54 protein-coding genes (1 of these 54 only partly in view) are annotated in these 55,278 nt (G+C 72.9%); 16 read left to right on the top strand and 38 right to left on the bottom strand.

Going from position 1 to position 55,278, the window contains the following annotated elements; all coding sequences use genetic code 11:
- A protein-coding gene (locus ACTJK8_RS22280; RefSeq protein ID WP_041372312.1) for a YihY/virulence factor BrkB family protein crosses the window boundary here: on the bottom strand, positions 1-482 show its 5' end (the start). Its footprint begins 709 nt before the window's first position; the window shows 482 of its 1,191 coding nt (coding positions 1-482); the start codon lies at positions 480-482; its stop codon lies off the left edge, out of view.
- 113 nt (positions 483-595) lie between these two features.
- Between ACTJK8_RS22280 and ACTJK8_RS22275 the strand changes: the two genes are divergently transcribed.
- The 3 genes from ACTJK8_RS22275 (at position 596) to ACTJK8_RS22265 (ending at position 2,645) form a co-directional block, all read left to right on the top strand.
- A complete protein-coding gene (locus ACTJK8_RS22275) occupies positions 596-1,669 on the top strand; it encodes a UV damage repair endonuclease (protein ID WP_012319108.1) in 1,074 nt (357 codons plus the stop codon).
- A 46-nt stretch (positions 1,670-1,715) separates the two neighbouring features.
- Entirely contained in the window at positions 1,716-2,267 is a 552-nt protein-coding gene (locus tag ACTJK8_RS22270) for an RBBP9/YdeN family alpha/beta hydrolase (protein WP_012319109.1), read from the top strand.
- A gap of 150 nt (positions 2,268-2,417) precedes the next feature.
- Positions 2,418-2,645 carry a hypothetical protein gene (locus tag ACTJK8_RS22265; protein WP_012319110.1) on the top strand — a complete coding sequence of 76 codons (228 nt, stop codon included), beginning with the start codon at positions 2,418-2,420 and terminating at the stop codon, positions 2,643-2,645.
- A gap of 7 nt (positions 2,646-2,652) precedes the next feature.
- Here the strand turns inward: ACTJK8_RS22265 and ACTJK8_RS22260 are convergent, their stop codons facing one another.
- The 8 genes from ACTJK8_RS22260 to ACTJK8_RS22225 form a co-directional block, all read right to left on the bottom strand.
- Positions 2,653-3,681, bottom strand: coding sequence for a YcjF family protein (locus tag ACTJK8_RS22260; RefSeq protein ID WP_440762517.1), 1,029 nt, complete (start codon positions 3,679-3,681; stop codon positions 2,653-2,655).
- A gap of 28 nt (positions 3,682-3,709) precedes the next feature.
- Complete coding sequence (locus ACTJK8_RS22255; RefSeq protein ID WP_063110053.1) at positions 3,710-5,155, bottom strand: YcjX family protein; 1,446 nt, start codon at positions 5,153-5,155, stop codon at positions 3,710-3,712.
- Positions 5,156-5,242: 87 nt separating this feature from the next.
- The gene (locus ACTJK8_RS22250) at positions 5,243-6,370 is read right to left on the bottom strand and encodes a hypothetical protein (RefSeq protein ID WP_440762516.1); all 1,128 of its coding nucleotides are present in this window, start codon (positions 6,368-6,370) and stop codon (positions 5,243-5,245) included.
- A 43-nt stretch (positions 6,371-6,413) separates the two neighbouring features.
- Complete coding sequence (hisN, locus tag ACTJK8_RS22245) at positions 6,414-7,202, bottom strand: histidinol-phosphatase (protein WP_012319114.1); 789 nt, start codon at positions 7,200-7,202, stop codon at positions 6,414-6,416.
- Between the two features lie 108 nt (positions 7,203-7,310).
- Positions 7,311-9,389, bottom strand: a complete 2,079-nt coding sequence (locus ACTJK8_RS22240) for an AI-2E family transporter (protein WP_063110137.1) — start codon at positions 9,387-9,389, stop codon at positions 7,311-7,313.
- A 114-nt stretch (positions 9,390-9,503) separates the two neighbouring features.
- Positions 9,504-10,970: an MmgE/PrpD family protein gene (locus ACTJK8_RS22235; RefSeq protein WP_012319116.1), complete on the bottom strand. Its 1,467-nt coding sequence runs from the start codon at positions 10,968-10,970 to the stop codon at positions 9,504-9,506.
- 212 nt (positions 10,971-11,182) lie between these two features.
- Positions 11,183-12,475 carry a nicotinate phosphoribosyltransferase gene (gene pncB, locus ACTJK8_RS22230; RefSeq protein ID WP_012319117.1) on the bottom strand — a complete coding sequence of 431 codons (1,293 nt, stop codon included), beginning with the start codon at positions 12,473-12,475 and terminating at the stop codon, positions 11,183-11,185.
- Positions 12,476-12,598: 123 nt separating this feature from the next.
- Complete coding sequence (locus ACTJK8_RS22225; RefSeq protein WP_024830124.1) at positions 12,599-13,102, bottom strand: pyridoxamine 5'-phosphate oxidase family protein; 504 nt, start codon at positions 13,100-13,102, stop codon at positions 12,599-12,601.
- Positions 13,103-13,230: 128 nt separating this feature from the next.
- On the opposite strand from ACTJK8_RS22225, the gene ACTJK8_RS22220 reads away from it, so the two are divergent.
- The 3 genes from ACTJK8_RS22220 (at position 13,231) to mobA (ending at position 15,446) form a co-directional block, all read left to right on the top strand.
- On the top strand, positions 13,231-13,512 hold the full coding sequence (locus tag ACTJK8_RS22220; RefSeq protein ID WP_012319119.1) for a hypothetical protein: 282 nt from the start codon (positions 13,231-13,233) through the stop codon (positions 13,510-13,512).
- A 130-nt stretch (positions 13,513-13,642) separates the two neighbouring features.
- Positions 13,643-14,791, top strand: a complete 1,149-nt coding sequence (locus ACTJK8_RS22215; RefSeq protein WP_024830123.1) for an Mrp/NBP35 family ATP-binding protein — start codon at positions 13,643-13,645, stop codon at positions 14,789-14,791.
- A gap of 4 nt (positions 14,792-14,795) precedes the next feature.
- Complete coding sequence (gene mobA / locus ACTJK8_RS22210) at positions 14,796-15,446, top strand: molybdenum cofactor guanylyltransferase MobA (protein ID WP_440762515.1); 651 nt, start codon at positions 14,796-14,798, stop codon at positions 15,444-15,446.
- 118 nt (positions 15,447-15,564) lie between these two features.
- On the opposite strand, the gene ACTJK8_RS22205 is transcribed toward mobA, so the two are convergent.
- The 6 genes from ACTJK8_RS22205 to ACTJK8_RS22180 form a co-directional block, all read right to left on the bottom strand.
- Positions 15,565-16,023: a peptidylprolyl isomerase gene (locus ACTJK8_RS22205; protein ID WP_010686120.1), complete on the bottom strand. Its 459-nt coding sequence runs from the start codon at positions 16,021-16,023 to the stop codon at positions 15,565-15,567.
- Between the two features lie 77 nt (positions 16,024-16,100).
- Positions 16,101-16,598 carry a hypothetical protein gene (locus ACTJK8_RS22200; protein WP_012319122.1) on the bottom strand — a complete coding sequence of 166 codons (498 nt, stop codon included), beginning with the start codon at positions 16,596-16,598 and terminating at the stop codon, positions 16,101-16,103.
- Between the two features lie 7 nt (positions 16,599-16,605).
- Complete coding sequence (locus tag ACTJK8_RS22195) at positions 16,606-17,154, bottom strand: peptidylprolyl isomerase (RefSeq protein WP_024830121.1); 549 nt, start codon at positions 17,152-17,154, stop codon at positions 16,606-16,608.
- A gap of 27 nt (positions 17,155-17,181) precedes the next feature.
- Complete coding sequence (coaD, locus tag ACTJK8_RS22190) at positions 17,182-17,685, bottom strand: pantetheine-phosphate adenylyltransferase (protein WP_012319124.1); 504 nt, start codon at positions 17,683-17,685, stop codon at positions 17,182-17,184.
- 49 nt (positions 17,686-17,734) lie between these two features.
- Positions 17,735-20,467: a DNA gyrase subunit A gene (gyrA, locus tag ACTJK8_RS22185; protein ID WP_440762514.1), complete on the bottom strand. Its 2,733-nt coding sequence runs from the start codon at positions 20,465-20,467 to the stop codon at positions 17,735-17,737.
- Between the two features lie 233 nt (positions 20,468-20,700).
- Entirely contained in the window at positions 20,701-21,018 is a 318-nt protein-coding gene (locus ACTJK8_RS22180; protein ID WP_012319126.1) for a hypothetical protein, read from the bottom strand.
- 233 nt (positions 21,019-21,251) lie between these two features.
- Between ACTJK8_RS22180 and ACTJK8_RS22175 the strand changes: the two genes are divergently transcribed.
- The gene (locus ACTJK8_RS22175; protein ID WP_116656034.1) at positions 21,252-22,109 is read left to right on the top strand and encodes a S49 family peptidase; all 858 of its coding nucleotides are present in this window, start codon (positions 21,252-21,254) and stop codon (positions 22,107-22,109) included.
- 4 nt (positions 22,110-22,113) lie between these two features.
- On the opposite strand, the gene ACTJK8_RS22170 is transcribed toward ACTJK8_RS22175, so the two are convergent.
- Together ACTJK8_RS22170 and ACTJK8_RS22165 are read right to left on the bottom strand one after the other, a co-directional pair.
- Positions 22,114-23,802 carry a methyl-accepting chemotaxis protein gene (locus ACTJK8_RS22170; protein WP_245337814.1) on the bottom strand — a complete coding sequence of 563 codons (1,689 nt, stop codon included), beginning with the start codon at positions 23,800-23,802 and terminating at the stop codon, positions 22,114-22,116.
- Between the two features lie 128 nt (positions 23,803-23,930).
- Positions 23,931-24,860 (bottom strand): NAD(P)-dependent oxidoreductase, encoded by a 930-nt coding sequence (locus ACTJK8_RS22165; protein ID WP_373866309.1) that lies wholly within the window; start codon positions 24,858-24,860, stop codon positions 23,931-23,933.
- Positions 24,861-24,909: 49 nt separating this feature from the next.
- Here ACTJK8_RS22165 and ACTJK8_RS22160 point away from each other — a divergent pair, with 49 nt between their 5' ends.
- Positions 24,910-25,932 carry a P1 family peptidase gene (locus ACTJK8_RS22160; protein WP_024830119.1) on the top strand — a complete coding sequence of 341 codons (1,023 nt, stop codon included), beginning with the start codon at positions 24,910-24,912 and terminating at the stop codon, positions 25,930-25,932.
- Between the two features lie 122 nt (positions 25,933-26,054).
- On the opposite strand, the gene ACTJK8_RS22155 is transcribed toward ACTJK8_RS22160, so the two are convergent.
- The 10 genes from ACTJK8_RS22155 to ACTJK8_RS22110 form a co-directional block, all read right to left on the bottom strand.
- A complete protein-coding gene (locus tag ACTJK8_RS22155) occupies positions 26,055-26,669 on the bottom strand; it encodes an NIPSNAP family protein (protein WP_012319131.1) in 615 nt (204 codons plus the stop codon).
- 107 nt (positions 26,670-26,776) lie between these two features.
- The gene (locus ACTJK8_RS22150; RefSeq protein WP_440762513.1) at positions 26,777-27,058 is read right to left on the bottom strand and encodes a hypothetical protein; all 282 of its coding nucleotides are present in this window, start codon (positions 27,056-27,058) and stop codon (positions 26,777-26,779) included.
- Complete coding sequence (locus ACTJK8_RS22145; RefSeq protein WP_012319133.1) at positions 27,055-29,445, bottom strand: hybrid sensor histidine kinase/response regulator; 2,391 nt, start codon at positions 29,443-29,445, stop codon at positions 27,055-27,057. The genes ACTJK8_RS22150 and ACTJK8_RS22145 overlap by 4 nt, the downstream gene beginning before the upstream one ends.
- A gap of 52 nt (positions 29,446-29,497) precedes the next feature.
- Entirely contained in the window at positions 29,498-30,394 is an 897-nt protein-coding gene (rarD, locus tag ACTJK8_RS22140) for an EamA family transporter RarD (protein ID WP_012319134.1), read from the bottom strand.
- A 185-nt stretch (positions 30,395-30,579) separates the two neighbouring features.
- On the bottom strand, positions 30,580-31,182 hold the full coding sequence (locus tag ACTJK8_RS22135; RefSeq protein ID WP_053622678.1) for a pyridoxamine 5'-phosphate oxidase family protein: 603 nt from the start codon (positions 31,180-31,182) through the stop codon (positions 30,580-30,582).
- Complete coding sequence (locus tag ACTJK8_RS22130) at positions 31,179-31,511, bottom strand: lipid-A-disaccharide synthase N-terminal domain-containing protein (protein ID WP_012319136.1); 333 nt, start codon at positions 31,509-31,511, stop codon at positions 31,179-31,181. The genes ACTJK8_RS22135 and ACTJK8_RS22130 overlap by 4 nt, the downstream gene beginning before the upstream one ends.
- Entirely contained in the window at positions 31,505-32,272 is a 768-nt protein-coding gene (locus ACTJK8_RS22125; RefSeq protein WP_012319137.1) for a glycosyltransferase, read from the bottom strand. The genes ACTJK8_RS22130 and ACTJK8_RS22125 overlap by 7 nt, the downstream gene beginning before the upstream one ends.
- Entirely contained in the window at positions 32,269-33,990 is a 1,722-nt protein-coding gene (locus tag ACTJK8_RS22120) for an ArnT family glycosyltransferase (protein WP_053622677.1), read from the bottom strand. Before ACTJK8_RS22120 ends, ACTJK8_RS22125 begins: the two co-directional genes overlap by 4 nt.
- A 186-nt stretch (positions 33,991-34,176) precedes the next feature.
- Complete coding sequence (gene metC / locus ACTJK8_RS22115; RefSeq protein WP_012319139.1) at positions 34,177-35,367, bottom strand: cystathionine beta-lyase; 1,191 nt, start codon at positions 35,365-35,367, stop codon at positions 34,177-34,179.
- Positions 35,368-35,474: 107 nt separating this feature from the next.
- The gene (locus tag ACTJK8_RS22110; RefSeq protein WP_012319140.1) at positions 35,475-35,648 is read right to left on the bottom strand and encodes a ribosome modulation factor; all 174 of its coding nucleotides are present in this window, start codon (positions 35,646-35,648) and stop codon (positions 35,475-35,477) included.
- A gap of 88 nt (positions 35,649-35,736) precedes the next feature.
- Between ACTJK8_RS22110 and ACTJK8_RS22105 the strand changes: the two genes are divergently transcribed.
- Entirely contained in the window at positions 35,737-36,006 is a 270-nt protein-coding gene (locus ACTJK8_RS22105; RefSeq protein ID WP_012319141.1) for a hypothetical protein, read from the top strand.
- Between the two features lie 99 nt (positions 36,007-36,105).
- Here ACTJK8_RS22105 and ntrC read toward each other — a convergent pair whose 3' ends face one another.
- The 3 genes from ntrC to dusB are packed head-to-tail and all read right to left on the bottom strand — an operon-like array spanning position 36,106 to position 39,784.
- Positions 36,106-37,572, bottom strand: coding sequence for a nitrogen regulation protein NR(I) (ntrC, locus tag ACTJK8_RS22100; RefSeq protein WP_012319142.1), 1,467 nt, complete (start codon positions 37,570-37,572; stop codon positions 36,106-36,108).
- 47 nt (positions 37,573-37,619) lie between these two features.
- Entirely contained in the window at positions 37,620-38,762 is a 1,143-nt protein-coding gene (locus ACTJK8_RS22095) for a two-component system sensor histidine kinase NtrB (protein WP_063110143.1), read from the bottom strand.
- Positions 38,759-39,784 (bottom strand): tRNA dihydrouridine synthase DusB, encoded by a 1,026-nt coding sequence (dusB, locus tag ACTJK8_RS22090; RefSeq protein ID WP_440762512.1) that lies wholly within the window; start codon positions 39,782-39,784, stop codon positions 38,759-38,761. Before dusB ends, ACTJK8_RS22095 begins: the two co-directional genes overlap by 4 nt.
- A gap of 171 nt (positions 39,785-39,955) precedes the next feature.
- Here dusB and ACTJK8_RS22085 point away from each other — a divergent pair, with 171 nt between their 5' ends.
- On the top strand, positions 39,956-41,287 hold the full coding sequence (locus tag ACTJK8_RS22085) for a bifunctional 2-C-methyl-D-erythritol 4-phosphate cytidylyltransferase/2-C-methyl-D-erythritol 2,4-cyclodiphosphate synthase (RefSeq protein WP_012319145.1): 1,332 nt from the start codon (positions 39,956-39,958) through the stop codon (positions 41,285-41,287).
- A gap of 64 nt (positions 41,288-41,351) precedes the next feature.
- Here ACTJK8_RS22085 and ACTJK8_RS22080 read toward each other — a convergent pair whose 3' ends face one another.
- Entirely contained in the window at positions 41,352-41,750 is a 399-nt protein-coding gene (locus tag ACTJK8_RS22080) for an MAPEG family protein (protein WP_012319146.1), read from the bottom strand.
- A 103-nt stretch (positions 41,751-41,853) separates the two neighbouring features.
- Here ACTJK8_RS22080 and ACTJK8_RS22075 point away from each other — a divergent pair, with 103 nt between their 5' ends.
- The gene (locus tag ACTJK8_RS22075; RefSeq protein WP_440762511.1) at positions 41,854-42,351 is read left to right on the top strand and encodes a CinA family protein; all 498 of its coding nucleotides are present in this window, start codon (positions 41,854-41,856) and stop codon (positions 42,349-42,351) included.
- Between the two features lie 23 nt (positions 42,352-42,374).
- Positions 42,375-43,592 (top strand): FAD-dependent oxidoreductase, encoded by a 1,218-nt coding sequence (locus tag ACTJK8_RS22070; protein ID WP_440762510.1) that lies wholly within the window; start codon positions 42,375-42,377, stop codon positions 43,590-43,592.
- Positions 43,593-43,619: 27 nt separating this feature from the next.
- Here the strand turns inward: ACTJK8_RS22070 and ACTJK8_RS22065 are convergent, their stop codons facing one another.
- The 7 genes from ACTJK8_RS22065 to ACTJK8_RS22035 all read right to left on the bottom strand — a co-directional run bounded on the left by ACTJK8_RS22065 (position 43,620) and on the right by ACTJK8_RS22035 (position 50,742).
- Positions 43,620-44,078: a type II toxin-antitoxin system RatA family toxin gene (locus ACTJK8_RS22065; protein WP_024830108.1), complete on the bottom strand. Its 459-nt coding sequence runs from the start codon at positions 44,076-44,078 to the stop codon at positions 43,620-43,622.
- 15 nt (positions 44,079-44,093) lie between these two features.
- Complete coding sequence (gene lipA, locus ACTJK8_RS22060; protein WP_440762509.1) at positions 44,094-45,077, bottom strand: lipoyl synthase; 984 nt, start codon at positions 45,075-45,077, stop codon at positions 44,094-44,096.
- A gap of 134 nt (positions 45,078-45,211) precedes the next feature.
- Positions 45,212-45,943, bottom strand: a complete 732-nt coding sequence (locus ACTJK8_RS22055) for an MIP/aquaporin family protein (RefSeq protein WP_020095417.1) — start codon at positions 45,941-45,943, stop codon at positions 45,212-45,214.
- Between the two features lie 288 nt (positions 45,944-46,231).
- A complete protein-coding gene (glpK, locus tag ACTJK8_RS22050; protein ID WP_440762508.1) occupies positions 46,232-47,737 on the bottom strand; it encodes a glycerol kinase GlpK in 1,506 nt (501 codons plus the stop codon).
- A gap of 54 nt (positions 47,738-47,791) precedes the next feature.
- Positions 47,792-49,324: a glycerol-3-phosphate dehydrogenase gene (gene glpD / locus ACTJK8_RS22045; RefSeq protein WP_440762507.1), complete on the bottom strand. Its 1,533-nt coding sequence runs from the start codon at positions 49,322-49,324 to the stop codon at positions 47,792-47,794.
- 84 nt (positions 49,325-49,408) lie between these two features.
- Positions 49,409-50,230, bottom strand: a complete 822-nt coding sequence (locus ACTJK8_RS22040) for a DeoR/GlpR family DNA-binding transcription regulator (RefSeq protein ID WP_012319154.1) — start codon at positions 50,228-50,230, stop codon at positions 49,409-49,411.
- 269 nt (positions 50,231-50,499) lie between these two features.
- Complete coding sequence (locus tag ACTJK8_RS22035; RefSeq protein ID WP_012319155.1) at positions 50,500-50,742, bottom strand: hypothetical protein; 243 nt, start codon at positions 50,740-50,742, stop codon at positions 50,500-50,502.
- A 206-nt stretch (positions 50,743-50,948) separates the two neighbouring features.
- Here ACTJK8_RS22035 and ACTJK8_RS22030 point away from each other — a divergent pair, with 206 nt between their 5' ends.
- From ACTJK8_RS22030 to ACTJK8_RS22015, 4 genes are read left to right on the top strand one after another with little or no spacing between them, the layout of a single operon-like run.
- Positions 50,949-51,443, top strand: a complete 495-nt coding sequence (locus ACTJK8_RS22030; RefSeq protein WP_058607485.1) for a chemotaxis protein CheW — start codon at positions 50,949-50,951, stop codon at positions 51,441-51,443.
- A 7-nt stretch (positions 51,444-51,450) separates the two neighbouring features.
- The gene (locus ACTJK8_RS22025; RefSeq protein WP_440762506.1) at positions 51,451-52,995 is read left to right on the top strand and encodes a CheR family methyltransferase; all 1,545 of its coding nucleotides are present in this window, start codon (positions 51,451-51,453) and stop codon (positions 52,993-52,995) included.
- A complete protein-coding gene (locus ACTJK8_RS22020) occupies positions 52,995-53,567 on the top strand; it encodes a chemotaxis protein CheW (protein ID WP_440762505.1) in 573 nt (190 codons plus the stop codon). Before ACTJK8_RS22025 ends, ACTJK8_RS22020 begins: the two co-directional genes overlap by 1 nt.
- A gap of 36 nt (positions 53,568-53,603) precedes the next feature.
- Entirely contained in the window at positions 53,604-55,277 is a 1,674-nt protein-coding gene (locus ACTJK8_RS22015; RefSeq protein ID WP_440762504.1) for a methyl-accepting chemotaxis protein, read from the top strand.
- The last annotated feature ends 1 nt before the right edge of the window (position 55,278 follow it).

Below are 55,278 nucleotides of genomic sequence, written 5' to 3'. Positions count from 1 at the left end.
TGCAGCTGGGCGAGGTGATCGTTGATGACGGTCACGTCGGCGAACAGGCCGTAGCAGGAGACCAGCGCGGCGATGGCGGGGAACAGCGACAGCAGCGTGTAGAAGGTCACGCCGGCGGCGACCGCCAGGACCCGGTCCTTGTTGAATTCCAGGTAGACCCGGACGGCGATGTCCTTCCAGCCGGACCGCGTCATCTCGGCGGGGCTGTCGGCGGCGCGACCGCGCTCGGGCTGGGTCGCGGCGGTGAGCTGCGCGGCGCGCCCGGAGATCGAGCGCGCGCCCGCGGCCACGCCCTTCCGCAGGCCCGCGTCGTTGCAGGGCGGGTCGCGGTCGGCCGGCGGCTCGTCGGCGGGAAGAACCGCGGGCACGCCGCGCCGCGCCGGCGCCGCCGCGAGGGCGACCAGCGCCGAGCCGAGCATCAGGATCCAGAGGATCGAGCCGGTCTCGGAGGAGGCGGTCGAACGCGACGGTGACGGGGGCATGGGTCGGAGCCAGTGCGCGGAACTGCCGCGCTCGGGACTCCCAACGTCGTCGTGCCGCGGCCGTTCCGCGCGTCGCACGGGGACGCCGCAGCCCTTCGCGCGTTGTGCTCGTCATGCGCGATCAGCCCCGCCTCGGATTCTGCTGCAAGTTCGTCCTGGACGAGCCTCCCGGCACACACGCCACCCTCAAGGCGGAGCGTGAGGCCACGCTGCACATGAACCTCACCAGCGTTACGATGGCCTATCTCACCAAGCTGGAGCCCGCCGCCCGGCGGGCGAAGCTCGCCGGCCTCGTCGCCCACAACCTCGACGCCCTCGCCCGCCAGATCGCCTGGGTCGGGGCCCGGCCGCCGCTGGAGCGCCTCCTGCGCATGGCGAGCAACGTCCTGCCGGGCTACACCCACCCGATCGCGCAGGCGCTCTACGCCGAGCCCGAGATGGCGGCGCTCGTCGAGCGCGGCCTCGCCGAGGCCGGGGCGCTGGCCCGCCGGCTCGGGGTGCGCCTGAGCTTCCACCCGGGACCGTTCTGCCTGCTGGCGAGCCGCAACCCGGCGGCGATCGCCAACGGCCTGTCCGAGCTCGACTACCACGCCGAGATCTTCGACCGGATGGGCTACGGCGGCGGCTGGCACCCGCACGGCGCCCACATCAACATCCATGTCGGCGCGGGCGATCCCGGGGTCGAGGGCTTCCGCGAGACCCTGCCCCGGGCGAGCCGGGTGGCGCGCGACCTCGTGACGGTGGAGAACGACGAGAACGTCTTCGGCCTCGACGCGGTGCTGCGGCTCGCCGACACCGTGCCGGTCGTGCTCGACCTGCACCACCACTGGGTCGAGAGCGGCGGCGAATATCTCGAGCCGGACGATCCCCGGATCGCCCGGGTGACGGAGTCCTGGCGCGGCGTCCGGCCCGTGGCCCACATCAGCGTGTCGCGCGAGGCGGTCTCCGCCGCCTGCGATCCGGACTCCCTGCCCGACTTCCCGGCCCTGCGCGCGGCCGGCCACGCGGTCCGGGATCTTGCGGCCCATTCCGACATGATGTGGAACCGGGCGGTGAACGACCTCGTCGCCCGGCACCTCGCCTGGGCGGATTTCGAGATCGAGGCCAAGGCGAAGAACTGCGCCTCCGTGCAGATCGCCCGTCACATCCTGGCGCTCGAGGCGGCCGCGCCGATCGCGGCCGAGTGACGGGACGGTCTCGACGCGTCCGCCGGTCCGCACTAGGCATCCCGGTATGAAGACCGCCGATTGCGACATCCTCATCGTCCCGGGGCTCGGGGGCTCCGAGGAAGACCATTGGCAGGCCCGCTGGGCGGGCCGCCTCGCCACCGCGCGCGTGGTCGAGCAGGACCAGTGGCACGCCCCGACCCCGGAGGCGTGGTGCGGGCGCATCGCCGAGGCGGTCGCGGCGGCGACGCGCCCGGTCATCCTGATCGCCCACAGCCTCGGCGTGGTGGCCTGCGTCGAGGCGGTCCCGCTTTTCCCCGCGGGGGTGGTGCGCGGCGCCCTCCTGGTGGCGCTCCCGGATGTCGAGGAGGCGCCGGACCTGCCCGACTCGGTCCGGACCTTCGCGCCGGTGCCGCGCGAGCCCCTGCCCTTCCCGTCCCTGCTGGTCGCCAGCCGCACCGACCCGTACTGCCGCTACGAGCGGGCGGACGACTTCGCCCATGCCTGGGGCGCGCTCACGGTCGACGCGGGCGAGTCCGGCCACCTCAACGTGGCGAGCGGGCACGGGCCCTGGCCCGAGGGGCTGATGCGGCTCGCCGGGTTCCTGAAGGGGCTGTGAGCCTGCGAGCGCCGCCGCGCGCGTGAGGACGGTCGGTGTCCCCGCGGCCGGGGTGAACCGGTGGGGCCGCATTAACGCGCTGTTTACCACCGCCCTCTTCAGTGGCGGCACGGGCGGTCCTTCGTCCCGAAGCCGCCCCTGGAGAGCACCGTGACGCGCAAAGAGCTTCTGGAACGACTCGAAGCGGTGCAGACCGCCCTCGGCCCCCGGGCCCAGAGCAACTTCAACAGCTCGCTGTTCAACGACGTGACGCTGCTGAAGCGGATCGAGGCCTTCGAGGCCAAGCTCGGCGAGCCCGAGAAGCCGAAGACCGCCGACTACACCGGCAACATGTTCTCGCGCATCGCCAACCGCCGCGCCGCCGCGGGCGCCAAGTAGCCCGCCGCTACTTCGGCTCGGCCTCGGCCGAGCGCAGCAGCTCGCCGGCGACGTCGGCGAGCCGCGGCGGGGCCTCCCGCACGAACGGCAGCGGCCGGCAGACGTTCAGCGCCGCGAGCCCGAACCGGGCGGTCATCAGCCCGTTGAGCACGCCCTCCCCCAGCTTGGCGGAGACCCGGGCGGCGATCCCGAGACCCAGCACCTGCTGCATCACGCTCTCGCCCACCGCCATCCCGCCGGTGACCGTGAGATGCGCGAGCGCCGCGCGCCCCAGCCGCAGGAAGCCCAGGAAGCCCGGCCGGCCGCCGTAGATCGCGGCGATCCGGCGCAGCAGCCGCACCGCCGCGAACACCACGAAGGCCACGTCCACGATCGCCCGCGGGCTGAGCGCCGTCACCGCCGAGACCTGCTTGGCCGTTGTCGCGATGGCGTTGCGCGCCTGCCTGTCGAGCCCGGCCAGCAGCTCGTGCTCGGCGAGGCCGATCCGGTCGTCGACGTCGAGGATCGCGTCGGCGGCCGCGTCGACCCGGGCGCGGCCCGCCGCCAGGGCGTCGCGGTCCGCGTAGAAGGTCGAGAGCGCCTGGACCACCGCCTGCGCGCCGGTGTGGTCGCGGGTCGCGAGGGCGTCCAGCGCCGACTGGCGCAGCCGCTCGATCTTGCGCTCCCGCCGCAGGCCGGCGAGTTCCCGCACCACGATCGCCAGCAGCGCGAGCGCCGCGAGGCTGAGCAGCGCCAGGGCCACCCAGCCGAGCCAGGGGGCGGCCTGGAACAGGTCGCTGATCATCCGCTCGACCGACAGGCCGACGCCCAGGGAGACGAGGCCGCCGACCGCCGAGAGGAACAGGGCGCCCCAGGGCGAGCGCCGCCGCGGCGCCACCGGCACGGCGACGCCGTCCGCGGGATCGACGATCTCGAAAGGCTCCTCCACGATCCGGGCCTGCGGCGGCCGGGGGCCGAGCGGCGTCGTGGTCACGCTCGGCGCGGCGGCCGGCTCGGGATTGATCCGGAAGGCGCGGGGTTTCTGGCCGGAGGTCATGGTCGCGGGCTCCGCATCGCACACATCGTCACGCCAGGCGGTCGCCGATCAGGAACTGCATCGCCCGGTCGAGCCGGATCTGCGGCAGGTGCCCGGGGCGGCCGAACCCGTCGGGTCGCACCAGCGGCGGCCGGAAGCGCGGGAAGCGCAGCGAGCCCGGCTCGACCGCACCCTCCAGCACCGCCTCGGCACGGGCGGGCAGCTCGCCCGGGAAGATCGCGGCCTCGCTGTTGCCGTCGAAGACCTCGTCGCCCACCACCTCGCCGGCCTCCGGGGTGCCGGCCACCGCCCGCAGCGTCTCCGACCCGTCGTGGACGGTGGTCTCGCGGGTGGCGCGCACGGAGGCCAGCGCCACGGTGCCGACCCGGGCGCCCGCGGCCTCGGTCCGCCGCATGGCCCGCGACACGAGCAGCCGCAGCAGCGCGTCGAGCCGGTCGTGGCTCGTCTGGTGGAGGTGGTCGGCCTTGGTGGCGGCGAACAGGACCCGGTCGGCCCGGGGGGCGAACAGCCGCGACAGCACCGTGTTGCGGCCGATGTTGAGGCTGAGCAGCACCGCGTCCAGCGCCTCCTCCAGCTCCGCCAGGGCGGTCGGGCCGGCATCGACCGCCGACAGGACGTCCACCAGCACGATCTGCCGGTCGACTCGCTGGAAATGGTCGCGGAAGAACGGCGTCACGACCTTGGCCTTGTAGGCCTCGAAGCGCCGCTCCATCAGCCCGGCGAGGCTGTCGGGGGCGATCGTCTCGGTGAGCCGGTCGAGGGGCGCGAAGGTGAGCGCCGGCGAGCCCGCGAGGTCGCCCGGCATCAGGAACCGGCCCGGGGGCGTCGTCGCCACGGCTTCCGGGCCGGCGCGCAGGCCCGCGAGGTAGGTCTTGAAGGCGTCGCTCGCCCGCTCGGCCGCGACCTCGTCGAGGGGGCCGTTCGGGTCGAAGCCCTTGAGCGCCTCGAGCCAGGGCGCCGCCACGGCGGCGCGGCCGGGTCGGCGCGTGCCGCCGATCGTGGCCCGGGACCACGCGGTGTAGCTGGTCTCGATCAGCGCGAGGTCGAGGAGCCACTCGCCCGGGTAGTCGACCACGTCGAGCATCAGGGTCGCGGGGCCGGAGCGCCAGCCGGCGGCGCGCTCGTAGGCGATCTCCAGGCGGAACTGGCTGATCCGGTCGGTGGAGCGCGGCCACCGCCGCGCCTCGGTGAGGGTCGCGAAATGCTCCTCGAACGGGAAGCGCGGCACGTCGTCGTCGGGCTGGGGCACCAGCTTGGCCCGGCGCAGGCGGCCCTCCTGCGCGGGCGCGAAGGCCGGCAGTGCGTGCGTCTCCACGAGGTGGTGGATCAGCGCCGTGGTGAACACGGTCTTGCCCGACCGCGCGAGCCCGGTCACGCCCAGTCGCAGCGTCGGCTGGACCAGCAGGTCGTGCGAGGCTTCGGCGAAGGCTTTGACGGCCGAGCCGGCACGCGCGGCAAGGTCGATCAGGGGCACGGGCGGGCTCGGGGTGAGGGGAACGGGCCGGGCAGAGGTGGCGCGGCCGGGGCCGAACCGCAAGGCTTGCCGCCCGGGAAGGCTCCCCTAGGGCGGCGCGGTGCTGGCGGACGGCGTAAGCGGCCTCAGCCGGGCGATCGCCCCGGCCACGAGGTCCGGGCCGGCCCGCAGCGTGCCGAGTTCCACCGCCGACATCGCCAGCATCACGGGCGCCAAGTTGGCGCGCGGCGCGCCGTCCGGCCCGAACAGGTCGAGGTCGTCGCCGGGCTTCAGGCCGACGCTGGCGCTGATCCGGTTGGCGTAGGCCTGGATCCGGACCTCGTCGCCGGTGCAGAGCGGGGCCGGCAGGCGCAGGTCGAGCACCGGCAGGCCGGCCGCGATCGCGGGCAGAAGCGCGGATTCGGCCACCATCCGCTCGGCGCTCGGGACGCGGCCCGGCTTCCGGTCGAGGAGTGCGGACGGGTCGGCGACGCTCCCGGCCGGGCGGCCGCTGGAGGCGGAGATCCCGGCGGCGATGTCGGGAACCGGCTGCAGCATCGCCACCCGCGGTATGGCGGCCGGGCGCCTGCTCGGGCGGCCGGCCATCCGGGCGAGCGGCGACCAGGGCTGCACCCGCAGGGCTGCCCGGCCGCGCGGCGCGCCGCCGGGGCGGTGCGCGGCGAGGTAGCGGGCGCGCAGGGTCCGCCCGAGCCCCCGGGGCGCGAGGGCCGCCGAGACGGCGGGCGCCGCCACCGCCCGGCCCGGCCGCGCGGGCGCGGCGCCGACGCGGCACTCGGCCGGCGCCCAGCGGCGCACGATGGCCAGCGCCGTGCGGCGGCCGTAATCCCGGTAGTAGCGCCGCAGCAGGCTCGCGGCGGCGTCGGCGCCGTCGTCGAGGGTGGCGAAGGCGGTGTGGCCCTCCCCGTCGGCGCCGATCTCACCGGGCCAGCGGGCGGACTTGATGCACCAGCCGTTGTTGAGCCGCACGCAGCGGGCGACGTAGGGCGGGTCGTCGGCCAGCGAGGCCGTGACCGCCAGCGCCCGCGGCGTCAGCTGCGCGCCGGTCTGGGCGTGCCAGTTGGACACGGAGCGGGTCGCGGGATCGAAGCGCGGGGGCCGTCCGTCCGCTGGGGCGGTGGCCGCCGCCGGAAGCGGCAGGGCGCGCGCGAGGGCGTCCGCGCCGGCCTCGGCGTGCGGCACCAGGGCCGTGACCAGGATCAGCGCGTTCAGCAGCACGCGGACGAACCTTCGCGGCGGACGGACTGGAGACGGCCGCGCGTCACGGGTTCAGAACCTTGAGCGCGGCCTCGTGCAGCCGCGGGTCGCCGGCCGCGATCACGCGGCCGCCGCCGGCGGCGGAGCCGCCGTCCCAGGCCGTGACCCGTCCCCCGGCCCCCTCGACGATCGGGATCAGCGCGACGATGTCGTAGGGCTTCAGACCGGCCTCGACCACGAGGTCGATCTGGCCGGCCGCCAGCATGCAGTAGGCGTAGCAATCGGCGCCGTAGCGGGACATCCGCACCTGGCCTTCCAGTGCCCGGAAGCGCTCGGCCTCGTCTCCGGCCGCGAACAGGCGGGGATCCGTCGTGGCCAGGATGGCCTGGGCGAGGTCTCCGCAGCGGCGGGTGCGCAGGGTCCGCTCGCCCGCCGGCGCGCGGAGCTTGGCGCTGCGCCCATCCCCGGTGAACCGCTCCGCGAGGTAGGGCTGGTGCATCATCCCCCGCACCGGCACGCCGTTGCGGGTCAGCCCGATCAGGGTGCCCCAGGTCGGCAGGCCGCCGATGAAGGCGCGGGTGCCGTCGATCGGGTCGAGGACCCAGACGCACTCGGCGTCGGTGCGCTCCGCGCCGAACTCCTCGCCGAGGATGCCGTGGCCCGGGAAGGTCTGGCCGATCATCGCCCGGAGGACGACCTCGGCGGCCCGGTCGGCCTCGGTGACCGGATCGAACGGCGCCCCGCCGCGGGCCTTGTCGTCCAGGCCGAACTGGGCGCGGAAGAACGGCAGGATCGCCTTCCCGGACGCGTCCGCGAGGTCGTCCATGAACCGGCCGAGTTCGACGACGCTCATCCGTTCCGTCCCCTGTTCCGCTTGAAGGCCGCGCGGCCAACCGGCCCGTTCCGACGAAACCGGCGCGCGCCCCTGCCCGTCAAGCCCTCGCCCCCGCGCATCCTCGGCTCACGCTCTGGCCGGCGCGGGCAGCCCCGCCGTTTCGCCGCAGGCGTCCGGGGCGCTCTCCGCGGCGCCGTCCGACCCGCCCTCCGGCGCGTCCGCCGCCGCCGCGTCCTCCTGTGCGGCCGCCAGGATAGCCTCGACCGCCTCGCGCAGCGATCCCACCTGCGCGTCGGCCTCGGCGGCGCCCCCCGGCCCGCCGGCGAGGCGGTTCGCCCCACCGTCCTGGGCGAGCCACAGGCCGAGCAGGACCGGCACGCCGGGGACCCGGCCCCTCAGCCGGCGGATCAGGCGGCGCAGGTGCGTCGGCTCGCCGTCGAGTGCCAGGGAGACCACGCAGGCGATGCGCGCCGGCCCGGCCTCGAACCGGCCGATCCGCACGGAGGCCGTCTCGGCGAAGGGGACCGTGCGGACGCCGAGGCCGCGCTTCTCCAGGATCTGCGCGAGGATCGCGGCCGCGGCCTCGTCCAGGAAGCCGCGCCCGGCCACGCACAGCACCGCGCCCTCGCGCGTCCAGGCGGCGGGCAGCGCCTCTGGGGCGGGTCCCATCGGGAGCGGGCTGCAAGCGCTCTCCTCGCCCTCGCCCGTCGCCCCCGTGACGGCGTCGCTCCGGTCGGAGAGGTCGGCGACCAGCTCGGTGAGCGCGGCCCGCATCGCGCCCTTCTGCTGCGCCGTCAGCACCCCGCGGGCCGCGTCGCGGGCGGCGAGTTCCAGCGCCTTGAGCACGACCTCGTCGTAGTAGGAGGAGAGCGAGCACTGCTGCAGGATCAACTCGGCATGGCCCAGCACCTCCTCGGAATCGCCCGCCAGGATGCGCTGGTAGAAGTTCTGGACGGGCGTCAGCGCCGGCCGGTCGCCGAACAGCACGTCCAGGAACTCCAGGTGCTCGACGTAGCGGCCGAGCACCACGAGGCAGACGGTCAGCGGCGTCGAGAGCAGCAGCCCGACCGGCCCCCAGAGCCACGTCCAGAACAGGGCGGAGACCAGGACCGCGAAGGGCGAGAGGCCGGTGGACTGCCCGTAGAAGATCGGCTCGAACACCTGACCGGTCAGCGGCTCCAGGACGATGAACAGGATCGCCACCGCGATCATCATGTTCCAGCCGGGATCGACCGCGGCGGCGAGCGCCATCGGCAGGATCGCCGACAGGACCGCCCCGAGATACGGCACGAAGCGCATCAGGGCCGCGAAGATCGCCCAGAGCACCGGATTCGGCACGCCGATGATGTAGAGGCCGATGCCGATGACCACGCCGAAGGCGGCGTTGAGGGCCAGCTGCACCACGAAGTAGCGGCTCAGGCGCTTGGCCGCGTCGTCGATGGCCACGGTGGTCCGGTGCAGGTCGCTCGATCCGGCCAGCCGGATCATGCGGTCGCGCAGGTCCTCGCGCTGCATCAGCACGAACAGCAGCACCACGAAGACGATGCCGACCGTGGCCAGGGGATGCATCACCGGCGTGAGCACGGTCGAGAGCATCTCCAGGGAGCCCGGCGGGGTCGTGGCGACCTCGACGAGGACGGGCTTCGGCGCGGCCTGGGTCGGCTCGGGGCCCGGTGACGGTGTCGAGGGTGGTGTCGCGGATTGCTGGGCGGCCGACTGCGTCTCCGGGCTGCCGGCTTCCTTCGCGCCGTGGAGCGCCCGCCCGATATTGGCGACGTACTGCGTGACGTGGCCGACGGGGGAGTTCCGCAGCCCGTCGATCTTGCGCTCGATGGTGTCGCGGTAGCGGGGGACGTCGCCCGCGAGGTCGGCGGCCTGGATGCCGATCAGGGTGGCCAGGGCGGCCACGATGCCGACGGTCAGGAGCACGCTGACGCCCACCGCCGCCAGCCGCGGCAGCCGCAGCCGCCGCAGGCGGTTCACCAGCGGCGTCAGCACGAACGACAGCAGCAGCGCGATCGCGATCGGGATGAAGATCTCGCGGCCGAAATACAGGGCGGCGATGATGGTGGCGCCGACCACGACCGGCGACGCCATGGCGGCCCGCGGCGTCTCGGCGGCGGCCACGCGGGTCGGCCGCGGCGGGATCAGGGAAGGTCCGGGCCGCGCTGCCGGTTCGACCCCGACCGGGGTTCTCGTGCCCATACCGTGATCCACGTCCCGAACGCCACGCGCGGGCGGCCGCCGGGAGCGGCGGAGGCCTCGCGGACGGGGAACGGCACAGGACGCGAAAACGATCCCGCGGGCTTCGCGCGCAGGTTAGGTCCCCGCGACGCCGGCCCGCGCCACGTCGCCCGCATCCTTCAGGTCGGGCAGCGACCAGCACAGCTGCATCACCTTCCGGGCCTGCGCGTCCGGCAGGATCCCGGCGGCGAGGTCGGTGAACTTCGCCTCCAGCTGCGCGTCCGACATCGGCTTCTCGACGCTGCCGATGGCGTGCTCGATATGCCGGTGGAACGTCCGCCCGTCGGTCAGCGTCACGGTCATGTCCACCTGCGCGGGGTCGACGCCGGGGGTGATCACCGGGACCACCTTCTGGCGCAGGGCCACCACCCGCGGATCGTTCACGGCCCGGTCGCTGAACTGCTTCTCGCCGCCCGCGCCCTCCACGAAGGCCACCGCGGCCGCGTGGTAGATGCTGAACTTGCCCTCCAGGCCGGTCTTCGGCGCGGTCTTGCCGGTCAGCTCCAGGACCAGCGGGTGGACCTTCAGGTCGACGCGCTGGACGTCCTCCGGCCTGACGTGGTCCGCGTCGCGGATCTGGATCGCGGCGTCGATCGTCGGGTGCATGACGATCCCGCAGGCGAAGGGCTTGTAGGTGTTGAGCTGGGCCTCGTAGCGCGTGCCGAGGCCGTCGGTGATCTCGGACCAGTCCTGCTTGGTGGAGATCGTGTTGGCCCAGCCGCGCTTGGCCTCGATCATCCCGTCCGACGAGGTGAAGCCCTTCGCCGCCAGGATCGCGGCGAACAGGCCGTTGGACGCGGCCCGGCCCGGGTTGAAGCTCTTGTTCATCGAGCCGAACGACTCGCGCAGGCCCACCGGCTGCGAGGCGGCGAGCCCCAGGGCGTAGACCATCTGCTGCTCGGTGAGCCCCATCAGCTTGCCGGCCGCCGCGGCGGCGCCGAAGGGTCCGCAGGTGCCGGTGATGTGCCAGCCGGCGTCGTAGTGGTTCGGGTAGACCGCGTTGCCGATCCGGCACTCGGCCTCGATCCCGACCACCAGCGCGTCGAGGAAATCCTTGCCGGAGACCGGCTTCATCGCCGCGTAGGCCAGGATCGCCGAGGCGACCGGGCCGGCCGGGTGGATGATCGTCTTCAGGTGGGTGTCGTCGAAGTCGAAGATGTGGCTCGACACGCCGTTGAGGAAGGCGGCGTTCATGATGTCGAACCGCTCGGTCCGGCCGAACAGCCCGGCCTGCGGCGGCCCCGAGAAGGGCTGCAGCGCCGAGACCGCCACGTCCACGGTCTCGTGGTGCGAGCCGCCGATCGCCACCCCCACCCAGTTGAGGAAGCTGCGCACGCCCTCGCGGCGGACGGGCTCCGGCAGGGTGTCGTAGGTGGATCCGAGGATCCACTGCGCGAGGATCTTCGTCGCGGGCGGCGGCGGTGCTTTCGCGGCCGGCTTGGCGGCCGGCTTGGCGGTCTCGGCCGCCTGCGCGCCCTGCAGGGCCGGAGCCGTGAGAGCGAGGCCCGCGGCCCCGATGAGCGAGCGGCGATTCATCGACATGGCGTTCTCCCGGACGGGGCCGCCCGGGGCGGCTCCGATTGCCGGGCACGATAATGAATTCATCCCCGGGTCGGCAGCCTCCGTGTTTCACACGGCCGGGTCTGATATGCGTTCCGCTCGCGCGCTTCGGTGGACGGGTCCCTCACCGTCATCACGTCGCTCCGCTCGCGAGGCCGGCGGTGCCGGAGTCCTCCGCCGGTGGTGTGCGCCCGTCACACCAGTACCGGCAGCGCCTCTTGCTCGCCCACGGCGAAGACCCGCCGGTAGCGGGCGACCTCGTCGGCCGGCCCCTGCGCCTTGGTGGGATTGTCGGAGAGCTTCACGGTCGGCCGGCCGTCGGCCTCGGTGACCTTGCAGACGATCGAGACCGGGTCGAGCTTCCCCTCCGGCAGGAGCCCGCGGAAATCGTTGGTGAGCAGCGTGCCCCACCCGTAGCCGATGCGCATGCGGCCGTGGAACCGGGCGTGGATGCGCTCGATCTCGTCGATGTCGAGCCCGTCGGAGAAGATCGCGAGCTTGTCCCGCGGGTCGTGCCCGCGAGCCTGCCAGAAGCGGATCGCCTCCTCGCCGCCCTCGATCGGGTCCTTCGAGTCGATGCGGATGCCGGTCCAGTCGCTCACCCAGTCCGGGGCGTTCGCCAGGAATCCGGTGGTGCCGTAGGTGTCGGGCAGGATCACCAGCAGGTTGCCGCCGTAATCCTCCTGCCAGTCCGACAGCACCGCGTAGGGCGCGGCGGCGAGCGCCGCGTCGTCCTCGGCGAGCGCCGCGTAGACCATCGGCAGTTCGTGAGCGTTCGTGCCGACCGGCTCGACCTCCTGCCGGGCCGCGATCAGGCAGTTGGAGGTGCCGAGGAACGCGCCGCCGAGGCCTTCCGCCATCGCCTGCACGCACCAGTCCTGCCACAGGAAGCCGTGGCGCCGGCGCGTGCCGAAATCCGCCACCGACAGGTCCGGCAGCCTCTGCAGGCGCTCGATCTTCTCCCAGACCCGGGTCATGGCGCGGGCGTAGAGCACCTGCAGGTCGAGCTTGCCGAGGCCACGCAGCACGGCCCGCGCCCGCAACTCGTTGAGGATCGCGAGCGCCGGGACCTCCCACATCGTGGTCTCGACCCAGGGACCGTGGAAGGTCAGCTCGTACTGGCCGTCATGGACGGCGAGCTCGTATTCGGGGAGTTGGAAGGCCTCGAACCAGCTCACGAATTCGGGTCCCAGGATTCGTCCCTGGCCGCGGAAGACGTTGCCGCGCAGCCACGTGATCTCGCCCTTGCTGAGGCGCAGGGTCCGGGCGTGGTCGAGCTGCTCGCGCAGCAGACCGGCATCGACCTCGTCGGCGATGCGGATGCGCCGCGTGCGGTTGGTGATGCCGAAAGTGGTCCGGATGTCGGGGTGTCGGCGCAGGATCGTCTGCGCCATCAGGAGCTTGTAGAAATCCGTGTCGAGCAGCGACCGCACGATCGGGTCGATGCGGAAGCTGTGGTCGTAGACTCGCTTCGCCAGATCCAGCATTCGTAAGGCACTCTGCCGCGCTTCGATCGCGCAGAGCGCATGCCGGAACCGCCGACGTCAAGAAGACGGGCGGCCTCCTCCCGGAGACCGCCCGCGGAAAGGCCGTGCCCTGAACCCGGACTCTCAGGCGAGATCGACCTTCTTGGTCTCGGTCTTCGGGCTCTCGCCGGTGAGCGAGGCCTTCACGTAGCCGTAGAGGTGCAGCATCGTGCTGTTCGGGCTGTCCCAGTACTCGCCCTTCTCCGGGTGGACGCGGATCAGCGCGACCTCCGGATCGTCCTTGCCGTTCGGGAACCAGGTCTTCAGGCTCTCATTCCACTTCGCGTCGATGATCGACTGGTCGCGGACGATCTCGGCCTTTCCGGCCACCGAGACGTAGTTCTGGCTCGACGGATCGGAATAGGCGAGGTTGATCTGGTTGTCCTTGCTGATCTCGGCCGTCTTGGGCGAGTGCAGCTTGGTGAAGAACCACAGGTCACCGTTCTCGTCGGCGTCGTTGTTCCACATCGGGCGGCTGTTGAGCGTGCCGTCGGAATCGACGGTGGTCATCATGGCGATCTTCACGTCCTTGATGAGCTCGAACAGCTTCTTCGCGCCCTCGTGGTCGCGGTGGTTGCCCTGATGCATGAAAGTGGTCTCCTACGCGTCGTTTCGGTCCCGGCGGGGTCTCCGGAGGGGGGCCCCGGCCGAAGGCTGCCCCGACAACGGATCAGTCTCCCGTTGGTTCAGCTTGCCCGTGCGGTGAGGAGGTTCGGATGAATCAGGCTCGAGGGATCGGCCGGGTAGCGGCGGCGCTGGTCGCGTTCGGGCTCGGCCTGCTGCCGGCCGCCGCAGAGGTGCGTTTCGGCCCGGGCGTGCGCATCGGCGGTCACGACTTCTCGAACCGGCGCTACGGCAGCGTCCACATCGAGCGCGTCAAGCGCCTGCGCGGCCCGCTCGGCTGCCGCCGCCTGCGCCACGGCTTCTACCGGCGCGGCGACGGGACCGTGGTGCGCGGCCCGATGGAGGAGTGCAACCTCATCGCGCGCCCGCACTGAGATGGGTGGCGGGACGGCCCCGGGGACGCAGGCCGCCGCCGGTGGCGCCGATTGCGGGTCTGGGGTCTGGTGTTCTCGGCCCGCTCGGTTACATGCACTGGCATACCTGCTTGCCCCGCTGGAGGACATCTTGGCGATCACCCGCGACGACGTGCTGAAGGCGCTCGCCGGCATCACGGTCGATGCCGCCGGCACCACCCTGCCCGGCTCGGGACGGCTCTCCCAGGTCGTGGTCGATCCGAACAACCGGGTGATGTTCTCGATCCTGGTCGATCCCAGCGAGGCCGAGCGGTTCGAGCCGGTGCGGCGGCAGGCCGAGGGGCGCGTCCTGCAGATGCCGGGCGTCTCGGGCGTGTTCGCGAGCCTCACCTCCGAGCGGAACCAGAGCCACCCGGCCCAGAGCAGCGCCGCCCCCCGCCCCGTGACGCCGCCGCCGGTCGCGCCGCCGCGGCCCGGCGCGCCGCCGAACCAGGGCCCGCAGATCGCGGGCGTGCGCCACATCGTGGCGGTCGCCTCCGGCAAGGGCGGCGTCGGCAAGTCGACCACCGCCTGCAACCTCGCCCTGGCGCTCCAGGCACAGGGACTGAAGGTCGGCCTCCTCGACGCCGACATCTACGGCCCGTCCGTGCCGAAGCTGTTCGGCCTCTCGGGCAAGCCCAACGTCGTCGACAACAAGGCCATGGAGCCGATGATCGGCTACGGGCTCAAGGTCATGTCGATCGGCTTCCTGATCGAGCCGGAGACGGCGATGATCTGGCGCGGCCCGATGGTCCAGTCGGCGATCACCCAGATGCTGCGCGACGTGCTCTGGGGCGAGCTCGACGTGCTGCTCGTCGACATGCCCCCCGGCACCGGCGACGCGCAGCTCACCATGGCGCAGGCGACGCCGCTGTCCGGCGCCGTGATCGTCTCGACCCCGCAGGACCTCGCGCTGATCGACGCGCGGCGCGGCGTGACCATGTTCAAGAAGGTCGCGGTGCCGATCCTCGGCGTGATCGAGAACATGGCGACCTTCGTCTGCCCGAATTGCGGCCACGCCTCGCACATCTTCGGGCATGGCGGCGCGCGGATCGAGGCGCAGCGCCTCGGCGTGCCGTTCCTCGGCGAGGTGCCACTGAACATGACGATCCGCGAGACCTCGGATTCCGGCCAGCCGGTGGTGGCGACCGATCCGGACGGGCCGCACGCCAAGGTCTACCGCGACATCGCCGCCCAGCTCTGGGCGAACCTGTCCGGCGCGCCAGCCGGGCGGACGGCGCCGAAGATCGTCTTCGAGTGATCCCATGCCGTCGCCGGCTGTCGCTTCGCCGGTCCTGGGCCTGATCCTGGCCGGCGGCCAGGCGCGGCGGATGGGCGGCGGCGACAAGCCGCTGCTGCGGCTCGGGGGGCGGACCCTGCTGGAGCGGGTGGTCGAACGGCTCGGGCCGCAATGCGGGGCGGGGCTGGTGCTCAGCGCCAACGGCGACCCGGCGCGGTTCTCCGGCTTTCCCGGGCCGGTCCTGCCGGACCCCGTGCCGGATCAGCCGGGACCGCTCGCCGGCATCCTCGCCGGACTGGAGCACGCCGCCGCGCGGGGTGTCGCGCGGGTGGTCAGCGTGTCGGGCGACGCGCCGTTCCTGCCGGGGGATCTGGTGGCGCGCCTCGACGCCGCCGGGCCGGAGACCGGCATCGCGCTCGCGGCCTCGGGGGAGCGGCAGCACTACACGATCGCCCTCTGGCCGACGGCCCTGCGCGACGCGCTCCGGGCCTATCTCGAGCGGGGCGAGCGGCGCGTCGGCGCCTTCATCGCGCGCCGCGGGGCCGCGGTGGCGTCCTGGCCGGTCGAGCCGGTGGATCCGTTCCTCAACCTCAACACGCCGGCGGATCTGGCGGCGGCGGAAGCCCTGGATCGAGGGTTGATGCGGTCCTCCAGCATCGCGAGCGAAGCGCAGTGACCCAGGGCGGCGCGACGGAGGAAGTCGTCGTGCCCCCTGGATGGCTTCGCTCCGCCCGCAACGACGGCGGCGCCGAAGCCACCGAGAGATGGCTTCAGACGTGAGGCTTAATCCGGGCTCAGGCCGCCGCGACGGTCGCCTTCACGATCTTGTCCGGCGAGCGCGGCGGCTCGCCCTTGTTGATCGTGTCGACCACGTCCATGCCTTCCACGACCTTGCCCCACACCGTGTACTGCTTGTCGAGGAAGCGGGCATCGTCGAAGCAGATGAAGAACTGCGAGTTCGCCGAGTGCGGGAAGTTCGTCCGCGCCATGGAGCAGGTGCCGCGCACGTGCGGCTCGGCGTTGAACTCGGCCTTCAGGTCCGGCAGGTCCGAACCGCCCGAGCCGGTGCCCGTCGGGTCGCCCGTCTGGGCCATGAACCCGTCGATCACGCGGTGGAACGGCACGCCGTCGTAGAAGCCCTGGGCGGCGAGCGTCTTGATCCGCTCGACATGGCCCGGGGCGAGGTCGGGGCGCAGCGCGATCACGACGCGGCCCTTGGTGGTCTCCAGCACGATGGTCTCGTTGTCGGCCATGGTCTTTCCTTCCGGTTGGGGGAACTGTATCGGCGCGCGCCGGATCCGGCCAGCGCCCGTGTCGGGTTCGCCGGCGCTCAGGCCGGCGGGCGGTAGACGAAGCGGAGCGCCACCGGCCGGCCCGCGATCGCCCGGCCCAGGCCCGGCGTGATGTGGGCCGGGGTGCAGCGCGCGAGAGCGTCGAGGGTCCCGCGCACCAGGGCGGTCCGCTGATCGCCCGCGACCCCCGCCGCGTAGGTGACGCGGGGCGGCCCGATCAGGCTGCCGTCGCGCCGCAGCGCGAGCCGCAGGGTGATCTCGATGTCGTCGGCGCCGCCGCTCGGGCGGCCGAGGCCGCCCGGAGCCTGCCAGCAGGCGGCGAGCGCCGGGTAGAGTTCGGCCAGGGTGTCGGCGGGCCTGGTCGCCATCCGGGCGACCGGCACCGGGACCGTGGCGCGCAGGGTCTGGGGCAGGCTCAGCGGATAGCCGCCCCCCGACCCGTCGGCGTAGCCGTAGAACGGCGCGCCGTCATAGGCCGCGGCGGCCGCCGGGATCAGGCTCAGCAGGAGGATCGAGGCGGCGCGCCGGCCGGGCATGCGGCCGCTACTTGGCCTTCTCGGCGAGCGTCATGCTGACGATCTTGTCGGGGTCCTGCACGGCCCCGCCCGGCGCGCCGGGGGCGGCCTTCTTGATCTTGTCGAGGACGTCGAGCCCGTCCGTCACGTTGCCGACGATCGTGTACTGGCCGTTCAGGAACGGCGCGTCGCCGAGGCAGATGAAGAACTGCGAGTTGGCCGAGTTCGGATCCTGCGACCGGGCCATGCCCACGGTGCCGCGGCGGAACTGGGCCGCCTGCGTGAACTCGGCCGGGATGTTCGGCAGGCTGGAGCCGCCGGTGCCGTTGCCCTTCGGGTCCCCGGTCTGGGCCATGAAGCCGTCGATGACGCGGTGGAACTTGAGGCCGTTGTAGAAGCCCTGCGCGACCAGCGTCTTGATCTGCTTGACGTGCTTGGGCGCGAGGTCGGGCCGCAGCTCGATGGTGATCCGCCCGTCCTTGGTCTGGAGATAGACCGTGTTGGCGTCGGCGGCCCGGGCGGCCTGGACGGTGCCGAGCGTGAGGGCGAGCGCGAGGAGGGCGTGGCGTCGGTTCATCGTGGTCCTTCCAGGGTCGGGCCGGTCTCAGGAATGGGCGGCGAAGCGCTGCCGGAGGCGCGCGGCGACGGCCGCCGGCACGAAGGGCGAGACGTCGCCCCCCATGCCGGCGATCTGGCGCACCAGCGTCGCGGTGATCGGTCGGGCCTGCGTCGAGGCGGGCAGGAACACGGTCTGCACCTCGGGCGCCATGGCGCCGTTCATGCCGGCGAGCTGCATCTCGTAGTCGAGATCCGTGCCGTCCCGCAGGCCGCGGATGAAGATCGCGGCGCCGCAGCGCCGGGCGGCCGAGACGGCGAGGTCGTTGAAGGTGACGATCTCCAGCGCCGCGCCCTCGGCCTGTGCCACCGGTCCGCAGGTCTCGGTGAGGAGCGCCGCGCGCTCCTCGGCGGAGAACAGCGGCGCCTTGCCGGGATGGACGCCGATGGCGATCACGAGGCGGTCCACCAGCCGGCAGGCTTGGCGGACCACGTCGAGATGGCCGTTCGTGACCGGATCGAACGAGCCGGCGTAGAGGGCGGTGCGGGTCATCGCGACCCGACCTAGAGCATTTTCGCGCCGGACGGAACCGGGCGGCGCCTCACGCCTCCTCGCCGCCCTCGGGGCCGGCCTCGGCGCCCTCGTCCTCGCCCTCGATGTGCTCCACCGAGACGACCTTCTCGTCCTTGGCGGTGTTGAACACCGTCACGCCCTGCGAGGCGCGGCCGACGATGCGGATGTCGTCCACCGGCACGCGGATCAGCTGGCCGCCGTCGGTGACCAGCATGATCTGGTCCGAGGCCTCGACGGGGAAGGACGCCACGAGGCTGCCGTTGCGGGCGTTGACCCGCATCGCCGTGATGCCCTTCCCGCCGCGTCCCGAGGTCCGGTACTCGAACGACGAGGAGCGCTTGCCGAAGCCCCGCTCCGACAGGGTGAGCACGTACTGCTCGGCCGCGCCCATCTCGTTGTAGCGGTCCAGCGAGATCGCCGCCGCCTCGGCGCCGTCCTCGGCCTCGGCGTCGCTGTTCTCCTCGGACTCACCGGTGACGGCGCGGCGCATCTTCAGGTAGCCGGCCCGCTCCTCGGCCGTGGCGTCGAAGGCATTCAGGATGGTCATCGAGATGACCTTGTCGTCCTTGCCGAGCAGGATGCCGCGCACGCCGGTCGAGTCGCGGCCCTTGAACACGCGCACGTCCTCGACGGGGAAGCGGATGCACTGGCCGAGCGCCGTGGTCAGCAGCACGTTCTGGTCCGGACGGCAGATCTCGACATGGACGATGTGGTCGCCCGGATCGAGCTTCATGGCGATCTTGCCGTTGCGGTTCACCGTGGTGAAGTCCGACAGCTTGTTGCGCCGGACATTGCCGCGCGCGGTCGCGAACATCACGTCGAGCGTCTCCCACGAGGCCTCGTCCTCGGGCAGCGGCATGATCGTGGTGATGCGCTCGGAGGTGTCCTGCAATTGCAGGATGTTGACCAGCGCCTTGCCGCGGGCGTTCGGCGCGGCCATCGGCAGGCGCCAGACCTTCTCCTTGTAGGCCTGGCCCTGGCTGGAGAAGAACAGCACCGGCGTGTGGGTGTTGGCCACGAACAGGCGGGTGACGAAATCCTCGTCGCGGGTGGCCATGCCGGAGCGGCCCTTCCCGCCGCGGCGCTGGGCCCGGTAGGTCGAGAGCGGCACGCGCTTGACGTAGCCGGCGTGCGACACGGTCACCACCATGTCCTCGCGGGCGATCAGGTCCTCGTCCTCGACGCTGCCGTCGAAGTCGACGATCTCGGTCTTGCGCGGTGTGGCGAACTGCTCGCGCACCTCGGCCAGTTCGCCCTTGACGATCCCCTGGATGCGGGCGCGCGAGCGCAGGATGTCGAGATAGTCGGCGATCTCGTCGGCCAGCGTCTTCAGCTCGTCGCCGACCTCGTCGCGGCCCAGAGCGGTCAGGCGCTGCAGGCGCAGGTCGAGGATGGCGCGGGCCTGGGTCTCGGACAGGCGGTAGGTCCCGTCCTCGGCGACCCGGTGGCGCGGGTCGTCCACGAGCGCGATCAGCGGCGCGATGTCGTGGGCAGGCCAGTCGCGGCCCATCAGGGCCTCGCGGGCCGAGTTCGGGTCCGGCGAGGTGCGGATCAGGCGGATCACCTCGTCGATGTTGGCGACCGCGATGGCGAGGCCGCACAAGACGTGCGCCCGCTCGCGGGCCTTGCCGAGGAGGAACTTGGTCCGGCGGGAGACGACCTCCTCGCGGAAGTCGACGAAGGCCTGGAGCAGGTCCTTCAGGTTCATCAGCTCGGGGCGGCCGCCGTTCAGCGCCACCATGTTGCAACCGAAGGAGGATTGCAGGGGCGTGAACCGGTAGAGCTGGTTCAGCACCACGTCCGCCATGGCGTCGCGCTTGATCTCGACGACGATGCGCATGCCCGACCGGTCGGATTCGTCGCGCAGGTCGGAGATGCCCTCGACGCGCTTCTCCTTCACCAGCTCGGCGATCTTCTCGACCAGCGTCGCCTTGTTCACCTGATAGGGGATCTCGGTGAAGATCAGCGCCTCGCGCTCCTTGCGCAGCTCCTCGACATGCGACTTCGCGCGCATGATCACCGAGCCGCGGCCGGTGGCGTAGGCCTGCCGCGTGCCGGCACGGCCGAGGATCATGCCGCCGGTGGGGAAATCCGGGCCGGGGACGATCTCGGTGAGCTGCTCGATGGTGAGCCCCGGATCGTCGATCAGCGCCACGCAGGCGTCGATCAGCTCGCCGAGATTGTGCGGCGGGATGTTGGTCGCCATGCCGACCGCGATGCCGCCGGCGCCGTTGACCAGCAGGTTCGGGAAGCGGGCCGGGAGGACGGTCGGCTCCTCGCGCGACTCGTCGTAGTTCGGTCCGAAATCGACGGTGTTCTTGTCGATGTCGGTGAGCAGCGCCGTGGCGGGCTTGGCGAGCCGCGATTCGGTGTAGCGCATGGCGGCCGGCGGATCGCCGTCCACCGAGCCGAAATTGCCCTGCCCGTCGATGAGCATCAGGCGCATGGAGAAGTCCTGCGCCATCCGCACGAGGGCGTCGTAGATCGATTGGTCGCCGTGCGGGTGGTAGAGACCGATCACGTCGCCGACGATGCGCGCCGACTTGACGTATTTCCGCTCGGGCAGGTGCCCAGATTCGAAGGCGGAGTAGAGGATGCGCCGGTGCACGGGCTTGAGCCCGTCGCGCGCGTCGGGAAGCGCCCGGCTCACGATCACGCTCATCGCGTAATCGAGGTAGGAGCGGCGCATCTCGTCGGTGATGGAGACGGGGCGGATGTCGCTGGCGGGCGGGGCGGCGCCAGTCGGATCGTTCTCGGCCAAGTCGATTTCCGTTCTGAGGCCCGGACGGGCGGTGCTCGCGGCGGCCAAGCGGCGCGCGATGCGCCGGAACGGCCTTGCGGAAGAGCAGTGATATCAGACGGTTAAATAAGGTTTTCCGAGGCCCGCCGCAAGGTCGCAGCGCGGCCGCCTGCAGGCTCGGCCGCGGGGTCCCCGGCACAGTTCCCGGCGGGGCCGCGCCCCGGCCGGATCGGGCCGGGGCGCGGGGGCTTGGCTCAGTAGAACGTGACGTGCCGGTGGCCGTACGGGCGGCCGTGCCAGACGTGGTGGCGGTGCCAGTGGCGGCGGAAATGGTGGTGCCGGTGCCAGTGGTGGCGGCGATGCCAGTGGTGGCGGCGATGGTGCCAGTGGCGCCGCCAGTGGTGACGCCGGTGCCAGTGGCGGCGGTAGCGCCAGTGGGCCTGCTGCACCGCGGGGGCGGGCGCCGCGGCCTCGGCGCCGGCGGGGACCGGCAGGGGCGCCGCCCGCGCGGGCGCAGTCGCCAGCCCGCCGAGCAGCGCGGCGAGGAGGACCAGGATCGGCCAGGGTCGCATCGTTTCTCTCCCGTGTGAGCGCCCGTCCGAGTCCAGCGGATCCGGGCCGGCACGAGGCTCGCGCCGTCGCCTGAAACGGCCAAGGTCGGCAAACGGTTCGATCCGTTCTGACTGCGCAGATGCGCCGCCGTCGCGCGCCGCCCTTGCGCGGCGCCGGAAAGCGCCCAGTTTCCGCAACAGGCGCTTCCGGGCCGTCCCCCGCCCGGCTTCCCGATGAGCCGCGTAAGACTCCCATGGCGTTCGCGTTCCCCGACACATTTCGCGCCCTCCTCCCGCGCCGCTTCCGGGACCGACGCCCGCGGGTCGCGGTGGTCCGGCTGTCGGGCACGATCGGGGCGGTCTCGCCGATCCGGCCGGGGCTCTCGATCGGGAGCGTCGCGGGCAGCCTGGAGCGCGCCTTCGGGATGCCGGGGGTGAAGGCGGTGGCGCTGGTGATCAACTCGCCCGGCGGCTCGCCGGCGCAGTCCCACCTGATCCACCGCCGCATCCGGGCGCTGGCCGACGAGAAGGGCGTGCCGGTGATCGCCTTCGTGGAGGATGTCGCGGCCTCCGGCGGCTACATGATCGCCTGCGCGGCCGACGAGATCGTCGCCGACCCGACCTCGATCGTCGGCTCGATCGGCGTGGTCTCGGCCGGGTTCGGCTTCCACGGCCTGCTGGAGAAGCTCGGCGTCGAGCGCCGGGTCCACACGCAGGGCGAGGCGAAGTCGATGCTCGACCCGTTCCGCCCGGAGGATCCCGCCGACGTGGAGCGCCTGAAGCGCATCCAGGCCGACGTGCAGGACCTGTTCACCGGCCTCGTCACGGCCCGGCGCCCGACCCTGTCGCGAGCCGAGAACCTGTTCACCGGGGCGGTCTGGACCGGGCGGCAGGCGCTGCCCCTCGGACTCGTCGACGCGCTTGGCGACGTGCGCACCGCGACGCGCGCGCGCTTCGGCGACAAGGTCGACCTGCGCCTCGTCGCCGAGGCCCGGGGCGGATTCCTGTCCCGCCTGCTGCGCCGCGGCGGCGCGCCGGGCGGGATCGACCTGGCCGAGGGGGCGATGGCCGCGTTCGCGGAGCGCGCGGCCTTCGCCCGCTACGGGCTCTGAGGCGTCAGGCCGCGACCTGGCCGAGGAAGCGCTCGATCTCGGCCTCGAGGTCGGCCGCGACCGTGTCGACGGTCTGAGCCGCGTCGGTGACGGTGGCGGCCATGCGGGCCGAGCGCCGGGCCGCGCCGGCGACCGTAGTGAGGCCCCCCGCGATGGCCTCGGTGGCGCCGGCCGTGTCGGCGACGTTGCGGGAGATCTCGGCCGTGGCCGCGCCCTGGGCCGAGACCGCCGACGCGATCCCGCCCGTGGTGACGCTGACCGCCCGCATCCGCTCGCCCATCCGGCCGATCGCCGCCACGGCCGCCGTCGTCGAGGCCTGCACACCGGCGATCTGGCTGCCGATCTCCTCGGTGGCCTTCGCGGTCTGCGACGCCAGGGCCTTCACCTCCGCGGCCACCACGGCGAAGCCCTTGCCGGCGGCGCCGGCCCGGGCGGACTCGATCGTGGCGTTGAGCGCCAGCAGGTTGGTCTGCTCGGCGATCTGGCGGATCAGCCCGACCACGGCGCCGATGCGCCCGGCGGCCTCGGCGAGTTCGCCGATCTCGGCGTTCATCGCGTCCGACTCCGCGGCGGCGGTGGCCACCAGGGCCTCGGCCTGGTCGAGCTGGGTCCCGATCTCGGCGATCGAGGCGGAGAGCTCCTCGGCGGCGCTCGCCACGGTCTGGACGCTGGCCGAGGTCTCGTGCGAGCCGCGCTCGGTCTCGGCGACGGCGACCTCCGCCTCGGCGGAGCTGGCCGCCATCTCGCCGGCCCGGGCCCGCATCGCGCCGGTGCTGGCGGTCAGCGCGTCCTTCAGGCGAACGACCTGCCCCCGGAACGCCTCGATGGCCCGGTCGAGGGCGGCCCGCCGCCGCGTCTCGTCGGCCGCGCCCGCGCTCTGCAGGCTCTCGAGCTCCCGGGTCCGCAGCCCGGCGACGCGCAGCACCTCGAGGGCGCGCGCCACGGTGCCGATCTCGTCGCCGCGCCCCGCGTGGGGGATCGCCGAGTCCAAGTCGCCGGCCGCGAGGGCCTCGATCCGCGCCGCGATCGTCGCGAAGGGCCGGAACAGCCGCGCCGCCGCCAGCCCGACGAGGGCGCAGGCCAGCACCGCGATGACCAGGGCGGCGACGCTGAGGCTCGTCATCGTCTGGGCGTGGGCGTCGAAGTACATCTCGATCGGCAGCCCGACGAACAGGATGCCGTTCACCTTGCCGGTGGTGTCGACCGTCGGGTGGTACACTGTGTAGTAGCGCCGCCCGAACAGGGCGGCCGGCCCCTCGTAGGTCCGACCGGCGCGGATCGCGGCCTGGGCCGGGCTGTCGGCGGCGAGCGCCGTGCCGACCGCGCGGGTCCCGTCCTCCCGGCGCACCGTGGTCTGGCGCCGCACGAAGCTGTCGGAGGCGGGCTCGTAGCTGAAGACCGTCGCCAGGCCGCCCGAATAGGCGACGGCGTCGTCCACGACGCCGGCATCGGCGAAGCCGGACAGGCTCGGCGTCGACACCCGGGCGACGCGCGCGCCGTCGAGGTCCGCCGCCGCACCCTCGACCCGCGCCGCCAGGACGAGCGCCAGAGTTCTCAGGTTGCGCTCGCCGTTGGTGCGCTGACGCGCCTCCATCTGCGACCAGGTCTGCCGCGAGACCGTGATCCAGATGGCGCCGGCGGTGACTGTCACGGCGAGCATCGCCAGCAGGATGACTTTCGTAGACAGAGTCATCCTGCGCAGCGAATAGGAATGTGTGCGCATCTATTGGTATCCGTGCCTATAGCCGGCACGAACACTCGTTTGTGAAGTTGAAACGACGGGTTAAGACTCGCCAGAAAGGCGAGACGTCGTCGTCGATCTCAACCCTGCCCTGCACGACGGGCAGAGACGCGGGCCAGCGCCGCGAGGTCCTTCTCGCCGTCGCCGTGGCTGATCGCCTCGATGAGACCGTCCCGCAGCACGCTCGCGAACGGCATCGGCACCCCGGCACCCTCGGCCGCCTGGAGGGCGAGCCGCACGTCCTTGGCCCCGAGCTTGAGGATGAAGCCCGGCGGCTCGTAGCGGTTCTGCGCGATCGAGGCGCCGTAGCCCTTGTAGACCGGCGAGGCGAACAGCGTGTTGGTCATCAGGTCCAGGAAGTCGGCGCCCGCGACCCCGTGGCCCTCCGTGAGGGCGCAGGCCTCGGCCATGGCCTCGATGGCCGAGATCAGCATGAAGTTGCCGGCGAGCTTGACGGCATTGGCCCGCGTCGGGTCGTCGCCGAAGCGCCAGGTCTTGGCGCCCATGGCGTCGAGGAGCGGCCCCGCGCGGTCGATCAGAGCCGCCGCCCCGGCCGCCACGATGTTGAGCTTGCCGGCCTCTGCCACGTCCGGCCGCCCGAAGACCGGCGCCGAGATGTAGGGAACGCCCGCCCGCGCGTGCACGGCGGCGAGCTGCTTCGCCAGGGCCACCGAGATCGTGCTCATCCCGATATGCAGGCCGGGCCGCTCAGGCTGGTCGAGGAGGCCGCCGGCGACGATCACGGTCTCGAGGGCCGCGTCGTCGGCCAGCATGGTGACCACGGCGTCCCCCGCGAAGGCCTCGGCGGCGCTCGCCACCGGAGTGACGCCGTCGAGGCCGCGCGCGGCCTCCGGCGAGCGGTTCCAGGCGCGGACCGTGTGGCCGGCCCGCGCGAGGTTGGCCGCCATGGCGCGACCCATCCGCCCCATTCCGATGAATCCGACGTCCATGCCGTGCTCCTCGACGCGCTTCGCCGTCTGCCAACCTGGGTAACCCCGGCCGGCGGTCAACGGCCCCGGCCGGATTTGCGCCGATGGGCCGCCGTGGCAAGCTCGGACCATGCCGCAGAATCGCATCACCGACATTCCCGGCCTGCGGGTCGGCCACGCCACCGACCTGCGGCTCGCCAGCGGCGTCACCGCGATCCTCTTCGATCAGCCGGCCGTCGCCGCGGTCGACGTGCGCGGCGGCGGGCCGGGCACCCGCGAGACCGACCTGCTCGATCCCGAGCGCACCGTCGAGCGGGTCGACGCCTTCGTCCTCTCCGGGGGCTCGGCCTTCGGCCTCGATGCGGGGGCCGGCGTGGCGGCGTGGCTCGCCGAGGCCGGGCGCGGGTTCCCGGTCGGCGCCATGCGGGTGCCGATCGTCCCGGGGGCGGTGCTGTTCGATCTCCCCAACGGCGGCGACAAGGCCTGGGGCCGCTATCCGCCCTATCGCGAGCTGGGCTTCCAGGCCGCCGCGGCAGCCACCGAGGCGTTCGCCCTGGGCTCCGTGGGAGCCGGGACCGGTGCGCGCACCGGCCGGCTCAAGGGCGGGATCGGATCCGCCTCGGCGGCCGTGCCGGGCACGGGCTTCCGGGTCGGGGCCCTCGCGGCCGTGAACGCCTTCGGCAACGCGACGATCGGCGGTGGGCCGCATTTCTGGGCCGCGCCCTTCGAGGTGGACGACGAGTTCGGCGGCCTGGGCGTGCCGGTCCGGGTGCCGCCCGAGGCCCACGCCTTTCCGGCCCGCGCGCTGCCGGGCGCCGCCACGACGCTGGCCGTGGTGGCGACCGACGCGGCGCTGACCAAGGCGCAGTGCCGGCGCCTCGCGGTGGCGGCGCAGGACGGCCTCGCTCGGGCCCTCGTGCCGGCGCACACGCCCCTCGACGGCGACCTGGTCTTCGCCGCGGCGACCGGAGCCGTGCCCCTCGGCGACACGGTGGTGGACCTTGCCCGCCTCGGCGACGCCGCCGCGCGGGTCCTGGCTCGGGCGGTGGCGCGCGGCGTGTTCTCGGCGACGAGCCTGCCCGGGCACGCGCCGTCGTCGCCCCTGGCCGGCACGGGGCTTCCGCCGGCCTGGCGCGACGTGTTCGGCGCCTGATCGGCGGTGCCGGCTCCGCCCGCGCGCGGAACAGCGCCACCGGCCTCGATCCAGGCCCGGTCGAGCGCGCTCGTCACGCGTCGGGCCCGCCGCTTGGGCGGCCGCTTCCGTGGGGCCGGCGTTCAGCTCAGGGGAGAGCGCCCCTGGGGGAGCGCGATCGTCGAGGTCGCCTCGGCGATCTGGTCCGGGCCACCCTTCGGCGGCCAGATCCCCGCTTCGTAGGCGCGGGACCGCAACGCGGCCCGCTCCTCCAGGCTGCGGAAACCCCAGATGTGCGTGATGCGCGGCGCACCGTCGAGGGCGTACATGTTCAGGACGAGGTGCTGCGTGTAGGCGCGTGCCGGCCCGATCGCGGCCTCCCAGGCCGCGAGGGTCGGCGGTAGGCCCCCCGGCCTCAGGCGATAGGTCCGGACTTCGTACACCCCGCCGCGGTCGCCCGTCCGGATCGGTGGCAGGAAGGGGAACGGGGCGTAGCTGTCCATCTCCAGAGCTGTGATCACGGGCCCGGCGTTGAACGGGTTGGCGCTGAGGAGGGCGCGCCGGCGCTCGGCGGTCATGTCCTCGGGCGCCGCGAAGCCGCGCAGCACGATCAGGCGCCCCAGCGTGCCGATCTCGCTGCGCCAGCAGCCGACCAGCTCCCCCTTGGCATCGGGATCGTCCAGCCAAGCCTCGACGCCGGCCGAGACTTGGCCCACCGCGAGCAGCGGGCACGAGAGGGTCGCGAGTTCGTACAGCATGGGCGCCTCGGCGACGTCGTCCCGTCGACGTCAGGCCGTCAAAGCGGGAGAGCGTCTTTCGTTGCCATCGGGACGCCCGGAGACGCCTCCGCCCGGGAGGCCCGGCCTCACAGCTCCGCGCGGGCATCCTCCAGCAGCTGCGCCAGCCCGCTATCGACCTCGTCGGCGAGCATCGCCCGCTCGGCGTCGGTGAGGTCTTTGGCCCAGGCGCCGCTGCCGAACCCGTCGGTGCAGCGCGCCCGCTCCGCGGCGATGTAGGCCTCGGTCTCGACCGGCCGGGTCTTCATCGCGTGGACGAAGCCGAACCACGCCGCCCGCTCCACCACCGCGAGCCGCGCCCGCAGCCGGATGGTCACCGCCTTCTCCGGATCGATCCCGTCGGCACTCATCGTGGTTCTCCCGCGTCCTTCTCGGCGAGCCGATCGAGCAACCCCTGGAGCTGCCCCGGCACCGGCTCGGTCGCCGAACGCGCGTAGAGGACGCGCAGTTGCCGGCCGATCTCCGCGAGGCTCATGGAGCCCTTGGCGATCACCCGGTCGGCCTGCCGGTTCAGGCTCTCCTTCTCGGCCGCCGTGACCTCCTTGGCGGTGAGCACCACCACGGGCACGTCGCCGTCGGGCCGCGCCCGCAAGGCCCGGAGGAAGCCGAACCCGTCCATCTCGGGCATCATCAGGTCGAGCAGGATCAGGCTCGGCCGCGCCTGGCTGACCCGCTCCAGGGCGATCCGGCCGTTCTCCGCCTCGTCGACGGTCCAGCCCTCGCGGCCGAGCGACCGGCGCAGGCGCTCGCGGGCATCCGCGTCGTCGTCGACCACGAGGACGCGGGCATCCTCCGGCGCCTCGGGCCGGTAGCGCTCCATCAGGCCCTTGAGCCGGTCCCAGTCGATCGGCTTGACGAAGTAGTCGGTGGCGCCGAGCGCCTGGCCGAGCCCCTGCTCGGCCACGACCGAGGTCATGATCACCGGCGTACCGGCGAGGTCGGGGTCGTTGCGCACCGCGTGCAGGACCGCCCAGCCGTCCATGCGCGGCATCTCGACGTCGAGCAGGATCGCGCGCGGTTTCAGGGCCCGGGCGAGCGTCAGGCCGGCGCGGCCGTCGTTGGCGCTGCGGACGTGGAAGCCCTCGCGTTCCAGGAAGCGCTGGAGCAATTCCCGGGCGGCCGGGTCGTCGTCGACCAGCAGCACCGTCTCGTGCTGCTCGTGCGGCTCCACCGGCGTGTGGGCCTCGGCCTCGGAGGGCGGCGCGTCCTCGGGCCGCAGGGTGGCGGGCAGGCGGATCGTGAAGGTCGCGCCCGCGCCCGGCGTGCTGGCGACGCCGATGTCGCCGCCCATCGTCCGGCAGAACGCGCGGGTGATGGCGAGCCCGAGGCCCGTGCCGCCGAACTGCCGGGTCGTCGAATCGTCGGCCTGGACGAAGCGCTCGAACAGGCGCCCGATCTGCTCCTCGGTCAGGCCGATGCCGGTGTCGGCGACCGCGAAGGACAGCCAGTCGGCTCCCTCCTCCCGGTGCCGCCGCACCGTCAGGGTGATCGTTCCCCGCTCGGTGAACTTCGCGGCGTTGCCGATCAGGTTCAGCAGGCACTGGCGGATCTTGGTCTGGTCCTGGTGCATGGACCCGAGGTCGGCCGTCCCGGCCGCGCCGGTGTCCAGGACGAAGCGGTTGCCCTTCTTCTCAACCAGGGAGCCGGTGGAGTCGGAGACGTCCCGGAGCAGGTCCGACACCGTGAAGGTCTCGGCCGAGGCGGTCATGCGGCCCGCCTCGATCTTCGAGATGTCGAGCACGTCGTTGATCAGCGAGAGCAGGTGGCGGGCGGCCGCCTCGATCTTGCGCAGGTCGGGCAGGAGGGCGGCCTGGCCGATATCCTCCAGCTCCTCGCCGAGCATCTCGGAGTAGCCGATCACCGCCGAGAGCGGCGTGCGCAGCTCGTGGCTCATGTTGGCGATGAACTGGCTCTTCGCCCGGTTGGCCGCCTCGGCGGCCTGCCGGGCGCGCTCCACCGCCTCCTCGGCCTCCTTCCGCTCGGTGACGTCGACGCAGGTGCCGACCCATTCCCGCAGGGAGCCGTCCTCGGCGAGGACCGGCACGCCGCGCACCTCCATGGCGCGCCAGACCCCGTCGTACCGGCGCAGCCTGTACTCGACCTCGTAGGTCGCGCGCGCCTCGACGCAGGCCGCCCAGGCGTCGGCCGCGTGGCCCCGGTCGTCGGGATGGACGGCGTCCAGCCAGCCCCAGCCCTGGTAGGCTTCCTCGGTCTGCCCGGTATAGGTGCTCCACCGGACCTGCGGCGGCATCAGCTCGCCCGCCGCGTCGGTGTTCCAGATAACCGCCGCCGAGGCGTCCACCAGCGCCCGGAAGCGCTGCTCGGAGTGGCGCAGGCGCTCCTCGACCGCGCGGCGGCCGGTGATGTCGGTGTTGGTCCCGTACCAGCGCAGGATCCGCCCGGACTCGTCCCGGTGGGGCAGCGCCTTCGACAGGAACCAGCGGTAGCTCCCGTCGCGGCCGCGCAGCGGGAACGTGTCCTCCCAGGACCGGCCCAGCGTGATCGCGGCGCGGTAGCGCTCGGTCACGGCCGCGACGTGGTCCGGGTGATGGACCGTGCGCCAGCCCCAGCCCCGCATCTCGTCGAGGGAGGTGCCGGTGTAGTCGTACCAGCGCTGATTGTACCAGATGATCGTGCCGTCGGCCTCGGCGATCCAGGCGAGCTGCGGCAGCGTCTCGGCGAGGTTGCGGTAATCGGCATCCGTGACGGATCCTGGGCCGCTCTCAGTCTCGCTCATCGACCCGACGCTGTCCCGTCACCCGCCCCGCGGCGGCTTATACCCGTACTCCTTATACACGCATCGCGTCGGGATCCGACCGCGGGGCCGCGGGGGCCGGCGGCCGGCGAAACCGCAGAGCGTCGATCGTGTAGAGCGCGAGCGCCACCCAGATCAGCGCGAGCATCAGCGCCCGATGCGGCTCGACCCGCTCGCCGTAGACGAGGACGCTCAGGACGAGCAGGCAGGTCGGCGCCACGTATTGCAGGAGACCCAAGGTCGTGAGCCGCAGGCGCACCGCCGCGGCGGCGAACCAGATCAGCGGCAGCGCGGTCGTCAGGCCGGTGAGCATCAGCAGGGCGCGGTCGCCCGGCGCGGCCGGCAGGAACGGCTCGGGTGACAGGACGAGCCAGACGAGCGCGGCCGGCAGGAGCAGCAGCGTCTCGGCCAGGAAGCCGACCAGCGCGTCGACGCCGACGATCTTCCGGGCGAGGCCGTAGAGCGCGAAGCTCACTGCCAGCGACAGCGACATCAGGGGCAGTTCCCCGGCCCACACCACCGCGACGGCGACGCCCGTCGCGGCGATGCCGATGGCGACGGCCTGCGCCGGCCGCAGGCGCTCGCCCAGCACCACCCGGCCGAGGGCGACGCTGACCAGGGGATTGATGTAGTAGCCGAGGCTCGCGTCGAGCAGGTGCCCGCCGCTGACCGCGTAGAGGTAGAGCAGCCAGTTCACGCCGATCATCCCCGCCGAGAGCAGCAGCAGCGCGTGGCGCTTCCGGAGCGGCAGCGGCAGGTTCAGGCGGTGGCGCGCCGCGAGGATCAGCGCCAGCGCGCCGGCGAACACGCTCGACCAGACGATCCGCTCCGACAGGATGTGGTACGGGGAGTAGGCGCCGAGCATCCGGAAATGCACCGGGACCAGGAGGCCCCAGCTCAGGTAGGCGGCGAGCGCGTAGACGAGGCCCACGGACTCCTCCAGATCGACCCGGTTCGGCGGCCGGGTCAGGGGGTTTAGCGCGCCGGCCCGGCCGCCGTCAGGGGGGGGGCGGCGCAGGGCTGCCATCCCGGGGGGCCGGATGGCCCCCGCAGCGCCGGGCGCGGCGGCACCGGGGCGTCCGCCTGACCGGCCCTGCCCGCCCCGAGCGAGCCCGGTCAGGGCGCGATCCAGCGGCCGGACCACAGGCCTCCGGCCGCGTGCCAGGCCGCCCGGCGATGGCCGCGGCGGTCGAGATAGAGGAAGTCGAGCCGCTCCGCCCGGACGAGTACGGCGGCGAAGTGCGGCCGGCCGAGCGTCGCGGCCGCGGTCTCGTCCGGCAGGCTGTAGGCGTCCCCCGTCGGCAGCGCCGTGCCCGGACCGGGCTCCGCCCCGTAGCAGACCCGGCTCATCGCCCGGGACCCCGTCCAGGCCGCCTCGGCCAGCGCGTCGTCGGTGTGCAGCGTGGCGCGACCCGCGACGCGGATCTGGATCTTCGCGGCCGCGTCGTAGGCGGCGAGGGCGCAGGCAGGAGCGGCCAGGATCTCGGAGGCCTTGTCGGAGCGGCGGTCGCAGTGGAACCGGAGCGTCCCCTCGGCCGGGTCGGCGGCGCGCAGGACCACCGTGCGCAGCCGCGGCCCGCCATCGGCACCCAGCGTCCCCAGGGTCGGCAGGTGGAAACCGCTCCGGCCATGGGCGGCGCCGTCCGCCAGCAGGCGCCACAGTTCGGCGAAGGTGGCGTCCAGGTCGTCGTAGAAGGCGGGCAGCGGCGTGCGGCTCACGCGGCGCCCCGCTTCCGCCGCCGCTCGCGGAAGATCAGCGCGAGGTTGCGCAGGTAGATGCCGGTGGAGAGGCCCTGGCCGATGATGATCACCGGCTCGCGGCGGACGAACCCGTAGACCAGCGTCATCATCCCGCCGAGGATCGACAGGAACCAGAACGACAGCGGCATCACGCTCCGCCCGGCGCGCTCGCTGGCGATCCATTGCAGGATGAAGCGCGAGCCGAACACCACCTGCGCGACGATGCCGAACACCAGCCAGAAGTCGAGCCGGGTGACGAACACGTCGTAGAAATAGGCCGGCAGATCGTGGGCGAGCTGGATCAGCATCCGACGTCCTGGTCCGCGGTTTGGCCGGCCGGGCCGGCGATCTCCTCGGGCCGCGGATCCGCGCGCTTGCGCCGGATCAGCCACCAGACGCCGGCGAGATCGAGGAGCCCGACCCAGAGGCGGTCGAACAGGCCGTAATTGGACACCCCCGTCAGCCGCGGCCGGTCGACCACGTCGCGGTGGACGACCGAGAAGCCCTCGCGGGCGACCAGGGCCGGCATGAATCGGTGGAGGGCGTCGAAATACGGCAGCCTGAGATACACGGCGCGGCGGAAGACCTTCAGGCCGCAGCCGGTGTCGCGGGTGGAATCGTTGAGGATCCGCCCGCGCACGCCGTTGGCGATCCGGGACTGGAGCATCTTGAAGCGGCCGTCCTTGCGGCCGCGCCGCTGGCCCTGGGCGAGGCCGGCTCCCGGCCCCGCCGCCTCGAGGGCCGCGAGCAGCGCGGGGATGAAGGCCGGATCGTTCTGGCCGTCGCCGTCGAGGGTCGCGACGATCCCGCCGCGGGCCGCCAGGACGCCGCTGCGCACCGCCGCCGACTGGCCGCCGCTCCGCGCGTGGCGCAGCACCCGCAGCCAGGGCCGCGCCGCCCGGGCCGCCGCCAGCGCCGCCGGCGTGCCGTCGGTCGAGCCGTCGTCCACGTAGATCAGCTCGAAGGCGAGGCCCGCGCAGGCGGCCTCGATCTCGGCCACCAGGGGCGCGATGTTGCCGGCCTCGTTCTTGACCGGCACGACGACGCTGAGATGGGGGGATCCGCTCACGGGGCCACCGCGTAGGCCGTCACGAAGACCCGGCGGCCGGTGTTGAGGTTGAAGCCCTCGACCTCCGCCAGGGGCGCGGGCGCGCCGCGGCCGACCGGCCAGGCCGCGTTGAAATCGTCGCGATCGCGGGATTCGACGAAGAGCAGGCGACAGCCGCCGCCCTCGAGGAAGGACCGGGCGGCGGCCCCGTCGGGCGGCAGGGCGAGGCCGGTGCCGATCAGGAAGACGAGGCTCGGCTCGCGGTATCCGAGGCTCGCCACAAGCGGGTTCGGGCAGGGCGCGCGGTCGCGCAGGGCCGCGAGCCGCGGCGAGACCTTCAGGGCTGGCAGCGAGCGCTGTGCCACGCCCAGCACCGCCGGGCCCAGCAGCGCGGAGGCCAGCACCCCGAGGACGAGGGCGCGCTCGGCGGATCCCTGCGCGAAGGCGAGCCAGGCCAGGACCGCGACCGCGCAGGCGGCGGCGAGCAGCGGCAGGGCCGGCCACGGGATCGTGTGGCTGTCGAGCCGCCAGCCGGCGAGGCAGAGGCCGAGGGTCAGGGCGACCGGGATCGCCGGCAGCAGCAGGGCCGTCAGGCGGGCGCCCCGCAGGCGCGGGTCCAGCGCCCCCCGGCTCAGCGCCAGCACGGTCAGGATCGCGAGCCAGGGCATCAGCGGCAGCACGTAGTGGGGCAGCTTGGTGGGCACCGCCTCGAAGATCAGCCAGGCCGGCAGCACCGCGGCGATCAGGAAGGCCACGGCGGGCTCCCGTCGCGCCCGCCAAGCGAACGGCAGGCTCATGGCGGTGAAGGCCGCCGCCGGCCAGAAGGTCGCGAAGAACACGAGCGCGTAGGCGCCGGGCGGTCCCCAGTGCCGCTCGGCCGCCCCGCCGACCTTGCCGAGCATGTCGTGGCCGACCGCCTCGGCGTAGAACGCGCCCCCGCTCTTCCAGGCGATCGCCGCGAACCAGGGCGCCACCAGCAGGAGCGTGAGGGCGAGGCCCGGCCAGGGCCGGAGCGGCAGCAGCCAGCGGCCGGACCGCGCCGCGAGCGACAGGCCGAGCGCCGGCAGCGCGGCGAAGAGCGGAACCATCGGCCCCTTCACCAGGATCCCGACCGCCATCCCGAGCCAGAACGCCGCGAAGGTCGGTCCCGAGACCGGCCGACCGTCCCGCGGCGCCAGCCACGCGTGGGCGAGCGCGGCGAGGCTCGCGGTGGCGCAGGCGGCGAGCAGCGCGTCGGTCTTGGCGAGGTGGGCCTCGGCTGAGAGCATCAGGCAGGCGCCGTAGAGGGCGGCCGCCAGCAGCGCCGACCGCCGGGGCAGGAAGGCGAGCGCCGCCCAGTAGGCGAGAAGAACCGAGGCGACGGCGCCGATCAGCGACGGGACGCGGTACAGGGCGATCTGGGTGCGGGCCCCGGGCACGCCCAGCGCCTCGCCGGCCGCCACGGCGGCGGCCTGCGCCCAGTAGATCCCCACCGGCTTCTTGTGCCGCGCCTCCCCCTGGAAGCGGATATCCACGAGGTCGCCGCTCTCCAGCATCTGCTTCGAGGCCTGGGCGAAGCGGGGCTCGTCCCGGTCCATCGGCTGCAGCGAGATCTGCCCCGGCAGGAACAGGATCAGGCACAGCGCCAGCAGGGCGGCGACGGCCCTGGCATGGGTGAGGCTCAGCGCGTCGAGCCCGCGGCCGATCCGGTCGACGGGGGCAAGGCGCGGCGCGCCGCCGGCGGAGAGGCTCGTGGTCATACCGGGCCGGTCAATCAGGAACGCGGCGCGAGGTCAAATGCAGCGATGCCGTCGCCGGTCGCGACGGCGCGGGCCCATCACGACGCGCGGATGCGGCACCGCCCGCGGCGCGCGGTCCGGGTCAAGGTTCGCCGGTCCTCACCTGTCCGGGAAGGGCAGCGTCGTAGCGCGGCGCCCGGCCCCGCCCTACGACGCCGCCCGGAGGCGCGCGAAGCCGGCGTCGAGGTCGGCCTTGAGGTCGGCGGTGTCCTCGAGCCCGATGTGGAAGCGGAGCGCCGGTCCGCCGGGGGCCCACCGGGTCGCGGTCCGGTAGCCGGCGCAGTCGAACGGGATCACGAGGCTCTCGAAGCCGCCCCACGAGAAGCCCATCCCGAAGAGCTGCAGCCCGTCCAGCATGGCGGCCACCGCGGCCTCGGGCACCGGCTTCAGGATCACCCCGAACAGGCCCGACGCGCCCGCGAAGTCGCGCTTCCAGATCGCGTGGCCGGGATCCTCGGGCAGGCCGGGATGGAGCACCCGCAGCACCTCGGGCCGCGCCTGGAACCACCGGGCCATCTCCAGTCCGGCGCGGCCGTGCTCGCGCAGCCGCAAGGACATGGTGCGCAGGCCGCGCAGCGCCAGGAAGATGTCCTCGGCGCCGGCGCACATGGCGAAATGGTCGAAGGTGCGGCGCACGGCCGGGTAGTAGCGCGCGTTCGCGGAGGTCAGGCCGATCAGCAGGTCCGAGCCGCCGCTGAGGTACTTGGTGCCGGCCTCGACCGCGATGTCGACGCCGCGCGCGTGCGGCGGGAACAGCAGCGGCGTCGCCCAGGTGTTGTCCATGATCACGCAGGCGTCGTGTGCGTGCGCGACCTCGGCGATGGCCGGGATATCCTGCATCTCGAAGCTCTGCGAGCCGGGCGCCTCGACCAGCACGGCCCGGGTGTTCGGGCGCATCAGTTCCGCGATGCCGGCCCCGATGGTCGGGTCGTAGTAGGTCACCTCGACGCCGTAGCGCGCCAGCACGCCGTCGCAGAACTGGCGGGTCGGCCGGTAGGCGGAATCGGTGACGAGGAGGTGGTCGCCCGCCGAGACCGCGGCCATCAGCGCGACGGTGAGCGCCGCGAGCCCGGAGGGCGTCACGACGGTTCCGGCGGCGCCGGCGAGTTCCGTCCACGCCTCCGTCAGCGAGTCCATCGTCGGTGTCGCCGAGGTCCCGTAATTGTAGCGGCCGCGCCGGTTCTTGATCGCGTCGTAGGTCGGGTAGAGGACCGTGGATCCGCGGTAGATCGGCGTGTTCACGAAGCCGTGCTGCTCGCCCGGGTCACGGCCCGCGTGGACGAGGCGCGTCGCGGGCGCGAAGGTCTGCTTGGCGTCGGGCGAGGGCTTCAGGGACATCGAGGCTCGGAGATCGCGTTGCGGTGCACCGCACGAAGCGCGCCGCGCCCGGCAAGGTCAAGCCGGACACGCGGGCTCGCGGTGCCGGGCCTCCGGGTTTTCCGCGATCACGGCTTCTCCGGCGGATCCGAGACGACGGCTTCCTCGTAGGCCTCCATCCAGGCGGCGCGCTCCTGAGAGCCCTCCGGATAGGGGCATTCGCTCACGGGCTTCCCGTAGAGGCGCGCGTTACGGCCCTGGATGAACGGGCTGTCGCTCGCGGTGGCCTGGACGTTGGTCAATATCGCCTCCCGAAGACTTGGAGTGGGGCTTCGTTAACGGCCGCGCCGTAAATCTGTTGCCGTCTCAAGTCGCGTCCCGGGTCGTCGCGTGCGTATCCTGCGTTCCCTTCTCGGCGCCGTCCTCGTCCTCGTCTCGACGGCGACCGTCGCCCTCGTCAGCGCCGACCGGCTCGCCCATCTGGCGCCGGCGCCGGTGATCCGCGCCGCCCAGGCCGAGCCGTCGGCGACGGGGTCGATCCCGGCCCCCGCGAGGGCCGCGCCCGCGCCGAAGCCGGCCGTGCCCAGCATCCCGAACGGGTTCGACACGGAGCGGCTGCACGCGCTGATGCGCGGCGACCCGATCCTGCCGGGCCGCTGAGGGCGGCCAGGACCGCGCTCATCCCGTTCTGGACCTCGTCGCGCGGCGCCCGACGCGCCTCGGGTTGAGGGGACACGGCCGGATCGGCCGGGGACCGCCCTACCGCGCCGTCCGGAAGACCTGCAGGTCGAGGTCGCGGACCTTCTTGCGCAGGGTGTTGCGGTTGACGCCGAGCAGTTCCGCGGCGCGGATCTGGTTGCCGCGGGTGGCGGCGAGCGCCGCGCCGATCAGCGGGCCTTCGATCTCCCGCAGGATCCGGTGATACAGGCCGGGGGGCGGCAGCGTGTCGCGATAGCCGGAGAAGTAGTCCGAGAGGTGGCGCTCCACGGCGCTGGACAGGGTCTCCGATTCCCCGTTCGCCTTGCGGGCGGCGCCGTTGGCCGCCGGCGCCGCGGGCGTCGCCAGCGGCAGCGTGTCGAGCTCGGCCTCGATCACCGGGCCGGTGATCGTCTCCTGCGGGTAGAGGGCGGCGAGCCGCCGGACGAGGTTCTCGAGCTCGCGGACGTTGCCGGGCCAGCGGTAGCGCTTCAGCCGCTCCATGGCGTCGCCGTCGAGGGTCTTCCGGGTCAGGCCCTCGCGCTCGACGAGCACGAAGAAGTGGCGGACGAGGTCCGGCACGTCCTCGGAGCGCTCGCGCAGGGCCGGCAGCCGCAGCGGCACGACGTTGAGGCGGAAGAACAGGTCCTCGCGGAAGATGCCCTGCTGGATGGAGACCCGCAGGTCCTTGTTGGTGGCCGCGATGATCCGGACGTTGGTGCGGATCGGGACGCGGCCGCCCACCGTCGTGTACTCGCCCTGCTGGAGCACGCGCAGCAGCCGGGTCTGCGCCTCCATGGGCATGTCGCCGATCTCGTCGAGGAACAGCGTGCCGCCCTCGGCCTGCTCGAACCGGCCGGCGGAGCGCTGGAGCGCCCCCGTGAAGGCGCCCTTCTCGTGGCCGAACAGCTCGGACTCGATCAGGTCGCGCGGGATCGCCGCCATGTTGACCGGCACGAACGGGCCGGTGCGGCGGCGGCCGTAATCGTGCAGCGCCCGGGCGACCAGCTCCTTGCCGGTGCCGGACTCGCCGGTGATCATCACGGTGAGGTCGGTGGGCATCAGCCGGGCGAGCGCCCGGTAGATCTCCTGCATGGCCGGCGAGCGGCCGACCAGCGGGATGTCCTCGTTCTCGGGGGGCGCCCCGGCCGGCGCCGCGCCCCGGGGGCGCGAGAGCGCCCGGCCGACGATGGCGATCAGCTCCTTCAGGTCGAAGGGCTTCGGCAGGTACTCGTAGGCGCCCCGCTCCGAGGCGCGGATCGCCGTCATGAAGGTGTTCTGCGCGCTCATCACGATGATCGGCAGCTCCGGCCGCACCCGCTTGATGCGCGGCAGCAGGTCGAACACGTTCTCGTCGGGCATGACCACGTCGGTGATGACGAGGTCGCCCTCCCCCTGCGCGACCCAGCGCCAGAGGGTGGCGCAATTGCCCGTCGAGCGGACCTCGTAGCCCGCCCGGGACAGCGCTTGGTTCAGCACGGTGCGGATGGCGGCGTCGTCGTCGGCGACGATGATGTGGCCGTTCGGCATGACTCTCTACTCAGACCTCCGACGGGGGCCGGATTCGGGGATCGACATCACGGATCGACCGCCGATTCGCGCCCGTCCCGGGCACTCGACATCGGCAGAAGGATGCGGAACGCCGTGCGGCGCGGGGCGGGATCGCACTCGACGATCCCGCCGTGATCGCCGACGATCTTGGCCACCAATGCAAGACCGAGGCCGGAGCCCTGCGCCTTGGTGGTGACGAACGGGTCGAACAGGTCGGGCAGCAGGTCGGCCGAGATGCCCGGGCCGTTGTCGCGCACCGCCACCTCGATCGGCAGGCTGACCCGCTCGCGGGAGCCCGGGACCTGCAGGCGCAGGCCGGTGCGGAAGGCGGTCGACAGGGTGATCTCGCCCTCGACCGCGTCCGGGCCGATCGCCTCGGCGGCGTTCTTCACGAGGTTCAGGATCACCTGGATCAGCTGGTCGCGGTTGCCCAGCACCGGCGGCAGCGACGGGTCGTAGGTCTCGATGAACCGGATGTGCCGCGCGAAGCCCGACTGCGCCGAGCGCTTCACCTGATCGAGCACGCCGTGGACGTTGACGGCGCCGCGATCCGAGGGGCGCTCGTCGCCGAACAGCTCCATGCGCTCGACGATGCGGACGATCCGGTCCGATTCGTCGCAGATCAGGCGGGTGAGCAGCCGGTCCTCCTCGGCGCCGGTGCTCTCGAGGAGCTGCGCCGCGCCGCGGATGCCCGCGAGCGGGTTCTTGATCTCGTGGGCCAGCATCGCGCCGAGCGCCACCATCGAGCGCGCCGCGCCGCGATGGGTGAGCTGGCGGTTCATCTTGTCGGCGATGGTGCGCTCCTGGAGCATCATCACCACGGCGTCGCCGTCGTCGCCGAGCGGCGTCGCGAACACGTCGACGCTGCGCTCCAGGCCGAGGCGCGGCTGGGTGAGCTCCACCCGGTATTCGCTGACGCTGGCCTGGCGCCGCCGCACCTCGGCCACCAGGGCGATGATCGGCGAGGCGAAGGGAATGATGTCGCGCAGGCGACGGCGCTGCATCAGCCGGGCGGAATAGTCGAAGAACGCTTCCGCGGCGTGGTTGCAGTGGAGGATCCGCTCGTCGGCGCCGATGGTGAGTACCGGCAGCGGCAGGGCGTTGAGCACGGCCTCGGCGGCGGTGTCGCGCCGGTTGCCGGACTCTTTCGGGAGGGGCTCGTCGCTCACGCGGCCTCCTGGACGGGATCGGCCGCATCCGCGAAGGCGCGGGCCAGCAAGGCGAGCGCCGTCTCCGGATCGGTAGTGGTCAGGAGGGCCGACCGTTCGGCCGGATCGAGCGCGCCGCCGGTCTCGGCATAGGCGGCGAGGTGCTTGCGCGCGTGGCGCACGCCCATGTCGCGGCCGTAGAGGGAGAGCAGCCCCGCATAGTGCTCCGCGGCCAGGGCGGCCTGTTCGGACCGCGACGGCTCCGCGGCCGGCCGGCCCGTGAGCGCGGCGGCGACCTGCCCGACCAGCCAGGGGCGGCCGGTCGCCGCGCGGCCGATCATGACCCCGGCGGCGCCCGAGGCGTCCAGGCAAGCGCGGGCGCTGGCGAAGTCGGTCACGTCACCGTTGGCGATCACCGGGATCGACACCGCCGCGACCACGGCGCGGATCGCCGCCCAGTCGGCGCTGCCCTTGTAGAATTGCTGCCGGGTCCGCCCGTGGACCGTCACGGCGTTCAGGCCCAGCCGCTCGGCGCGGGCGGCGAGATCCGCGGCGTTGCGGCTCGCGTCGTCCCAGCCGAGGCGCATCTTCACCGTCACCGGGACCGACACCGCGCCCCGCACGGCCGCGAGCAGGCGCTCGGCGTGGTCGAGGTCGCGCATCAGCGCCGAGCCCGAGGCGATGCCGGTCACGATCTTGGCCGGGCAACCCATGTTCACGTCGATCACGTGGGCGCCTCCGGCCTCGGCCAGTCGGGCAGCCTCCGCCATCGGGGCCGCCTCGCAGCCCGCGAGCTGGACCACATGCAGGTCGACGCCGGAACCCTCGGCGCGCAGTGTGGCCTCGCCGGATCCGCGGGTGAATTCCCGGGCCGCCACCATCTCGGAAATGACCGCGTCAGCACCGCAGCGGCGGGCAATGCGGCGCATGTGAAGGTCGGTGACGCCGGAAAGGGGGGCGAGCAGGCAGAGCGGGGCGGTGCCTGCCGCTTCAGCCTTCGCATCCTCGCGGCGCAGCGCGCTCAAATAATGGTCAGTCGTCATTCTGCACAACAATGAGGCAAGGCCGGTCCGCTGGCAAGCGGGACCGCGCGTTGATTTCGGGTCCTCCCCCGCTTAAACGACGGGCACCCTCCGCGGCAGGGTTGCGCCGGCACTGCTGGCCCGCGCGCTGGCCGACCCTCCGCCCCTCAGGACGTCACGAGTTCGTCGCCCATGCCCGCCACCGGCACGCCAGCCACCGGACCCGCCAGCGCGGGAGCCGGCGTCGCCGCGGTTGTGGTGGCGGCCGGGCGCGGCATCCGCATCGGCGGCGGCACGCCCAAGCAGTACCGCCGGGTCGGCGGGCAGGCGGTCCTGACCCGCACCCTGGCGGCGCTGGCGGCGGACGACGCGATCGCGCGGATCCAGCCGGTGATCGCCGCCGACGCGGCGGACTTCTTCCGCAGCTGCCTGGAGGAGCTCGCGCCCGCGATCCGTGCCAAGATCACCACGCCGGTCGAGGGCGGCGCGACGCGCCAGCTCTCCGTGCGCGCCGGTCTCGAGGCGCTGGCCGCCGGCGACGCGCCCGAGATCGTGCTCGTCCACGATGCCGCCCGTCCCTACGTGGATTCCGCGCTGATCGCCCGGGCGATCGCGGCCGGGCGCGACCACGGCGCGGCCGTTCCGGGCGTGCCGGTGACCGACACGGTCAAGCGCGTCGTCGACATCGCGCCCGGCATCGGCCGGGTGCACGAGACCCCGCCGCGGGAGCACCTGCGCGCGGTCCAGACCCCCCAGGCCTTCGTCTTCGGCCCGCTCCTCGGCGCCCACCGGGACGCCGCCGCGCAGGGCCTCGACGGCTTCACCGACGACGGCGCCCTCGCCGAATGGGCCGGGCTGCCTGTGGTCGTCTTTGCGGGCGACGTCGCCAACCGCAAGATCACCCAGCCCGCCGACCTGATCGAGGCGGATCGCGCCTTCGCGACCGCCACCACCGACTTGCCAGCGCCGGGAGCCCGCGCCATGACCACCTACGTGACCCGCCTCGGCACCGGCTTCGACGTGCACGCCTTCACCACCGGCGACCATGTCTGGCTGGGTGGGGTGAAGATCCCGGCCGATCGCGGCGTGCTCGCCCATTCGGACGGTGACGTCGCGCTGCACGCCCTGACCGACGCCCTGCTCGGCGCCATCGCGGACGGCGATATCGGCACGCACTTCCCGCCCTCCGACGAGCGCTGGCGCGGCGCGTCCTCGGACCAGTTCCTGGCCCATGCCTGCGACCTGGTCCGCGCCCGCGGCGGCCGCATCGACCACCTCGACATCACCGTGCTCGCCGAGGCACCGCGCATCGGCAAGCACCGCGAGGAGATCCGCGCGCGGATCGCCGCCATCGCGGGCGTGCCGCTCGGCGCGGTGTCCATCAAGGCGACGACCACCGAGAAGCTCGGCTTCGTCGGCCGGGCGGAGGGGCTCGCCGCCCAGGCGGCCGCGACGGTCCGGCTGCCCGAGGAGGACGGTCCCGCCCTCGACGCGCAGGCCGAAACCGCGATGCGGCAGGGCTGAGCGGTTTCGGGGCGAGCGCGGGTCCCCTCTCCCGCACGGAAGAGCGAGCGCGTCGCACTCCGCTTCAGGCCACCCGCACCAGCAGCGCGATCGCCGCGACGGCCAGGGCCGCCATGGTGAGCAGGATGCCGCCGCCCCGGCAGGCGAACTGGCGCGGCGAGTTCGGGGGCGCGAACATCCCGATCGGGTGCAGGATCCGGGCGACCAGCAGGGCGACCAGCAGCGCCCGGACCAGGCCGTGGCTGCCACCGCTCGCCTCCAGCAGGCCGATGACGATCAGGGCCAGCGGGACGTATTCCGCGAAATTGGCGTGCGAGCGCACGCGCTTGAGCACCGTGTCGTCGCCGCCGTCGCCGAACAGCACGTTCCCGGAGACGCGGGCCCCGATCACCCATCCCGAGAGGCCCAGATACACGAGGGCGAGCAGCCCGGCGTAGAAGGCCGTGGTCGCGGGGAAGATCATGGAACAGGTGTCTCCGATCGGCGGCCGCCGGTCCTTGAGCCGGGCTCGGCCATGGGTCACAACATGAGATAGGGCGCAGCCGCCCGAGGGGAGCCCGTTCGCGATGGTCGACGACGCAGAGCTTCTCGCCCGGGCCGAGGCGCTGGTGGCGGCCTACGCGGCGGACGGGCGCACCGTCGCCACGGCCGAATCCTGCACGGGCGGCCTCGTGGCCGGCCTGCTCACCGCGGTGCCGGGTTCGTCGGCCGTCCTCGAGCGCGGCTTCGTCACCTACTCGAACGAGGCGAAGGCCGAGGCGATCGGCGTGCCCATGCACCTGATCCGCCGGCACGGCGCGGTCAGCGAGGCCGTGGCGCGGGCTATGGCCGCCGGGGCGCTGGCGGCGTCGCGGGCCTCGGTCGCGGTGGCGATCACCGGCATTGCCGGCCCCGGCGGCGGGAGCGCCGAGAAGCCGGTCGGGCTGGTGCATTTCGGCCTCGGCCAGCGGGACGGCGAGACGCGTCATCTGGAGCGGCGCTACGGCGATCTCGGGCGCGCGGGGATCCGCCGCGCCGCCGTGGCCGACGCGCTCGGTCTGCTGGAGGACGCTCTCGGCGACTGATCACGGCACGGGGAGGACGGCCCATGGATACGGTGACGACCCGCCTCTGCATCGTCGGCGGAGGCCCCGCCGGGATGATGGCCGGACTGCTCTTCGCCCGCGCGGGCATCGACGTCACCGTGCTGGAGAAGCACGCGGATTTCCTCCGCGACTTCCGCGGCGACACGATCCACCCCTCCACCCTCGACCTGATGGACGAGCTGGGCTTCACCGAGCGCTTCCGCGCCCTCCCCCAGCGCCGCGTGGAGAACTTCTCGGGCGTCGTCGACGGGCGCAGCTACCGGGTCGCCGATTTCAGCCGGCTGCCGACCCGCAACCGCTTCCTGTCCTTCATGCCGCAATGGGATTTCCTGGATTTCCTGGCCACCGAGGCCGCCCGCTACCCGGCGTTCCGGCTGATCCGCCGCACCGAGGCGCAGGACCTGATCGAGACGGAGGGTCGAATCGCCGGCGTGCGCGCGACCGGGCCGGACGGCCGGGTCGAGATCCGGTCCGATCTCGTGCTCTGCGCGGATGGCCGTCACTCGCGGATGCGCGAACGCGCGGGCCTCGTGCCCCGGGCCTTCGGCGCGCCGATCGACGTGCTGTGGTTCCGCCTGCCGCGCCGGCACGGCGATCCCGAGGCGGCGGCGGGGCGGTTCGGCCCGGGGCGAATCCTGATCACCCTCGACCGGGGTGACATGTGGCAATGCGCCTACGTGGTGCCGAAGGGCGGCGACGCCGCGCTCCGGGCGAAGGGACTGGCGGCCTTCCGGGCCGCGGTTGCGCAGATCGCCCCGTTCCTGGCCGACCGCACCGACGCCATCGCCGGCTGGGACGACGTCAAGCTCCTGACCGTCACGGTCGACCGGCTCGACCGCTGGCATCGCCCGGGCCTGCTCTGCGTCGGCGACGCCGCGCACGCCATGTCGCCGGTGGGCGGCGTCGGAATCAACCTCGCGATCCAGGACGCGGTGGCGGCGGCCAACCTCCTGGCCGAGCCCCTGCGGGCGGGGCGCCCCGCGGAGGCCGACCTCGCCCGGGTCCAGGCCCGGCGGATGTTTCCGGTGCGGGCCACGCAGGCGCTGCAGCGGGTGATCCAGTCCCGCGTCATCGCCGCGTCGCTCGCGGCCGACGCGCCGTTCCGGGCGCCGCTCGCCCTGCGCCTCCTCGACGCCCTGCCGCGGCTTCAGGTTCTTCCGGCGCGGATGATCGGGATGGGCGTGCGGCCCGAGCACGTGCGCGTGCCGCTGCGGGCCTGACGCTGCCCCTGCGCGCGGTGACGGTGGCTAAGCCCGCGCCCCGTACATCCGGTTCGCCCGGCCTTCGAAGGCGTCGGTGAACTTGCGGAAGGCCCGGTCGAACATCGTGCCCATGAGGAGCCCCAGGGTGCGGCTCTTGAACTCGTAGGTGATGAAGAAGTCGACGTTGCAGCCGCCGTCCGGGCCGTCCTTGAACAGCCAGCGGTTCTCCAGGTGCCGGAACGGCCCATCGATGTACTCGGCGACGATCTTGAGGCTCGCCGGATCGAGGGTGACCCGCGTGGTGAAGCGCTCGCGGATCGCCTTGTAGCCCACGCCCATCTCGGCGATCAGCACCTGCCCGCCATCGGGCATGTCCTGCCGGCGGATCACCCGCAGGGATTCGCAGAGCGGCAGGAACTCGGGATAGCGCTCCACGTCGGCGACGAGGTCGTACATCTGCTGCGGCGTGTGCTTCACCGCGCGGGTGACCCGGAAGGACGGCATGGTGTTCGGGATTCCTCAGGCCGAGAGCGCGGGCGACAGTTTGGCCAGACGCGCCGCCTGAAGTCGCGCAAAGTCCTCGCCCGCATGGTGCGACGACCGCGTCAGGGGCGTGGCCGAGACCAGCAGGAAGCCCTTGGCGTAGGCGGTGGTCTCGTAGGCCTTGAACTCGTCGGGGGGGACGAAGCGCACGACCTCGTGGTGCTTCTTCGACGGCTGCAGGTACTGGCCGATGGTCAGGAAGTCGACGTCGGCCGAGCGCAGGTCGTCCATGAGCTGGAGCACCTCGTTCCGCTCCTCGCCGAGCCCGACCATGATGCCGGACTTGGTGAAGATCGTCGGGTCGAGCTCCTTCACCCGCTGCAGCAGGCGCACCGAGTGGAAGTAGCGCGCGCCCGGCCGCACCGTGAGGTACTTGGCCGGCACGGTCTCCAGATTGTGGTTGAACACGTCGGGCTTGGCGGCGACCACGACCTCGAGCGCCCCGTCCTTGCGCAGGAAGTCGGGGGTCAGGATCTCGACCGTCGTGCCGGGGCTCGCCCGCCGGATCGCCGCGATGGTGCGGGCGAAGTGCTCGGCGCCGCCGTCCCTCAGGTCGTCCCGGTCGACCGACGTGATGACCACGTGGTGCAGGCCGAGCTTGGCGACCGAATCGGCGATCTTGTCCGGCTCGCCCAGGTCGAGGGCGTCGGGCAGGCCTGTGCGCACGTTGCAGAAGGCGCAGGCCCGCGTGCAGGTGTCGCCCATGATCATGAAGGTGGCGTGCCGCTTCTCCCAGCACTCGCCGATATTCGGGCAGCCCGCCTCCTCGCAGACCGTGACCAGCCCGTGCTCGCGCACGACCTTCTGCGTCTCGGACCAGGCCCTGGAGCCGGGTGCCTTCACGCGGATCCAGTCCGGCTTCTTGGCCTGGACGGGCTGGTCGGGCCGGTGCGCCTTCTCGGGGTGGCGCAGGCGGACCGGCCGCGGATCGTTCTTCAGGGTGTCGAGGACGACGGCCATGGGTCGGGGGCACACCGCGGGCAAGCGCCCCAGGGGCGCGGTCGGGATCGCCCTGACTTAAGGCCCAAGGCCGCGCGCCGCAAACCGCCGCGACGCCGGGCCGCCCCGCGGCGGTTGAGGGTGCGGGCGTTCCGTCAGATCCCGAGCGCCCGGACGAACAGCCCGGCCAGCACCGCCCCGACCAGGGGCGCGGCCACCGGGATCAGCGCGTAGCCCCAGTCGGAGCTGCCCTTGCCTGCGATCGGCAGCACCGCGTGGGCCACGCGCGGCCCCAGGTCGCGGGCCGGGTTGATGGCGTAGCCGGTGGTCCCGCCGAGCGACAGGCCGATGCCCCAGACCAGCATGCCGACCATGTAGGGCGCGACGGCCCGCGGGATCGCGCCGGCCGAGCCCAGCGTGGTGGTCACGAGGGCGGAGATCGTCAGGATCAGGAAGAAGGTCGCGATGATCTCGGAGATCCAGTTCGCCTTCGCGTCGCGGATCGCCGGGCCGGTGCAGAAGCAGGCGAGCTTGAGGCCTGGATCCTGGGTCGCGCCCCAGTGCGGCAGGTAGTGCAGCCAGACCAGCACGGCGCCCACGAAGGCGCCGAGCATCTGGGCCGGGATATAGACCGGAATCTTGCTGAAATCGCCGGAGCTGACCGCGCCCGCCACGGTGACGGCCGGGTTGATGTGGGCGTCGGCGCTGCCGGTGGCGTTGGCCACGAAGACGCCGGCGAGGACCGCGAAGGCCCAGCCCGCCGTGATGGCGATCCAGCCGGCATTCTCGCCCTTGGAGTGCTTGAGCAGGGCGCCGGCCACGACGCCGTCGCCGAGCACGATCAAGGTCATCGTGCCCAGGAATTCGCCCAGGAAGGGTGATGTCATCGTGTCGTCTCCCCCGTTCGCTGCTTTTTGTGAACGTTCAAAGCTTTGGCGAGCGCGTGATCGCCGGAGGCGGTCACCGATATCTGCGCAAGTCCCTTCCGCTTCCCTCATCCTGAGGTGCCGGAGCGCAGTGGAGGCCTCGCAGGAGAGCTCCAGGAATCGCGCGGCTGGCCGGAGCCCTCCTTCGAGGCGGCTTCGCCGCGCCTCAGGATGAGGGCGCGGGCGCGACGGAGGCGGTCGCGAGGCCGACAGGCCCGCGCGCCGCGCGCGGGCCCGAGGGCGGTGTCCTCAATCCTCGTCGGTCTTCCAGTCGAAGGAGCGCTGCACCGCCCGGCTCCAGGCGGCGGCGATGGTCTCGCGCCTGCCGGCATCCATCTTGGGCGTCCAGCGCTTGTCGACGCCCCAATTGCGCTTGAGGTCGTCGAGCCCCTTCCAGTAGCCGACCGCGAGTCCGGCCGCGTAGGCGGCGCCGAGCGCGGTGGTCTCGGCCACCTTCGGCCGCACCACCGGCACGTCGAGCATGTCGGCCTGGAACTGCATCAGCGTGTTGTTGGCGACCATGCCGCCGTCGGCGCGCAGCTCCTTGACGGGGATGCCGGAATCCTTGGCCATGGCGTCCAGCACCTCGTGGGTCTGGAAGGCGGTCGCCTCCAGCACCGAGCGGGCGATGTGGCCGCGGTTGACGTAGCGGGTCAGGCCGATGATCAGGCCCCGGGCGCCCTCGTTCCAGTGCGGCGCGTAGAGGCCCGAGAAGGCCGGCACGAAGTAGACGCCGCCGTTGTCCTCGACCGTCGTGGCGAGCGTCTCGACCTCGGCGGAATCCTTGATCATGTGCAGGTTGTCGCGCAGCCACTGCACCAGGGCGCCCGTGATGGCGATCGAACCCTCCAGCGCGTAGGCCGGCCTCTGGCCGTCGAGGCGGTAAGCCAGCGTGGTGACGAGGCCGGCCTTCGACGGGACCGGCTCCTCGCCGGTGTTCATCAGCGCGAAGCAGCCGGTGCCGTAGGTGTTCTTGGCCTCGCCCGGCGCGAAGCAGGTCTGGCCGAACAGGGCCGCCTGCTGGTCGCCGAGGATGCCGGCGATCGGCACGCCCGCGAACGGCGCCCGGGTCTCGCCGTAGACCTCGCTCGACGAGACGATCTTCGGCAGCATCGCCTTCGGGATGCCGAAGGTCCGGAGCATGCCCTCGTCCCATTCCAGGGTCTTGAGCGACATGAGCTGCGTGCGGCTGGCGTTGGTCACGTCGGTGACGTGGAGGCCGCCCTCGGTGCCGCCGGTGAGGTTCCAGACGAGCCACGTGTCGATGTTGCCGAACAGCACGTCGCCGGCCTCGGCCTTCGCGCGGGCACCCGCGACATGGTCGAGCAGCCAGCGGAGCTTGAGCCCGGAGAAGTAGCTCGCCAGCGGCAGGCCGGTGAGGTCGCGGAACCGGTCGCGGCCGCCGTCGCGGGCGAACTCGGCCACCAGGCGGTCGTTGCGGGTGTCCTGCCAGACCAGGGCGTTGTGCAGGGGCTTGCCGGTCTTCCGATCCCAGATCAGCGTGGTCTCGCGCTGGTTCGTGATGCCGACCGCCGCGAGGTCGGAGGGCTGGAGCCCGCCCTTCTCCAGCGCCTCGCGCATCACGCTCTGCGTCTTCGTCCAGATCTCCGTGGCGTCGTGCTCGACATGGCCGGGCGCCGGATAGATCTGCGCGTGCTCGGCCTGGGCCAGCGCAATGACGCTGCCCTCCCGGTCGAACACGATGAAACGGCTGCTGGTGGTGCCCTGATCGATGGCCCCGACGTAACGGCTCATCGTTCCCTCCCCTGTTATGCCCGGTCGGTCTGCGCCGGAACGGGTCCGAAATCGTCAGGCCGCCTCGGCCCTGCGGTCGAGATAGGCGGCCAGGCGCGCGGCGCTCTCCGGGCTCGTGCGCAAGCCGAGCTTCGAGCGGCGCCACAGGATGTCGTCGGCGGTGACCGCCCATTCCTCGGTGCGCAGGTAATCGACCTCCGCCGCCGTCAGCCCACCGTCGAAGGCCTCGCCGAGATCCGCCATCGACTGCGCGGTCCCGACGATGTCCCGCGCCCGGGTGCCGTAGGCGCGGGCGAGGCGCCGGGCGGTCTCGTCGGGCAGGAACGGCTTCTCGGCCTTCAGCTTGGCGAGGAACTGGTCGAAGTCGGCGTCCTTCATCGCTCCGCCCGGCAGCACGGCGTTGCCGGTCCAAGCCTTCCGGAGGTGCGGGAAGTACGGCTTCAGCTTCTCCAGCGCGTGTTCGGCGAGCCGCCGGTACGTCGTGATCTTGCCGCCGAACACCGACAGCACCGCCGCTTGGCCCCCCTGGTCCTCGACGTCGAGAACGTAGTCGCGGGTCACCGCAGAGGCGTTCTCGGCCGCGTCGTCGTAGAGCGGGCGCACGCCCGAGTAGCTCCAGACGACGTCGGCCGGCGTGATCTTGGTGTCGAACGAGCGGTTGATGCAGCCGCAGAGGTAGTCGGTTTCCTCCGCCGAGATCGAGACCGGTCCGGGCTCGCCGTCATACGGCACGTCGGTGGTTCCGATCAGCGTAAAATCGCGCTCGTACGGGATCGCGAAGATGATGCGTTTGTCGGGCTGCTGCAGGATGTAGGCCTGATCGCCCTCGAACAGGCGCTTCACCACGATGTGGCTGCCCTTGATCAGGCGCACCGCCGCGCGGCTGTTGATCCCGAGCGTGCCGCCGAGCGTCGCGCTGACCCAGGGGCCGGCGGCGTTGACCACGGCCTTTGCCCGGACCGTGCGCTCGGCCCCGCCGCGCTCGTCGCGCAGCGTCGCGACCCAGCCGTCACCCTCGCGCCGGGCCGAGACAACGCCGGTTCGGGTCAGCACCGTGGCGCCGCGCTCGCGCGCGTCCATGGCGTTGAGCACCACGAGGCGGCTGTCCTCGACCCAGCAGTCGGAATACACGAAGCCGCGCTTGAGCCGCTTCTGCAGCGGCGCGCCATACGCCGAACTGCGCAGGTCGATTCCGTGCGAGCCCGGCAGGGTGCGCAGCCGCGCGAGATGGTCGTAGAGAAACAAGCCGAGCCGCAGCATCCAGGCCGGGCGCAGGCCCTCGTCATGGGGCAGGACGAAGCGCAGCGGCCAGATCACGTGCGGGGCAAGCCGCAGCAGCCGCTCGCGCTCGGCGAGCGCCTCCCGCACGAGGCGGAACTCGTAATATTCGAGGTAGCGCAGGCCGCCGTGGATCAGCTTCGTCGAGGACGAGGACGTGAAGCCCGCCAGATCCCCGCGCTCGGCCAGCAGGACCGAAAGGCCCCGGCCGGCCGCGTCCCGGGCGATGCCCGTGCCGTTGATGCCGCCGCCGATGATCAGGAGATCGTAGGCGTCGGACGGCTCGCGCTGGCCCGGTGCTGCCGCCATGGTTCCTCCGGAGCCGCCCTGCTGGCGGATTGGCAGTATATTGACGCAGCCCTCGGCTTTCGCAAGCGAAAAAATCGATGTTCGTTAGGGTTCGGCCGCGCCGTCCGCCACCGCCAGGGTGACGCCCTGGCGCTCCATGAGCGCGACGATCTCGGCCGGGGGAGGCCGGTCCGTGAAGAAGGTGTCGACCTGCTCCAGGCGCCCGACCTGGACCATCGGGCGGCGGGTGAACTTGGTGTGGTCCGCCACCAGGAAGGTCTTCCGGGCGTGGGCCAGGATCGTCTGCGTCGCCCGCACCTCCTCGTAATCGTAGTCGAGGAGCGCCCCGTCGCCGTCGATGCCGCTGATGCCGATCACCGCCACGTCGACCCGGAACTGGCTGAGCGTGTCGCAGGTGAGCTGGCCCAGCACCGCGCCGTCGCGGTTCCGAACGGTTCCGCCCGCCACGACGATGCGGAACTCGGTCGTCTCGGCCAGGGAGATCGCCACGTTGAGGTTGTTGGTGATGATGCTGAGATCGTCGTGCCGGGCCAGCTCGCGGGCGACGGCCTCCGGCGTCGTGCCGATGTTGATGAAGACCGAGCAGTGCGACGGGATGCGGCTCGCCGCGAGGCGGCCGATGCGGCTCTTCTCCGGCAGCAGGGTCACCCGGCGGTCGGCGTAGTCGATATTCTCGACGCTGGAGGGCAGTCCCCCGCCGCCGCGGTAGCGTTCCAGCCGGCCCTCGGCGCTCAGTTCGTTGAGGTCGCGCCGGATCGTCTGGACGGTGACGCCGAACTGCGCCGCCAGGGCCTCGATCGTCACGAAGCCGCGCTGGCGGACCGAGGCGACGATGGCGCTCCGCCGCCCCTCGACACCGGTCGCCTCGATCCTGTCGTCGGATCTCCGGTCGAGCGGTCGTGACATCGGTGCTCCCTCGCCTTCCGTCAGGCCGCCGCGCCGCTGTACTGATGATCGGGCGATGTTCGTTTGCGAACATTTTCCGGGCGCCGCGGCTTTCGCGCGAGATTGAACCGCGCTGCGTCGTCCCGCAACCGGCGATCGGGCTGCAATATGCTTCAGTCCCGCGCGGCCGGCGCTTCGCCTGTGAACAGGCACGAAAAAGGCCTGCCGCGGGTGCGACAGGCCGAGCCACCCGGGCGACGCCGCCTGCGGCGCGCCCCGGTGATCGCCACTCACATGTGGTGGCGCATCCGGCGATGATGCTTCATGCGCTTGTGCTTCATGCGCTTGCGCATCGTCGGACGCGCGGCCGGAGCGGCACCCTGCTCCATCGCGGCCGCCTCACCGGCGCGCTCCATGCCGCCGCGCGGGCCGCCGGCCTGAGCGCCAGAGGCGTTGTAGGGCGAGTTACCCTGGGCGTAGGCGGAGCCCGCGAGGAGCGTCAGCGACGCGGCGGCCAACAGAAGTTTCCTCATCGTCAATCCCTGGCGTAGACCGGCGCAGGCAAAGCGCCGCGCCTCGTCAGGCGCGTTGCCGCTGCGTCGGAAAATAAGCGGCTCAGACGAGACTTGGTTCCGCGTCATCGCGCCCGTGCGGCGCACAATTGCCGGCAGCGTTAACTCGGCCTATGTCGCGAGCCGTCCCGGCCCGGCCGCGACCGAGCAACACGGAGCGGGTGGCGGTGGCCAGCAGCGGTTCGGCCTATCTCCTGCTGGATGTCGCCGGCACCGCCTGCGCCCTGCCCCGCGGCGCGGTCGCCGAGATCCTGCCGCTCCCGGATCTGCACGCGCCGCCCGCTTCCGGCGGCTGGCTCACCGGCTTCCTCAATCTCGGCGGCACGCCGGTCCCCGTGGTCGACCTCGCGGCCCTGCTCGGCCTGCGCCCGGCCGTCGCGGCGCCCGGTCTCTACGCCCATCTCGTGCTGATGCAGGGCGGCGCCGTCGCGTATCTCGTCGATCGCGCGGCCGACCTCACGATCGTCGCGGAATCCGCGATCCGGCAGGCCGAGGCGGCCGACACGCTCAACGGCTGCGTCGCCGCCGAGCTGGTCCTCGGCGCGCGCCTCGTCCACGCGCTGGCGCCGGAGCGCCTCCTCACCGTGCAGGAACAGGTCCGGGTCGACGCCCTGGCGCGGGCCGCCGCCGAACGTCTGGCCGCGCTGCCGCACGCCGTCTGACCGCGCGATGGCCCGTCCGGGTAATCCCCGTCCCGACCTGGGTGTCGATCCCGCCTACCCGCCGCTCAAGGCGCGGATCATCGCGCGCACCGGCCACCACTACTACATTGACAAGGACGAGCTGCTGATCGAGCGGCTGCACCGCCGGTTCCGCGCCGCCGCCGTGGCCGACTGCGCCGCCTACGCGGCCCTCCTGTCGAGCGGGGCGGAGGGCGAGGCGGAATGGGCCCGGCTCGAGGCCGAGATCACCGTCGGCGAGACGTTCTTCTTCCGCTACGCCGAGCAGTTCAACGCGCTGCGCGCGACGATCCTGCCGGCGCTGATCGCGGCGCGGGCGTCCGAGCGCGTCCTGCGGATCTGGAGCGCGGGCTGCTCCACCGGGGCCGAGCCCTATTCCCTGGCGATCCTGGTGCACGAACTGCTGGGCGACGCCCGGTCCGACTGGCGGGTCTCCATCCTCGGCACCGACATCAGCGTCGAGGCGCTCGCCACCGCCCGCGCCGCCGAGTACGGCCGCTGGGCCCTCCGGACCATGCCGCCGGAGGATCGGCTCCGCTACTTCACGCGGCTGCCGGCCGCGCCGGGCATCCGGCGCGAGGGCGGCTACGCCCTCCGTCCGGAATATCGGGGTTCGGTCCGGTTCGAGCGCGGCAACCTGCTGAACCTCGTCGAGCCTGGGCCACCGCAGGGCGAGCCCTTCGACCTGATTCTCTGCCGGAACGTGCTGATCTACTTCGACGCCCGGACGGTCGCCGCGGTGGTCCGCGGTCTCGGCCGCAGGCTGAGGCCGGAGGGCTGGCTGCTCCTCGGCCACGCCGAGCCGAGTCCCGCCTTCGCGAGCTTCCTGGACGCCGTCAGCCTGCCCGGGACCGTGGCCTACCGACCGCGCGCCGATGCGCCGCCGGTCGCGCTGCCCGGCACGCCGGTGCCGGATCCCGCCCCTTCGACGGGGCAGGTGCCGGGGCCGCCCGCGCGGGATCCCGGTCCGGGCGCGTCTGCGGGCGCGTCGTCGGGCGTGTCCGGGGTGGGGCTGCCCGACGCTGCGGTCGTTCCCGCTCCGGATCCGGTCGCCGCACCCGGGACCGCGCCGGTTCCCGACGGGCCCGGGACGCGGGATCACGGGGCAGTCCTGGACGAGGCCTGCGACCTCGACCGGATCCGCGCGCTGGCCGATTCCGGCGAGACCGGCGCGGCCTGGCGGGCGCTGCGGGCCGCCCTCGACCGCGACCCGACCGACACGGCCCTGCGCTTCTACGAGGGCCTGCTGGCCCGCACCCTCGGGCGCGACGCCGAGGCCGAGCGGGCGCTGCGGGCCGCGCTCTATCTCGACCGCAGCTTCGTGATGGCCCACTACCACCTCGGCCTGCTGCTGATCGCCCTGCAGCGGCCGAGCGAGGCGGTCCGCGCCCTCGACAACGCCGTCGCCTTGAGTCAAGCCCTCGGGCCGGACACGGCGCTGCCCGAGGGTGATGGCGCCTCCGCGGGCGAGATCGCGGCCAGCGCGGCCGCGGCCCGCGCCGCGCTCGGCGGCGTCGGCAGCAGGAGGTCCTGATGGGCGCGCGCCCGAGTGCACAGGACGGCCGTCAACGGACGCGGCCGGAGCGGGACCTGCGCGCAGAGCGCGCGGCCGCCCTCGCCCGGCGCGGTGCCGTCGCGGTCGCGACCGATTCGGGGGACGATCACCTCGTCTGCGCCTGCGGCGGCGAGCGCTACGGCGTGCCGATGGCGGCCGTCGCCCAGGTCCTCCCGTCGCGCCCCTCCACGCCGATGCCCGGAGCGGTGCCGGCGCTGGACGGCCTCATCGCCCTGTCCGGGCGGATCGTCGGCGTGCTCAGCCTTGCCAGGGCCCTCGGCCGGCCCGAGCCCGCGTCCGACGCCGAGGCGGCGGCCGGCCACCTGATCGTGCTGCGCGGCGTGCATCCCCAGCCCCTCGCCCTCGCGGTCGACCGGGTCCTGGGCATCGCCCGGGCCTCCGGCGCGGCCGCCGCGGAGGCGGCCGATCCCGACCGCTTGGGCAACGAGGCCGCCTCGGTCTATGCCCCCGGCTCCGGAGCAGCGGGCGACGGCCGTCCCGACTTCGTCGTCATCGACCTCCCCCGCCTCCTGCGCCGCGCCCTTCCCTGACCGGGCCGCCTGCCACAACCGGAGCCATCCCCGCCCGTGTCGCTCTCGATCGGAAAACGCATCCTTCTCGGCTTCTTCGCCGTCACGGTGGTTGTGGTGGCGCTCGGCCTCTACGCCCTGGAGCAGATCGGCGCGGTGCGCGACACGACCGACGGGATCGTCCGGCGGGACATGACGATCCTGCGCCAGCTCGACGATCTCGGGAACGAGGCGCGCGACCTCGGGCTCCTGCGCCGCACCGCCGTGATCGCGATGCTGATGCAGGCCCAGGGGCGCACGACGCAGGGCGGTGACACCCTGGCGGCCTGGCGCCAGACCGCGGCCCAGGTCGAGAACCGCCTCGCCACGACGATCCAGCTCGCCGCCCAGTATCGGACGCAGGTCGTGTCCGCCGAGCGCGTCGCGGCCTGGGACCGCATCGCCGCGGCGGCGACCGCGGTCCAGGGCTCGTTCCGCGAGGTCAAGGCGCAGGGCGAGGCGCAGTTCGCCGCCATCGCCCAGCAGGACGTCGCGGCGGTCGAGGCCCGCAATGCGGAGATCACCCGCCTGCAGGCGCCCTTCCTCGAGGGGATCAAGAACCTGCGGACCCAGCTCGACGGCGGCATGGCGCTGGGACAGCGCGCCGCGCAGGAGGTCTACGACCGCTCGCGCCTCTCGATCTACCTGACGCTGGCCGCCGCGGTGCTGCTGGCGACCCTGATCACGTGGCTGATCAGCCGCGCCGTGGTGCGGCCCCTCGAGACGGTCATGGCCTTCGTCGCCCGCGTCGGCGAGGGCGACCTCTCCGGCCAGCTCGCGGCGGGCGGGCGCGACGAGATCGGCCGTCTGAGTACGACGCTGAACACGATGGTCGCGGGGCTGTCGGACCTGGCACGGACGAACCGCGCGGCGACGGCGGACCTGAACGCGGCGGCGGCGGAGATCCGGGCCTCGGCGCAGGAGCAGGCCGCCTCGGTCGAGCAGCAGTTCGCCGCGGTTCAGGAGACGGCCGCCACGGTCGACGAGATCACCCACTCGGGCGCGCAGATCTCCAAGCGCGCCACGGAGGTGATCGCCACCGCCCAGGCGACCGCGCAGACCTCGCGCCAGGGCCTGCGCGCGGTGTCGGACACCGCCAAGGCCATGGACGCGATCCGCGAGCAGGCGGAAGCCGTGGCGGGCAACATCGTCAGCCTGTCGGAGAAGACCCAGACGATCGGCGACATCATCGAGACGGTCAACGACATCTCGGAGCGCACGCACCTGCTGGCGCTCAACGCCGCCATCGAGGCGGCCGCGGCCGGCGAGAGCGGGCGCAGCTTCGCGGTGGTGGCCGCGGAGATGAAGCTCCTGGCCGACCAGGCCAAGGCGGCGACCGGTCAGGTGCGGGCGATCCTGGGCGAGATCCAGCGGGGCATCAACACGTCGGTGATGCTGACCGAGGAGGCGGTCAAGCGCGCGGCGGCGGGCAAGACGCGCTCGGACACGACGCAGCGCACGATCGAGGAGATCACCGCGCGGGTGGAGGAGAACGTGCAGACGTTCCAGCAGATCGTGGCCTCGACCAACCAGCAGCAGCTGGGCATCGAGCAGGTGATGGGGGCGTTGCAGAACATCCGCCAGGCCAGCCAGCAGACGGCCGCCGGCACCCGGCAGGTCGAGGCCGCGTCCGCCAACCTCACCGAACTCGCCCAGGCCCTCATGGCCCTGGCCGAACGCTACCGGCACTGAG

Source organism: Methylobacterium sp. 22177 (assembly GCF_052045615.1).
Lineage (GTDB): Bacteria > Pseudomonadota > Alphaproteobacteria > Rhizobiales > Beijerinckiaceae > Methylobacterium > Methylobacterium radiotolerans.
This window is presented reverse-complemented; position numbering and strand designations above follow the sequence as displayed.

Excerpts from the sequence above, each read along its gene's own strand:
- ACTJK8_RS22130 (WP_012319136.1), bottom strand. The coding sequence starts at position 31,511 with ATGCTGATCCAGCTCGCCCACGATCTGCCGGCCTATTTCTACGACGTG.
- ACTJK8_RS22155 (WP_012319131.1), bottom strand. The coding sequence starts at position 26,669 with ATGCTGTACGAACTCGCGACCCTCTCGTGCCCGCTGCTCGCGGTGGGC.
- ACTJK8_RS22075 (WP_440762511.1), top strand. The coding sequence starts at position 41,854 with ATGGTCGACGACGCAGAGCTTCTCGCCCGGGCCGAGGCGCTGGTGGCG.
- ACTJK8_RS22240 (WP_063110137.1), bottom strand. The coding sequence starts at position 9,389 with ATGGGCACGAGAACCCCGGTCGGGGTCGAACCGGCAGCGCGGCCCGGA.
- metC (WP_012319139.1), bottom strand. The coding sequence starts at position 35,367 with ATGTCCCTGAAGCCCTCGCCCGACGCCAAGCAGACCTTCGCGCCCGCG.
- glpD (WP_440762507.1), bottom strand. The coding sequence starts at position 49,324 with ATGGCGGCAGCACCGGGCCAGCGCGAGCCGTCCGACGCCTACGATCTC.
- ACTJK8_RS22205 (WP_010686120.1), bottom strand. The coding sequence starts at position 16,023 with ATGGCCGACAACGAGACCATCGTGCTGGAGACCACCAAGGGCCGCGTC.
- ACTJK8_RS22220 (WP_012319119.1), top strand. The coding sequence starts at position 13,231 with ATGAATCAGGCTCGAGGGATCGGCCGGGTAGCGGCGGCGCTGGTCGCG.
- ACTJK8_RS22195 (WP_024830121.1), bottom strand. The coding sequence starts at position 17,154 with ATGAACCGACGCCACGCCCTCCTCGCGCTCGCCCTCACGCTCGGCACC.
- ACTJK8_RS22180 (WP_012319126.1), bottom strand. The coding sequence starts at position 21,018 with ATGCGACCCTGGCCGATCCTGGTCCTCCTCGCCGCGCTGCTCGGCGGG.
- lipA (WP_440762509.1), bottom strand. The coding sequence starts at position 45,077 with ATGGCCGTCGTCCTCGACACCCTGAAGAACGATCCGCGGCCGGTCCGC.
- ACTJK8_RS22070 (WP_440762510.1), top strand. The coding sequence starts at position 42,375 with ATGGATACGGTGACGACCCGCCTCTGCATCGTCGGCGGAGGCCCCGCC.
- ACTJK8_RS22035 (WP_012319155.1), bottom strand. The coding sequence starts at position 50,742 with ATGAGGAAACTTCTGTTGGCCGCCGCGTCGCTGACGCTCCTCGCGGGC.
- ACTJK8_RS22145 (WP_012319133.1), bottom strand. The coding sequence starts at position 29,445 with ATGAGCGAGACTGAGAGCGGCCCAGGATCCGTCACGGATGCCGATTAC.
- hisN (WP_012319114.1), bottom strand. The coding sequence starts at position 7,202 with ATGAGCGTCGTCGAACTCGGCCGGTTCATGGACGACCTCGCGGACGCG.
- ACTJK8_RS22260 (WP_440762517.1), bottom strand. The coding sequence starts at position 3,681 with ATGACCTCCGGCCAGAAACCCCGCGCCTTCCGGATCAATCCCGAGCCG.
- coaD (WP_012319124.1), bottom strand. The coding sequence starts at position 17,685 with ATGACCCGCACCGCCCTCTACGCCGGCTCGTTCGATCCGGTCACGAAC.
- ACTJK8_RS22170 (WP_245337814.1), bottom strand. The coding sequence starts at position 23,802 with ATGACTCTGTCTACGAAAGTCATCCTGCTGGCGATGCTCGCCGTGACA.
- dusB (WP_440762512.1), bottom strand. The coding sequence starts at position 39,784 with ATGACGACTGACCATTATTTGAGCGCGCTGCGCCGCGAGGATGCGAAG.
- pncB (WP_012319117.1), bottom strand. The coding sequence starts at position 12,475 with ATGCTGGATCTGGCGAAGCGAGTCTACGACCACAGCTTCCGCATCGAC.
- ACTJK8_RS22270 (WP_012319109.1), top strand. The coding sequence starts at position 1,716 with ATGAAGACCGCCGATTGCGACATCCTCATCGTCCCGGGGCTCGGGGGC.
- ACTJK8_RS22200 (WP_012319122.1), bottom strand. The coding sequence starts at position 16,598 with ATGCCCGGCCGGCGCGCCGCCTCGATCCTCCTGCTGAGCCTGATCCCG.
- ACTJK8_RS22160 (WP_024830119.1), top strand. The coding sequence starts at position 24,910 with ATGCCGCAGAATCGCATCACCGACATTCCCGGCCTGCGGGTCGGCCAC.
- ACTJK8_RS22120 (WP_053622677.1), bottom strand. The coding sequence starts at position 33,990 with ATGACCACGAGCCTCTCCGCCGGCGGCGCGCCGCGCCTTGCCCCCGTC.
- ACTJK8_RS22235 (WP_012319116.1), bottom strand. The coding sequence starts at position 10,970 with ATGTCGATGAATCGCCGCTCGCTCATCGGGGCCGCGGGCCTCGCTCTC.
- ACTJK8_RS22020 (WP_440762505.1), top strand. The coding sequence starts at position 52,995 with ATGGGCGCGCGCCCGAGTGCACAGGACGGCCGTCAACGGACGCGGCCG.
- ACTJK8_RS22080 (WP_012319146.1), bottom strand. The coding sequence starts at position 41,750 with ATGATCTTCCCCGCGACCACGGCCTTCTACGCCGGGCTGCTCGCCCTC.
- ACTJK8_RS22025 (WP_440762506.1), top strand. The coding sequence starts at position 51,451 with ATGGCCCGTCCGGGTAATCCCCGTCCCGACCTGGGTGTCGATCCCGCC.
- ACTJK8_RS22055 (WP_020095417.1), bottom strand. The coding sequence starts at position 45,943 with ATGACATCACCCTTCCTGGGCGAATTCCTGGGCACGATGACCTTGATC.
- ntrC (WP_012319142.1), bottom strand. The coding sequence starts at position 37,572 with ATGCCGAACGGCCACATCATCGTCGCCGACGACGACGCCGCCATCCGC.
- mobA (WP_440762515.1), top strand. The coding sequence starts at position 14,796 with ATGCCGTCGCCGGCTGTCGCTTCGCCGGTCCTGGGCCTGATCCTGGCC.
- ACTJK8_RS22225 (WP_024830124.1), bottom strand. The coding sequence starts at position 13,102 with ATGCATCAGGGCAACCACCGCGACCACGAGGGCGCGAAGAAGCTGTTC.
- ACTJK8_RS22275 (WP_012319108.1), top strand. The coding sequence starts at position 596 with ATGCGCGATCAGCCCCGCCTCGGATTCTGCTGCAAGTTCGTCCTGGAC.
- ACTJK8_RS22150 (WP_440762513.1), bottom strand. The coding sequence starts at position 27,058 with ATGAGTGCCGACGGGATCGATCCGGAGAAGGCGGTGACCATCCGGCTG.
- glpK (WP_440762508.1), bottom strand. The coding sequence starts at position 47,737 with ATGAGCCGTTACGTCGGGGCCATCGATCAGGGCACCACCAGCAGCCGT.
- ACTJK8_RS22175 (WP_116656034.1), top strand. The coding sequence starts at position 21,252 with ATGGCGTTCGCGTTCCCCGACACATTTCGCGCCCTCCTCCCGCGCCGC.
- ACTJK8_RS22065 (WP_024830108.1), bottom strand. The coding sequence starts at position 44,078 with ATGCCGTCCTTCCGGGTCACCCGCGCGGTGAAGCACACGCCGCAGCAG.
- ACTJK8_RS22040 (WP_012319154.1), bottom strand. The coding sequence starts at position 50,230 with ATGTCACGACCGCTCGACCGGAGATCCGACGACAGGATCGAGGCGACC.
- ACTJK8_RS22085 (WP_012319145.1), top strand. The coding sequence starts at position 39,956 with ATGCCCGCCACCGGCACGCCAGCCACCGGACCCGCCAGCGCGGGAGCC.